The sequence below is a fragment of the Martinezella rhizogenes genome, from assembly GCF_000799715.1.
GTDB classification, from domain to species: domain Bacteria; phylum Pseudomonadota; class Alphaproteobacteria; order Rhizobiales; family Rhizobiaceae; genus Rhizobium; species Rhizobium rhizogenes_C.
On record NZ_JUHG01000013.1, the window covers coordinates 1 to 57,228 of the forward strand.

A 57,228-nucleotide genomic window follows, 5' to 3' on the forward strand; every position below is an offset into this window, starting at 1 on the left:
GCGTCAACGCTGCCGTCGTCAGGCTGAATGAAGCCAAAGCCTTTTGTAGAATTGAACCATTTAACTGTGCCAGTGGTCATAATGAACCCTTTCATAGCAATATTGATGACCGCCACGCGAAAGCGTTGCGGATGATGATAGCGATTTTTTGAAGGGAGAGTCCGTTAAGGGCACGGTGCTAAACGCGCGGTAACCATAGCTCAGCAAGAAAACATCGATGGGGTTTATATGGGCATGCCCATTCAATTTGTCAACTTTTAGTTTCTACAATTCATAGATTTCGTTTTATGATTGTATTTCTTATGGGCGCAATCCAGTAAGCTCATGCTAAGCAAATCTGATGTCAGAGGTATTGAATTCCTTACAAAATTGGCTCTGGTTCATATATAAAGTGGACCGGTTAGCAAGTGGCGGACGCGGCTGGAGCCGCCTTGTTCGCTGCGATCGTGACATCGCAAGGTATCGCCACGTTAACGGACAACTTTACGAAACGTCTTCGGCACACGACCTCTTTCAGAACCCGCAATACCCCTACACGCAGCAACTCCTGAGCTTGATAGCCAGGCTGTAAAAGTGGCCACACTCATACTCTCTCGATAAGCGCTCGGCCATCGAGTCGAAAAATAACCTGATACCACCCACCAAGCTTTTTAACGTCTAGTCAGCATGCCGTTTGAGCGACGTCGCCTGGACAAACACGCATATAGCAAACTCCCAATTGGGGTCTTTGAGATGCAAATCGTGCGGACACGATCCGGATAGATTAGCGGGTGCTCTCGTTCCCTTTCTACCTGGCCCAGCGGTTTTGGTTGAGCGATACCGTGTACGGACAAATATCGCTTCGCGCTAAGGCTTCGGCCCGTTGTCGCCAAGCAAGACCTGTACGCGCGAATGGCCTCGGCTCCCAGCCGGAAGCTGCATCCCTTCAGGAAAGACAAAGGCAACCGAATGTGCTCCGGCCATCCCAGCCGGATACCTGGCAAACGGCTTGCGGGCGAGATAACCCTTTCCACTCTCCTCCAGCGATCCGTCTTGCAACAATTGCAGGAGCCCGGCCTCTTGAGGAAGGACCTGGTACCGTTCCGCGGCTCCCGACGCGACCACCTGTTTCGGATCGATGTTGGCGATACCACCGGGGCTAAACCGCCTCAGCAAAGAAAGCGTCTTCGGGAAGGCTTCTACGCCCTCCCGTGCGGGCAAGCCGTTCAGGGTGAAATCCACATTCGTCTTCTTGCCCGCCTGCCAGTCTTCGTCGATCCTTTCGGCGTCGGACGGCAAATTGATATCGAATGCCGTATATCGGAAGAGAATGCCGTCTATCGGATGGCCCAGAACCGAAGCGAGCATGCCGAGATAGGCCTGAGAGCTTACGTTGTTCTTCTCGAGTCGGTTGATGCATTCCTGGTCGCCCGTCAGCACAACCTTCTCTTTGGGAAGACCAAGGACGCCGATGCCTCCACGGGCGGAACCAAAGAAGCTTGCAACGCGCTCGACGTGGCCAGTGATACGCCAGATCATCGGCGTGTAAGAGGAGACCGCCAGATACAGCGGATCGCTTCCGTCAGCTATATCGATCGTGGCAGTTTCTGTCTCTTCGTCCTGGCTCGCGACCGTCGTATTCGACAACGTGCCTCCTTCGTACGCTGCGATCACATATACTTTTTGCCGCGGATCGGTTTTCGGGAATGCACAGCGCGCCACCCGCTGACGAAGGCTTTCCGTCTTCTGGATCATCGTGTAGTCGCGGTTAAGGGCGACCTTTTCGTCTGGTGAGAGAATGCCGTCTCCATCTTTGTCGTAGTAAGCGAACGCCGCAGTCGCCATTGCTTCAAGCTCGTCGGCGGCAAGCTTGCCATCGTGGTTGGGATCAAGGGCAAATAGTCGTTCCAACTGGCCGTGGTCAGGCACATTCGTCGACTTCTCTACTGCTTGAGCCGTAAAAGCCAATGCCTCGGCCACGGTGACCTTGCCGTCGCCATCCATGTCTGCCGTCGTCCAGCTGCGATTGCGGAGCTCGGAATTGATCTGCATGCGCGCCAGTTCATTGGCGTCTAGAACGTTATCGCCGTTCACATCCGTGTTAAAGAACACGCCCATCAGCATCGATTTACGCAGCGCCCTATCGCGCCCTACCCTGCGATCGATATCGTCTTGCGTAAGGGTCTTGCGATCCTGCGCATTCGTGCGCAGAGGCAGCATGATAGTGGCAATATAATTTTCCCGGGAATCGACCATCCGCGGCACCAGAATATCGGCCGGCTGCTTCAAAGAAGAAGGCTCCCGCGAGTGTCCGGTCTCAACGAGCAAAAGAAGAGCAACAGTTGTGAATAGGGCTTGCCTGCAACGCATGTCTTTATCTCCAGCTGGGAAAGACATATCGCACAGGTTGCAAAGTTTCTCGACATCAATCCGTTAAACTTTGACGGACACCAAAGCAATGACCGATGGCCAATTATTAATCGGAGCAACGGTTCTTCATCCATTATTGCGATTTTGATCGCAGGGCATTCTAAAAAGCGGATTTTCGCCCACACTCGTGCAGATAGTAGGTGGGGTGTCGCTTTGCGGTTAAAAATGAGAATCGCTTGTCAACAATTTCAATTCGTTAGTTATGCACTTGAACGGCTACCCCGATCGCACTCGTCACAGCAGTTTCCTCCTGCGGGGGATGAGGCACCCAACCTACGAGGCGCCGAGCCAATTCGGCCGTGCGACCAGGACGATTGGTACTGATCTTACCTGGAATCTGGTGCCTACCGCGGCCGCAGCTTGAAAAGGACATAGACCAGCAAAGCCCCAATGCCAGCCGCCGCTAACAGGAAGGGCGCGCGCAGTGCCGCCTCTCGGCCACCTCATTTTCAACGAGCGAGACGACGATGCCTCCGGCAATGGCTCCAAGAGACATGGAGCCCCAGCCGAAGAAGCGATAGATGCTGTTCACTCGGCCCAACAACTCCGCCGGGATGCGCCGTTGGCGCCATGAAACGGTGATTATGTTCCAGAGCATCGAGCCCGCCATCAGCGAGAACATCGCCGCGCCGACGACCACGGGGCTCGAATTCAGGCCGATGGCTGCATAGGTGAGGCCCCAGATCGCCAGCGAGATAAAAAGGCTCGCCTGCGCACCAATCCGATTGATAACGTTTGGGCGCCGAGACTACCAGCGACCGCGCCCATCCATGGCGGCGACCGACATCAGCACGCTCTGCCCGATCGCGGTGACCTTGGTACTGTAGAGTGTGCTCATCGTCCTGTTCCTGTCAGAGCATGCTCGACATGCCGAACGAGGTCAGCATGTCGTTCTGAATTGGACTTGCGGCCTCGTTCAGTCGCTGGACACCCAAGTCCATGCCTTCAGGCATGACGACCGTCCGCAATGGACGCCGCTCCGTGGCCTCGACCAGTTGCACGATGGCATCGGCCACGCGTTGGGGCCGCGGCGGATTAGCCTCGTCGTGTCCGTCGTTGGCGTGGGCCTTGATCTGACCCGGTATCGCCGCAACCTCGCCGTAAGATGCAAGCACGGCCTGGTCAGATGGCTCCGGGCTCGACGAGATGAGGTTGCTCGGGAATGGCCCCGGCTCGACGATGACGGAGTCGATTCCAAAGCCCTTCAGTTCATACCGATAGGCTTCGGCAAGCGCCTCAAGCGCGAACTTGCTCGCGGAATAAGTGCCGAAGAATGGAAAGACCACCCGCCCCATCAGGGATGTCACATGAACGAGGAGTCCGCTGCCGGCGGTACGCATATGCGGCAGAACGGCGCGGTCCGCCCGCACGGCGCCGAAGAAATTGACCGAAAAGAGCCGTTCGACGTCTGCCAACGTGTAGGCTTCCGTGACCCCGACGGGCATCAGTCCGGCATTGTTGACCAGGGCATCGATCTTTCCGTGCTGCTTGACAACCTGATCGATCGCGGAATTGACCGACGCCTCGTCGGCAACGTCCATTTCAAGGACTTGCAGCACATGTCCTTCGGCTTTTGCCGCTTCGAGGAGCTCGCTCCGGACCCCGGCATTTCTTCCTTCGACGTCTCGCATGGTCGCAACCACCGTATGACCCCGCCTTGCGAGTTCCAATACCGTGAGTTTCCCAAAACCACTGCTCGCGCCGGTCAAAACAACGATTTTTCCGCTCATTTCAAGACCTTTCTTTGAAATCCATTGAGTGCGATCATCAATAGACAGACCTGTATGTATTTGCAATCCCCAAATTTACAGAATAGTCTGTCTATATGCGAACGAAAAATCTGAGGTTTGGAAAATGCAAACGCGCAGCGTGCTTGAAATTGTGGATGTGGAGGGACAACCGCTTAACGCCCTCGCCCCGCGAGAACGTATATTAAAGACGGCGTCGGACCTGTTTTACCGGTTCAGCATCCACTCTGTCGGGATCGACCGCATCATTGCCGAAAGCGGCGTGGCGAAGATGACATTCTACAAACACTTTCCATCGAAGGCCAACCTGATCGCCACCTATTTGCGTTACAAAAGTGACATCTGGTTTCAGATGCTTGCAACCTCGACTGAAAGAGCTGGGCTATCGCCGCTGGAGCGCGTCCTCGCTATTTTTGACGCTTTGGAGGAACCTCTCCGTTCGCCTTCTTTCCGCGGCTGTCCGTTCGTGAAAGGGCTGGCCGAATTCGGACCGGAGGCTAACTCCCCTGACGTACAGGCGACCATCGCCTTCTATTTTAAGGGCTTACATGAATTTGTTGCCTCACTCATCGAGCCCCTGGCATTGAGCGACCCCGAAAAAGCCGTGATCCAGATCCTGTCGCTCATCCAAGGCTCGATTGTGATGGCACAATCGACGCCCGATCCTGGACTTGTTAAGACAATCCGCGATGCAGCCAGAGTGTTGCTCGAGGATGCGTTGATCTCGTCGTCTGAAACCTGAAGTTCGTGAGGCGTTGGGGTAGACGGTCCCGCCACGGACGCAGCTCTGACCTAGTTCGTCCATGGTATCGATTCCAACCGGGCGCTCGACGCGGCGCCTGCATGAGGATCAAGAATAACGGAATTAGACTTCGGGGCAGACGCGTTCGCGCCCATCGTCCATTTTCATCGACCGATGACAGTAATGCTCGTGACCAGCATCACGATCAGCTTATTTCTAAACCAGTTCCCAAAACGCCTCCGCAATAGCGGTCATCCGCTTTCGGGGGCGGATAAGAACGATCTTCACGCTAACGGCCCATTCATCCGACGCAGCCTTCGTCAGCCGGCCTTTTGGCCCCAGTTCATCCGCAGCAAGGCTTTCGGGTATCCAGGCCACTCCCTTCCCATCGGCCGCCAAGGCTTTTAGCACCATCGCAAGATGGGACGTAAAGACGGTGTTGAGATGAAGCTCGCTGAGTCTGGACGAAAGGTTCGAGGCAAGGATGCGCCCCATGCCGGACTTCTCTTCGAACGCAATCTCGGCAACCGGAGCCTCCTGCGTACCCGGCAGATGATGAAGCGCACCACCTTTCTCATCCCTGCCGCTGACAGGAATTAGTCGGTCGGTCGACAGCTCGACATGTTTGAAGTCCGCCGCATCCAGACGAATTTTGCTGTTCTCGTGGTAATGGCACAGGAGAAACTGGGCACGCCCCTCCAGCATGATCTTCTCGCATTCGTTCATGTTGTCGGACAACAGTCGAATAGGCATAGTCGAGGTGACATGACCAAGGCCTTGTATCCAGCCCGGGAAGAACACGAATGACAGCGCGTGGGTCGCGGCGAAGGTCACTGTCGAAGAATCCGCCCGTGTACGATCCAGGTCTTGTCTCACCCGTTCAAGCCGGTTGGCAACATCGTTGGCCGCATCCAGCACGACTTCCCCCGCTGCCGTCAGTTTCAGGCGATGCGTGGATCGATCTATCAATTCCAACCCACACCATTCTTCCAAAGCTCGGATACGACGGCCGAATGCTGGCTGCGTGACGTTGCGATTTTCGGCCGCACGGGAAAAATTCAGCGTTTCGGCCAGGGCCTGAAGATCGGCCAGCCAAACAGTCTCCATCCTATCATACCTCAGTAAGCCATGCCGCCACCGCACCGAGATAAATCCAGTTCCCCCACGAAATCAAGATGAATGCTGGCGCCAGAGAGCAATGTTCTGTTTTCACTATGCCAAAACGGCACCAATAGAACCCGTATCGGCATTGGACGAGGAGCCTCCCTCATCCCTATGACATGCCCCTGTGCGGAGGAACGCATTTAAACAGGGAGGAGAGACCAATGGCTAGACGCCTGTTGAGTCAGCTTTACATACAGGTGTTGATCGGCATCGGGGTCGGTATCATCGTTGGCCTTTTCATTCCCGACTTCGCCACGAAATTGCAGCCGTTCGCCGATGGCTTCATCAAGCTCATCAAGATGCTGCTTGCGCCGGTCATCTTCGGCACCGTTGTCCTCGGCATCGCCAAGATGGGTGACATCAAGGAGGTCGGAAAGATCGGTGCACGGTCTCTGATTTACTTCGAGGTCGTTTCGACGATCGCCCTCGTCATCGGGCTGATCGTCGTCAACATCATGCAGCCCGGCGTCGGCATGAACATCGACGCTAGCAAGATCGACGCCAGTACGATCTCAACCTACCAGCAGACCGCCCAGCAACAGGGCGGCGTCATCGAATTCTTCATGAACGTGATCCCAACGACGATGGTCGATGCATTTGCCAAGGGCGCGATGCTTCAGGTCATCCTGATCGCAGTGCTGATGGGCTGCGCACTTGTACAGCTCGGCGAGAAAGCCAAGCCCGTCATCGACGTCTTCGATTCTCTGCTCCAGGCTCTGTTCCGGATCGTCGGCATGATCATGCGCCTGGCACCGATCGGCGCCGGCGCGGGCGTGGCCTATACGATCGGAAAATATGGCGTCGGCTCGCTCTGGGCTCTCGGGCACCTGATGTTGGGCGTCTACCTGACGTCAGCCTTGTTCGTGATCGTTGTCCTCGGATCGATCGCCCGTTGGTCGGGTTTTCCGTTGCTGCATTTCTTCCGGTACTTCAAGGACGAAATCCTGATCGTTCTTGCGACCTGTTCGTCGGAAGCCGTACTGCCGCGCATGATGGCGAAGCTGGAGAGGCTCGGCTGCAAGAAATCCGTCGTCGGACTGGTGCTACCGACCGGATACACATTCAACGCCGACGGCACCTGCATCTACCTGACGATGGCCGCCGTCTTCGTCGCCCAGGCGACCAACACGCCGCTCGGGATCGAAGGCCAGCTTGTCATCCTGGGCGTTCTGCTGCTGACCTCGAAGGGGTCGGCAGGCGTCGCAGGCGCGGGTTTCGTCACCCTCGCGGCAACTCTCTCCAGCTTCCATGCCATCCCGGTCGCCGGTCTCGTCCTTCTGCTTGGCGTCGACCGCTTCATGAACGAGGCCCGCGCTGTCGTAAACCTGATCGGCAACGGCGTCGCCACCATCGCCATCGCCAAATGGGAGGGCGCCCTCGACCAGGACACCGTCAAGGCTGTGATTGCCGAACAGCGCGGCGAGCGTCCCCGAAACATCACCGCATCACCCGCCGAACTGGCGTCCTGATCACAAACAAATCGAACAAGTACCGAATGGAGAATGCAATGCGTATCGTTGATGTTTGCGAAGTTACGAAGCCAATCGCTTCGCCTATCCGTAATGCCTATATCGACTTCAGCAAAATGACGGCCAGCCTGGTTGCCGTCGTCACCGACGTCGTCCAGGACGGCCGCCGTGTTGTCGGCTACGGCTTCAACTCGAACGGCCGCTACGGCCAGGGTGGCTTGATCCGCGAGCGCTTCAAGGACCGTATCCTCGAGGCCTCCCCGGAGAGCCTGATGAATGACGCCGGCACCAATCTCGACCCGCACAAAATCTGGGCGACGATGATGATGAACGAGAAACCCGGCGGGCATGGCGAGCGGTCGGTTGCCGTCGGCACCCTCGACATGGCGATCTGGGATGCGGTTGCCAAGATCGAGGGCAAGCCGCTCTTTCGCATGCTGGCCGACATGAAGGGACGTGAGGCCAATCCGAAGGTCTTCGTCTATGCAGCCGGCGGCTACTACTATCCGGGTAAGGACAACAGTGCGCTTCGCAAGGAGATGCGCAGCTATCTCGACCGTGGCTACAATGTCGTGAAAATGAAGATCGGCGGGGCGTCAATCGACGAGGATCGCGGTCGTATCGAATCGGTCCTCGAAGAGATCGGTTCGCAGGCCCGGCTGGCGGTGGATGCCAACGGTCGCTTCGATCTTGAGACCGGCATCGCCTATGCCAAGATGCTGCGCGACTATCCGCTCTTCTGGTACGAGGAAATCGGCGATCCGCTCGACTACGCCCTGCAGGCGGCGATTTCCGAGTTTTACGACGCCCCGATGGCAACCGGCGAGAACCTGTTTTCCCACCAGGATGCCCGCAACCTACTGCGTTATGGCGGCATGCGAGCCGACCGGGACTATCTGCAGTTCGACTGCGCCTTATCCTACGGGCTTGTCGAATACCTGCGCACTCTCGATGTCCTGCACCAGTTTGGCTGGTCGCCTTCTCGCTGCATTCCGCACGGCGGACACCAGATGTCCCTCAACATTGCGGCAGGGCTCGGTCTTGGCGGCAATGAAAGCTACCCGGACCTGTTCCAGCCCTATGGCGGTTTCCCGGATGGCGTGAAGGTCATCGACGGACACATCACCATGCCGGAGCTGCCGGGCATCGGCTTCGAGGGCAAGTCCGACCTCATCCGAGTTATGCGCGAACTCGCCGAGTAAGATCAACGAAGCGGGCGAAGAGCTTTCGCCCGCTCCAACTCACACTTCATGAATGCCTGCTGAGAAGTGCCCGCCGAAATCCCTGAACGCTGTTGTAGCACTTGGGAGATGCTGGAGGGATCCGTGCCACAATACGCCTTACAACGGAAGCGCCTGTCAGCCTCGCGATATATCTGCGTTCAGCCCAGGCGATGACTGACGCATGTCACGTCGCATGAAAGCCCAGTCGATGAGTTCCGCCATCGATGGGCCTAGGGCGATCCCCATCTCACTGAGTGCATATTCGACCCTTGGCGGAACCTGGGGATAGACGGTTCTCGTCACAATACCGTCCTTCTCCAACTCCTTGAGTTGCTGAATCAGCATCTTCTGGTTCACGCCCTCGACGCGCTTCTCGAGTTCCGAAAATCGAAGCGGGCCCTTTGCAGCGAAAAGCTGGCAGATGATGACGATCTTCCACTTCCCTTCAAGGACCTGCAGAGCATCCCGGGTTGCCGCTGCCCATATCATTTGCTGCTTGGGGTCATCACAGCGCCAGTCTCGTTCAATTGCCATACTTACCTCAAGGTGGGTTACCCACTTATTAGTCGGTTCTTGCCGTATCAGATAGCTATACCTATTCTTCGGAGTACAAAAAGTCACGTCTCCGTCGGAGTGCGTGTGAATTCGATGCTCACCGCAAGGAAATGATATGAAGATCGGAATTATCGGCGCAGGGAACATCGGCGCGATACTCGCACGCAAGCTCGGAGCCGCAGGTCACGAAATCAAGCTCGCCAATTCCAAGAGCCCGGAATCGATCCGCGAGCTCGCCGCTGAAGTTGGTGCGACGGCTACGACCAAGGAAGATGCCGTGACAGGAGTTGATACTGTGATCCTCTCCATTCCGTTTTCAGCCCATCGCGACCTTGCGGGGTTGTTTGAAGATGTTCCCGACAACGTCATCGTCGTAGACACTTCCAACTACTACCCGTTCCGTGACGGAGCGATCAGCGACGTCGATGATGGCAAACCGGAAGCGGTCTGGGTCATTGAGCAGATCAATCGACCCATCATCAAAGCCTGGAACGCGGTGCTTGCCGCGACCCTTGCGGAAAAGGGCGTAGAGAAGTCGCAACCCGGCCGCATCGCCCTTCCGGTAGCGGGTGATGACCTCGAAGAGAAGTCACGCGTCATCGAACTGGTAGAGGCGACGGGCTTCGATGGCCTCGATGCCGGGAGCCTTGAAACCTCATGGCGACAGCAGCCCGGCACCCCTGCCTATTGTACGGAACTGACGACTGATGAGCTGAGGGCGGCGCTCGAAAAAGCAGACCAGACCCGCTCGGCCGACAACCGCGAAACCTTGATCAAGGGATTCATGGAGAGAGGCGCTAGCCTGACCCACGACGAAATTGTCGCCCGCAACCGCGCCGTAACCGCGTGAGAGATACAAGAGACATCATGCAAGTTGGTATAATCGGCGTCGGCCATATCGGAAAAACGCTGGTCCGGGAACTGAGCAAGGCCGGGTATGATGTGAAGGCGGCAAATTCTCGCAGTCCCGACACAATCGATCCGGAGGTGTTTGCGTCAGGCGGGCAGGCTGTCACCGTCGAGCAGGCAGTCGAGGACGCATATATCCTGATCCTGTCGATCCCTCTCAATCAGTTGCCCGAGATTGCACCTCGACTAGCTGGACTTCCGGAAGACACGGTGGTGATCGATACGTCCAACTACTACCCAATGCGTGACACCGAGATCGCCGATATCGAAGCCGGCGAGGTCGAGAGTGTCTGGGTATCCAGACAACTCGGCCGACCGGTCGCAAAGGCTTGGAACGCTATCGGTTCGGACTCTTTCGCCCGACTGGGAAAACCCGCCGGCCACCCGGATCGGATCGCCATTCCAGTTGCCGCGGATAATGAACGTGATCGATATGTCGCCATGGCGCTTGTTGGCGATACAGGGTTCGACGCGGTCGATGCTGGGACACTTTCGGAATCATGGCGCCAACAACCGGGCTCGCCCGTATACTGCACGGATCTCACTAGAATTGAGGTGCCCGATGCACTCGCCACCGCGGAAAGATCTAGATTGCCAAAGCGGCGAGACCTGTCCGTCGCTGCGGTTCAGGAGAAGCTTGGCGATACGAAGAGCAATCCCACTGCGGATTATCTCGTTCGTTTGAACAGGGCGCTGTTCATGTAGATCGCAACCTTCTGTGTCCGTCGCTCTAATCCGCTTTTCGGCAGACCATGCCGATCAGTTGTGAGGTCAGAGCCGACAGTAAGGTCGGGACCAGACCTGAACCTGATCCAAAGTGCGCCTCGACTACGCTTTGGATCACCTCTCAGCAACCATTGATACGGTCTCAGGTGGAGACTTGATGACGCGTGTGGCCAACAAGCCTTGCAGCGCATGGACATGGAATCAATAATGTCGCGAAAGATGATTATCGGAATGCATTTCGGAAACGGCTATGGCTCCCAGCCGGGCGCATGGCTGGAGGCGATCCGACGAATTACATCAATTTCGACAATCAGGTTCAATAAGCCCAGGCAGCGGAACGGGGCAAGTTTCAGTTCCTGTTCATGCCGGACTTTCCCGTGCTGACGGGCAATGTCGAGACTGAAGCCCCGATGATCAACATAGATCCGATGATGACGCTCGCGGCCGTCGCGCGGCACCGAACGGATCGGATTGGTCGCAACCGGTTCGACGACATTCAACGAGCCCTATAATCTGGCGCGACAGTTCAAGGCTCTCGACCTGATGAGTCATGGCCGGGCGGGATGGAATGCGATCCCGACCAGCGATCCCGCGATCGCGGCCAATTACGGTCGCGAGCTGCCGTCCCGTGGTGAAAAGTACCAGCGGCTCCATGAGTCGATCCAGATCGTTCAGGCGCTCTGGACCTCGACTCGTACACCCGGTGTGGCGTGACAGGATGGCGGACAGAGCTAGCCGGACCCGCCGAGAGCTTTCAGAATAAAGCGGATCTGGTCATGCAGACCCGCCTCCGTATCTTCGCCGTTTCGCACCCACTGCTCAACGAGAATGGGGTGGTAAAATGGTATGAAGGCGGTCATCACACTTCGGGCGGCTTGCGCTGCATCTTCAATAGTAAACTCGCCTGCTTCGATCCCTTCCCTTATGATCGTCTCGACGATCGCTATTATCTCGTCACTATGGGCTTTGATAATCGCCCAGTTCTCCTCCATCGCGGCGACGATCAGATCATGGACCGGCTTCTCTTGGATGAACGTCCTTTTCTTTTTCTGGTGGAGGATAATCAAAAGATTTACGAGCTTCTCGGGAGCCGGCGCCTGCATCCGTGGGATCGCATCTGCAAACTGAGCGGCTTCCGCGAAGAAGCGGCCACAAATCGACCTGTTGATTGCCGCCCTTGAAGGGAAAAAACGGTAGATATTGCCGCTGCTCATTCCGAGACAGGACGCTATGTCGGCCACCGACGTCTTTTGATGGCCAACGCGGCGAAAGTGCTCTTCCGCCACATCCAGTATGCGCTCCCGCAAAAGGTCGACGTCAATCGGTGTAGGACTACGGCGGCTCATAGCGTCTCCAGCGCAAGGTTTCCAACCAACGGGTGTTCCTAGGCGCCTCCGATTCTCGCCGGCGATCCGCTTGTCTGACGTGTGCCGTATGGCACGGAAGCGGTCACTGAAAAAAACGGAGGGATGCCTTGCGCACCAGGCGCCCTACTCAGCGGCCATTGCCGTCGGTGGTTCCCGTCCTTCAGTTGTTTCACCGTGGCTGTCTTGCTTCACTGGCTTGATGCGGAACCACACCGCGTACAGTGCCGGTAGGAAGAGCAAGATCATCACGGTGCCTGCCGCCGTTCCGCCGATTAGTGTGTAGGCCATCGATCCCCAGAACACCGAATGGGTCAAAGGTATGAAGGCCAGGATCGCGGCGAGCGCGGTCAGGATGACAGGACGCGTACGTTGCACAGTGGCTTCAATGACCGCGTGATAGTCATCAAGGCCGGCGGCCTGGTTCTCCTTGATCTGCTCCGTCAGGATCAGCGTGTTGCGCATCAGGATACCCGCCAGTCCGATCAACCCGAGAATGGCGTTGAAGCCGAAGGGCTGCTGGAACAAAAGCAATGTCGGGACCACGCCTGCAAGTCCGAGGGGCGCTGTCAACATGACCATCGTCATCGTTGACAGGCTTCGCACCTGGAGGATGATGACAATCAACATGGCCGCAATCATAAGCGGGAAGACCTGGACGAGTGCGACATTGGCTTTGAGCGACTCCTCGATATTGCCGCCCATCTCGATGCGGTATCCGACGGGAAGCGATGCGATCAGCGGCTGAAGCGCCTTCATGACCTGCTGTGAGACCTCTGGGGGCTGCGTCGCCTCGTTGATATCAGAGCGTATCGTGATCACCGGTGTTCGATCGCGACGTTTCAGGATCGGCTCCTCGAACCGGATCTCGGAATGCCCGATCTGATCGAGTGGCACCTGACGACCATCCCTGCTCATCAGCGAGAAATCGCCCAGCCTTGACGGATCAAGTCGGTTTTCACCAGCACTGCGTGCGACAACGGGGACGTTTCGGATGTTGTCGCGTACCTGGGTGACCGGAATGCCGCTGAGCAGCAACTGCATCTGCTGGGCTGCCTCAGAGGGCGAGAGACCAATCTGATTGAGCCTGTCCTGATCCGGAACGAACCGCAGCACAGGGGCTCGGTTGCCCCAATCCCGGTTGGCCTGGCGGACATCAGGCACGCTTTTCATGATAGCGAGGGCTTGCTCGGAAATCTTGTACAGTTCGTCCTGATCCGGTCCCATGATCCGAAACTCGACGGGGAACGGCGTGTAAGGCCCGAATACAAGCTGCGTTACACGAACGGACGCCTCCGGAACGAGCCCCTCCGAGATAGCCGCACGAAGACGATGCTTCAGCTCCTCGCGCGCATGCGCATCAGGGGTGAGCACAACTACCTTGGCAAAGGCGGGATCAGGCAATTCGGGCGCCATGGCGAAGAAAAAGCGTGGAGCGCCCTGCCCTACATAGCTGGTGACAATTTTTGTTTCCGGCTGAGTTTTCAGCCAGCCTTCGACTTTCTCCACTGCGGCTGTTGTTGTTTCGATGCTCGTGCCTTCGGGCATGCGAACTTCGACCAGCACTTCAGGCCGATCCGATGTCGGGAAGAACTGCTGTTTCACGCTTCCCATCCCCACGACCGAAACGGCCATGGTGATACCGACCACGGCGCACACCATGAATTTATGGCGAACCGCGAACTCGATGAGGGAGCGCAGGCGGCGATAGTTTGGCGTGTCATAGATCGCATGATGACCGCCCTCGACTGGCTTAATGTCAGGCAACATTTTCACCCCGAGGTAAGGGGTAAACGTCACCGCGACGATCCAGGAGACGATCAGGGCAAAGCCCACGACCCAGAAGATGTTGCCGGCATATTCACCTGCGGTCGATCTGGCGAAACCAACCGGCATCAGCCCGATGATCGTCACGAGGGTGCCTGACAGCATCGGCGCTGCCGTGTGACTCCAGGCATAGGCAGCCGCCTTGATGCGGTCCATGCCCTCTTCCATCTTCACCACCATCACCTCGATGGCAATGATGGCGTCGTCGACGAGAAGTCCCAATGCAAGGATCAGCGCGCCGAGGGTAATGCGGTCGAAGAACCGGCCGGTTTCCAGCATGATGAGGAAGACGACGGCAAGCGTCAGCGGCACAGCGAGCGCGACAACTATGCCGACGCGCCAGCCGAGTGCGATCAGGCTCACGAACAACACGACGCCAAGCGCCATGGCGAATTTGAGCATGAACTCGCCGACCGCCTCTTCGATGTTGACGGCCTGATCGCTGACTTTGGTAAGTGTCATGCCCAGTGGCAGTGTCTGCGCGATCGCAGCAGATCGTGCTTCAAGCGCCTTGCCGAGATCAAGGCCATTCCAGCCCGGCTGCATCACAGCACCCAGCATGATTGCAGGTTCGCCCTCATGGCGGATGATGTAGGTTGCGGGATCCTCGTAGCCGCGCCGCACATCCGCTAAATCAGAGAGTTTCAGCGTCCGTCCGGCCGCTACGATCGGCGTGTCGGCAATCGCCTGCACGCTGTTATAGGCTCCGTCGAAACGGATGAAGACCTGTGGCCCACGCGTGTCGATGGAACCGGCCGGCGTAACGGTATTCTGTCTCTGCAAAGCTGCGGCGATATCGGTTGCCGATATTCCCAGTGTCGCGAGCTTGGCATAGGAAAACTCGACGAAGATCTGTTCGGGGCGTTCTCCCAGGATGTTGATTTTCTTGACGCCGGGAACATGCAGGAGATCCTGGCGGATGACCTCCGCCTGCCGCACGAGGTCGCGCATCGGCATGCCCTTCGCCTTCAGCGCATAAAGGCCAAAGCTCACATCCGAATATTCATCATTGACAAAGGGACCCATGACGCCGGGCGGGAGGTTTCGAGCCTCGTCGCCAAGCTTCTTGCGCGCCTGATAGAACTCTTCTTCGACGGCGCTTGCTGGAGTATTGTCCTTGAGCGTCACCGTGAGGTAGGCATAGCCTGGCCGCGTTGTCGTTTCGACCCGGTCGTACCAGGTGAGTTCCTGGATGCGCTTCTCAAGGGGCTCAGCGACAAGATCCTGCATTTCACGCGCGGTGGCGCCTGGCCAAACCGAGGTGACTGTCAATGTCTTGATGGTGAAGGAGGGATCCTCGGCGCGTCCCAATTTGATAAAGGCGTACGCCCCTGCGGCGGCCAGAAGAACGATGAAGAATAAGGTAATGGCACGCTCGCGAACGGCGATCGCCGAAAGATTGAAGCTCATTATTTTGTCACCTCTTGCTGCGAGGCAATTCTGACGGCTGCGCCATTGTCGAGAAGATGCGCGCCCAGGGCGACAACCTGTTCTCCGATTCCAATACCCGTGACAAATGCGGTCTCCTCGCCGATCTGCTGAACTTTGACCGGGGTGAACGTCACCGTGGATGGGGTGCCGTTGACAACCCACACACCTGTCCGGCTACCGTCGTCCAGGATGGCACCGACAGGGATAGCGACCTCGGATTGCTTGCCCATGTCCTGGATTTTGATCGTTACCGTCGAACCCAGCGGAGCAGTGGCGGCGGTGCCGTCCAGGACGTAGCGAGCCTCATAGGTGCGGGTCTGGGGATCGGCGGCATCGGAGATCTGACGCAGACGGGCTTTGCCGCTGAGAGTATCGCCTCCATAAACACTGGCCTCCGCTTCGGACCCGATTTCGGGCCGTAATGTCTCGGGTAGCCAGACGACAGCTTCACGCGGCCCGGCCTGGGCGAGTTGGACAACCGTCTGGCCCGCTGCCACGACTTGTCCGGGATCTCCAAGGGTCTGGACGACGGTTCCATCCGAATCCGCAGGAAGAACCGTATATGCGGTCCCGTTTTCCGCAACCTTGGCGTCCGCTTCAGCCGCGGCAAGCTGCGCCGTGGCTGTGTCGAGTGCAGCTTTCGCCTGTTCATATCTTTGTGGTGTTGCGGCCAGCCCGTTTTTCACCAGTGCCGCGTAGCGTTTCTCGTCGGCTTGTGCCTGGATCAGGACAGCCCGCGCCGCGACGACCGTATTGCGCTTGGCCGTGAGGGCCAGTTGAAGATCCGTTTCGTCGATCCGCATCAGGGGCTGGCCCTGTTTCACCTGTTGGCCCACATCGACCATCCGCTGTATGATTTTACCGGAAACACGAAATCCGAGGTTGCTTTGAACACGCGACGCGACCGTACCGGTGAACGATCGTTCCGCCGCTCCGGTCTTTTTCGCCTCTGCCACCCTCACCAATGGTGCAACTATCCTTGGGTCTGCGGCTTCGGCTTTCCGTTGGGTTGTCTCGAAACCGAGGAAAACAGCGACGACGGCTGTCGCCGCTCCCGCCACGCCCACAAAAGCCAGGACATGTTTGCGTTTCATTTTGAGTTCTCTTCTTGACGAGTGTTCCAGATGAATTAGATTGCGATCTAACTCTATTTGTTATATAGATGTCAAATGAAATCTAATTGGAGGCCGAAATGAGAGTGAGCCGCGCACAGGCAGAAGAAAATCGGGAAACGGTGATCAACGTCGCAAGCCGTCTGTTTCGAGAGCATGGCTTCGATGGGATCGGGCTAAAGGACCTGATGAAGGGCGCCGGCCTGACGCAAGGCGCATTCTACAAGCAGTTCTCGTCAAAGGACGATCTTGCTGCCCTGGCATCAAGACGCGCCATGGAAAGCGCCACACGCAGATGGTCGACAGCAGCAGCCAAAGGCTCGGATCCACTTGAAGCAGTCATGGAGTTCTACCTCTCCAAGGACCATCGTGGAGAGAAGGCCGACGGATGCCCTTTGGTGGCGTTGGGCGCGGACGCGACGCGCCAAAATGACGAGGTCAGGCGTCCATTTGAAGATGGGATCCGGGCTCACTTTGAGGTCCTGGATGAGATGATGGACGAAGCCAAGAGCTCCAATCCCAGCGGCAAGGCAATGGCGATACTGTCCCTGATGGTGGGTGCCGTCACGCTATCCCGCCTCATTGAGGAAGAGAATTTATCGCAAGGCATCCTCGACGCCGCTGCTGGTGAAGTAAGACGCATTGCAAGTGATGAGGGTGGCGTCTGAGGCAATGGCTGTCATCTAAGGGTAGTTGCGGGGTTCGGTGGCCTGATCCGGACGAGGGCTCGAGATGAGCCGCCACCCGAATGCGCTTGCAACAGCTCCCTTTGAATTCTTGCGCGAACTACATGTTTTGAGAACGGGCGCTGGCCGTATCGTCGGCCGGAACGTTTGAGACGTGCCGATTTTTAAGAGAAGACAGGTGGAAAACACATGCGTCGTATCGTTGTAACAGGAATGGGAGCTGTAAGCCCCCTTGGAGCCAATGTTGATATCGCTTGGTCGCGCCTTCTTGCGGGTCAGAGCGGTATTCGGCGGCTGGGGGACGATGTCGTCGGAGACCTCCCATCGAAAATAGGGGGAGTTGTCCCCTCAATCGCGGAGGATCCCGAAGGAGGCTTCGATCCCGATACGGTCATGGCTCCGAAGGATCAACGCAAGGTCGATCGATTCATCCTCTTCGCACTGGCGGCCGCTGAAGAGGCGCTCGCCCAAGCGAAATGGAAACCGCTTTCCAATGATGACCGGTTGCGTACCGCGACGATCATCGCCTCGGGCATTGGCGGCTTTCCAGCAATAACCGAAGCGGTTCGCACCGTCGACCAGCGCGGTCCCCGCCGTCTTTCGCCCTTCACCGTGCCGTCGTTTCTCGTCAATCTCGCAGCAGGACAAGCATCGATCCGCTTCGGCTTCAAAGGTCCGATCGGCGCACCGGTGACGGCGTGCGCGGCCGGTGTTCAGGCCATAGGCGATGCTGCCAGGCTTATTCGATCCAATGAAGCCGATATTGCAATATGCGGCGGAACCGAAGCCTGCATGAATATCGTCAGTCTCGGTGGCTTTGCCGCGGCCAGATCTTTGTCAACTGGTTTCAATGAAGCTCCGGTCCGGGCATCGCGTCCTTTCGACATGATGCGGGACGGCTTCGTCATGGGCGAAGGAGCGGGAATCCTGGTCATCGAGGCGCTCAGCCACGCGCTTGCCCGCGGCGCAACGCCAATAGCCGAACTCGTCGGATACGGTACGACAGCAGACGCTCATCATATTACCTCCGGCCCCGAGGACGGAAACGGTGCGCGCAGAGCGATGGAGATCGCCATTGCGCAGGCTAGTATAAGTCCGCGTGAAATCGGTCACTTGAACGCGCACGCGACCTCCACTCCAGTTGGCGATCTCGGTGAAATCAGAGCCATCAAAAGTGTCTTCGGCTCAGATAACGCTATCGCGGTCAGTGGGACAAAATCTGCAACGGGACACCTTCTCGGTGCAGCCGGCGGCCTCGAGGCGATTTTCACGATCATGGCACTCAGGAACCAGATCGCGCCACCAACCCTGAACCTGAACGCGCCTGATCCGGAAGCTGACGGCATCGATTTCGTCGCCAACGACGCACGGCGCGTGGGGATGGAATACGCAATATCGAATGGCTTCGGCTTTGGCGGGGTGAATGCAAGCGCCGTATTCAGACGCTGGCCGGAGGGGAGCATCACTCGATCTACTTCCGTCAGGTGATGTGAATATGCCCCAGCAGAAATCGCAAACCTGTCGACCGAGAGACCCACGCGATGAAGCTAACAATGGTTCCTTTGTAAAACATCATTGAGCTGAAGCCAGAGATCACGGTCATCGACGTCGGAGATGGTAGCGGAAATGCTGTGAGAAAATACGATTGCGCAAAAGCTTGAGGGCGTAGAATTCATCGTTGCCAACACCGATACACAGACGCTTTCCATATCGGAGATGCAAGCAGCGCGACCCGACGAGTTCGAGATTCGCGCCTCAGAAACTCTCCATCCAAAGTCGAACGTCAAGTTCCAGCGTCCAAGCACTGCGATGCTGATGATGCAACATCCAATAGGCTTCGGCGATAGCATCAGTGTTCAGAAGGCCATCCTGTCCGCGCTGTTCCTTCAACTGAGATGTCTTGGTTGAAAGACGCTCGCCTTCGATGCCACCGTCGATGATCACATGCGTCACATGCACGCCCTGGGGGCCAAATTCGCGAGCGAGGCTTTGCGCAAGAGCCCTCAGACCTATCTTGGCGACCGCGAAGGAGGAATAGTTGGCTTCGCCGCGTAACGGGCCGCTGGCGCCCGTAAAGGCGAGCGTGCCGCCACGCGCAACCAGGGCAGGAAGCGCCGCCTTCGCTATCTCAAAATTCACGAGCACATATTTGCGCCAATGACTTTCGATCTCCTGCGGCGTGAGTTGAAGGAGTGGCGAGACTCGGCTGGGGCCTACGTTCTGAACTGCCACCGTAAGCGGTGCGAGCGATTCAGCATCGCGCACAAACCGCGCCATATCCAAAGCGCTGGACGCATCGCCGACGCTAAGCGCGACCCGCCCACCGGATGCCTCGATCCGCTCGGCCGTTTCATTTAGCTTCGCTTCATTGCGGCCGGCTAGCAGGACGGGATAACCATCGGCTGCAAAGCGCCTTGCGATGGCGGCGCTCAAGCCATGATAAGCACCAACACCGACGATCAAAACACTCCCTCTGGAAGTTCCCGGTTCCAAAATATCAAGCTTGGTCATCTGACGGTTTCAATCGTTATTGTGAAATGGGGCGCGACGGTTTGGGTTGGTACTCCAGGCAAACGACATGATTTTCGCCAAGGAAGGAGCCAAGCCTCAAGGCCCCTGCTTCCCAATAATGTCCAGTATCACTGCGGCATGACGATGCGAATGGGACGTGTGCCGATTGGTGCGCCGGTTACATGGTCAATGGTGACAGGCTCGATTTCCGTGTTCGTTTCTGCATCGAAGAAACGAGTGACATCGCCTCCGTTGCGGTGCTTCCGCCCCCAGGCACCAAGGGCAAATAGCACAGGAAGGAAATCCTGACCGGCCGGTGTCAGCACGTATTCATCCCGAGGCGGCCGGTCGCAATAGCGGCGCTTCTGCAAAAGCCCCTCCTCCGTCAACGCGGCGAGGCGGGTGGTTAGCATGGTCGGCGCAATGCCCAAACTCTTGCGAAACTCATCGAAGCGCGTTGATCCGGCATTGGCATCGCGCATGATCAGCATACTCCAAGCGTCGCCTACCAAAGCGAGGCTACGAGCGATCAGACACGGTTGGCTTGAGAGATTCTTCATATTGATATCATTTTAAGAGTGACTCGATTTTATTTTGATAGTAACTGATCGCGCGCTGATGTTCCATCACAAAGCGGCACATACGCCGAAAGCAAGCAAAGGCGAGGCTTTTTGGTCTCGGCCCGCGTTCCAGGCGGTGCGTCCCGTAACCCAGGAGCCAAACTATGAAATATTACCTGTGCAAGTATATTCCGCCGCGTGCTAACTTTCTGGCGACGATGTCCGCCGACGAGCAGCAATGGATGAAGCAGCACGGGGCTTTCCTCGATGAGCTTCTTAGCGAAGGAAAGATCGTCGCGCATGGTCCGGTAATGGATCCCGCCGGCGGTTATGGTGTCTCGCTCTACCAGATCGCCGATGATCAGGACATACAGGCGATCACCTCAGAAGATCCCATCGTCAAAAATGGCGCTGGCCACTATGAGCATCATCCAATGCTTCATCTGAAGGCGCGCGGCTAATAGGGTCTGTAAAAGTCCCATGTCATTTTCGTCCTGGTTTTCATCGGTCTGATGGAACTTTGACACCTGGTGAGAGCTCTTGGCGTTTCTCGGCAATATCGGCTACTCCGAAATGGCTCATAATTTTCGTCCCACGGGCTGCCGTATGGTGTTTGGGAAAACAACAACAACGGCTGTCCCGGGCCAAATCCTACACGCGCAAAACCATGATGTGGATCAATTCCAGATATTAGCTGAGCTTCATGCTGCCTCCCTAGCGGTGATTTGCGGAAATCTTGCGAAGGTGATCTCTTATCATCGCGCGAAACTCGCCGAATGTTTGAAACCCGATGTGCTGCGCCAGCCGCAAAACCGTCGTCTGAGAAACCTTGCAGTTGCGCGCGATCGCAGCGGTACTTTCGAAAGCAATCATTTCCGGCCGTTCTATAATCTGCCTCGCGACCTGTTCGAGACTGTCGGGAAAGACGATCTGCCGTTTGGCGATCAGATACTTCAGTTCCTGCAGTGTCGCGGGAGGACGGTTGTCTCTATCCTGTAGCATTGCGCTTAACCCTCCAAAGGACTGCCAACCGGCAACCTCAATGCGACCCGGACGCATATCGCCAGGCGGCACGTCACCCCGGTGGCGATACGGCAATGTCAGGACATCACCGCATCGCCCCGAAACTTGTTAAGCGACCTGCACCGGCCTGCCCGTCTGCCAGCTTACGGTGGCGGCCTCCGCCAGTTTCTGAGCCTGGAGGCCATCAAGCCCGCCGGGCTTCGGAGAGCGGTTGCCGCTGTCGATCGCATCGATGAAGGCATTGATTTCGTTGGCGTAGGCCTGGGCATAGCGCTCCAGGAAGAAATATTGAACGGGATCGCCGCTTATGCCGTTCGCATTGGAAAGCTCGACGCTGGTTGCGTGGATATTCCTCGCGGCAAGCATGCCGGCAGCTCCGTGGACTTCGATGCGCTGGTCATAGCCATACGTCGCCCGGCGCGAATTGGTGATGACCGCAATGCGCCCCGAAGCCGTCTGCATCTGCACGGCGGCGGTATCCACATCGCCCTCGGCCCCGATCGCCTTGTCGACGAGCGAAGATCCAAGTGCATTCACGACGACGAACTCTTCCCCCATGAGGAACCGGGCCATGTCGAAATCGTGAATCATCATATCCCTGAACAATCCGCCTGAGGATTTGACGTAATCGGCCGGCGGCGGCGTGGGATCCCGGCTGGTGATCGTCACGATCTCGATTTCGCCGACATCGCCGCGGCGCAGGCGCGCTTCCACACTGGCGAAGTTCGGGTCAAACCGGCGATTGAAGCCGATCATCAAGGTCGACTTGTTCTTCTCGACAACGTCGAGGCAGGAATTGATGCGCTCGACCGACAGGGACACCGGCTTCTCGCAGAGGATTGCCTTGCCGGCCCTGGCCGCCGCCTCGATGAGATCGGCGTGGCTGGGGGTCGGCGTCGCGATGAGGATCGCATCGACACCCGGGGACTTGATGACATCTTCCGCATCGGCAACCTCAGCACCCGTCTGCGCGGCCAGCGCCTCAGCCGATGCCCTGAAGGCATCCGCCACATAGACGAGCTTGGCCTTCGGGTTCGCCGCAATGGTCGCGGCATGCACCTTGCCTATCCGGCCAGCGCCGATCACTCCAAACCTGATCATTGATATTTCTCCGTGATATGTAAGTGTTGACTATCGAAATCTTCAAACCGTGAAGGCGTCGCGGAAACGAGCAAGCGCCGTCTCATCATCGCCGGAGGCCCAGGCTTCCATGCCGATCGTGCCGCGATAACCCATATCCTTGAGCGCACGGGCGATTGCCTTGTAGTTGATCTCTCCGGTGCCCGGCTCCATGCGGCCGGGAACATCCGCCACCTGGATTTCGCCGATATAGGGCAGAGCGCGACGGCATAACTCAATCAGGTTTCCTTCGCCGATCTGGGCGTGATAAAGATCGAGATTGAGCTTCAATGCTGGTCGGTTTACCGACGAAACGAGCGCAAGCGTATCTTCGGCCTTTGCAAACGGTGTCTTGGGGTGATCGACTGCTTCATTGAGGTTTTCGAGCACAAAGGTGACGCCCTCTTTCTCGCCGAGCTCGGCGATACGGTTAAGCGTGTCGTGCGCCTTGAGCCACATGGCGCCCGTCACCTTGTCGGCCTTGACCACAGGCAGGCCCTGGCCGTCGAGACCAGTCCCGTGCAGGTTGAGGCGCGGGCAATTGAGCTCCCTGGCGATCGGGATCGATTGCTTCGCCGTTCGCAGCAATTCGTCTGCGCCCTCGTCATCGACGAGCGTGCCGGTGACATAGCCCGTCATCGACGAGAAGACCGCTCCGGATTTTGCCAGGGCGGCGATGTCATGTTTCGTCCAGTCCCAGATCTCGGTGTGAAAGCCGAGTTCGGTGATGCGCTTGAGCCTGTCGACGACAGGAAGCGACTTGAAGACCATCTCGGCGCAGACCGCGAGCGTGAAAGGGGATGAGGCATTCGACAAGCCGTCATTCATGACCGTATTCCATGGTTGATGATTGGGTGAGAGGCGGCGGCCTTCGAAAGGCAATCGAGCGCCGCCTCGGAAGCAAGCCGGCTAGATCGTACCGCCGAGCTCTTCGGACAATTGCTGCAGTTCCTTGCCACCGGCCATGAGGTTCTGAAGCTCATCCATCGCGATATCAGCTTTGGCAAAAGTGCCAAGCGTCTGGCCGCGATTGAGGATGGTGAAGCGGTCCGCCACCGCATAGGCATGGCGGACATTGTGGGTGATGAAAATGACGCCCAACCCTTTCTGTCGAACCTGGTGGATGTATTTCAGCACCATCGAGGTTTGCGCCACGCCGAGCGCCGAAGTCGGCTCATCGAGAATGAGTATCTTGGCGCCGAAGTAGACCGCGCGCGCAATCGCAACGCATTGGCGTTCGCCTCCGGACAGAGTGCCTACCGCCTGATTGGGATCGCGGATATCGATGCCGATCTTGCGCATCTCTTCACGCGTGACATCGTTACAATGCGTAAGGTCGAGGTGGCGGAAAGGGAAGAAGCCTTTGCGAGGCTCCCGCCCCATGAAGAAATTACGGGTGATCGACATCAGCGGGATCATGGCAAGATCCTGGTAGACGGTCGCGATCCCCGCATCGAGCGCGTCGCGCGGACTGCGGAAATTGACGGGCTTGCCTTCAACCATGAACGCACCGCCACTTGGGCGGACGACGCCGGAGAGTGTCTTGATCAAAGTGGATTTGCCGGCGCCATTGTCTCCGAGGAGACAAAGCACCTCTCCGGCCGACACCTGCATCGACACACCATTGAGCGCAATCACGGAGCCGTAGTGCTTGATGATATCGGTCACTTCGATGACCGGCGTTCGATTGTTGACATCAGACATGATCAGCGCTCCCCGGTAACCTTGCGACGGATAAAATTGTTGAAGAGAACGGCCAGCAGCAGCATCGAGCCCAGGAAAACCTGAAACCAGTCGGAGTCGAACTTGGTGTAAGTCAGGCCAATCGAAACCGAGCCGAAGATGATCGCGCCGAAGAACGCGCCGATCGCCGAACCATAGCCGCCGGTCAGCAGGCACCCGCCGATGACAGCGGCGATGATCGCCTCGAACTCTTTCTGAAAGCCGCGTCTGGCGTCGGTCGAGCCGGCATCGAGCACTGTGATGATGGCAACCAGAGCCGCCGCACATGCCGTCAGCGCAAACAGGCCGGTTTTAACCCTGTGGACCGGCACGCCGGAGTTTCTCGCCGCGTTGGGATCGCCACCGGCAGCGAAGATCCAGTTGCCGGTACGCGTGCGCAGGAGGACCCATGTCGCAGCCAAGGCAACCGCGGCGAACCACAATACGGAGACCGGGATGCCCGTAACCTTCGGCATGCCATTGGGGAACTTGTCGATCAGGTCGTGATCCGCAAGCCAGACAAAGACGCCCTTCAGCGCATCGCCGGAAAAAAAGCCAAGCAACGGACTGTCCTTGACCCGGTCGCCGATGCCGCGAAGCTGCGTTGAGCCGCCCGTCGCCCACTTCAGGCCGACGAGCGTCAGGCCACGCAAGATGAAGAGGAAAGCCAGGGTCACGATGAAGGACGGAAGGCGTGTATGAATGACGATCTGCCCATTGATCGCCCCCATGAACGCTGCAAAGAGCATCGTCATGACGATTGCAACCGAAAGCGGCTGACCGAAATTCGTCAGGGTGACGCCGAAGATCAGTCCCGCAAAGGCCACCATCGAGCCGATCGAAAGATCGAACTCGCCGCCGATCATCAGAAGTGCCGCTGCAATGGCAAGGATTCCCAATTGCGATGCCGGCGCCATAATGGTCATCACGCCGGACAGCGAAAACATCGTCGAATCTGCGGTGAGAAAGAAAAAGACGATGACGAGAACAAGGCCTGCCACGGCGCCAAGCTCAGGCCGCCGCATCATATGCGTCAAAAAACTCACTTGTTTGACGCGCTCATCGGGTTTCGGCGCGGCCGCCGTTCTCTGCTCAAGCGAAGCCATAACTCCTCCAACGGGATTGTAATTTAGGGTAGCATTGGCGCTGCTCGGCAGCGCGCTCAGTCAGCCAAACCCCCTCCCCATCAAAGGGGAGGAGATTCTGGGAGAATGCCTTGCGGCAATTCCGGTTAGCGAATGCCCTTGGCGGAAAGATCCACGACCTGGGCGGCCTTTTCCTTGGTAATAAGGTTCGGGCCGGATGGAACATTGCCCCCCGGGATAAGCCCGTATTTGGCGTAGTTGGCCAAGAATACGACCGGCAGATAGCCCTGCAGGAACTGCTGCTGATCGATCGCGAAGGCGGCCTTGCCGTCGGCCACGGCCTTCAGGAAATCGGCCGAAAGGTCGAATGTCGCCACCTTGATCTTGCCGGTCATGCCGACATCCTCGACGGCCGCGAGCGAAGGTTCGCCGGCAGTGCCGGCACCAAGCGCCATGACGGTATCGACAGCCGTATTGGAACTCAGCGCTGCCTTGACTTTCGCACGGACATCAGCCGGATCGTTGCTGACCGGAAGGACGGTGACCTTGCCGCCGAAACCATCGGCAAAGCCCTTGCAACGCAGATCGAGCGAAACGTTGCCGACCTCCTGGTTCACGCAGATGCCTTCCTTGCCGCCCAACTCATGCAGTTTCGCACCGGCGGCTTTGCCGGCGGTGTATTCGTCCTGGCCGACATGCAGAAGCGCGCCCAGTTCCTTTGAAACATCCGAACCGGAATTGATGGAAATAACCGGGATACCGGCGGCGACAGCCTTCTTGATGGACGGACCAAGCGCCGAGGCATCCGGAATGGAGACGATAAGCCCGTCGGGCTTCTGGTTGACGGCAGCGTCGATAAGCTGCCCCATCGATACCATGTCAAAGGTTTCCGGAGCACGGTAGTCGACGCTGACACCCATGTCCTTCGCCGCTGCGTTGACGCCGTTCTTGACGACGGACCAGAAAGGATCATTGGCCTGGCCGTGGGTGACGGCAATGATGCGAATATCCGCAGCATTGGCGATTGCCGAAGAGCAGATGAGCGCGGCAGCCATGGCTGCGCTCGCAAGAAGCGATTTCAAGCCGAATTTCATTTTACCCTCCCAAAATAGTCCGCTTCACTGCGGACCTCCCAATGCTACCGGTAGCAATCTCCTTTGCACCCGGTAGCAAGCTCGATAAAACTACTTTATTGTCGACAGAAATCAAGCATTCATTCCATTTTTATTTTTTTGTGGAATATTCATTCCAATTGAGGAGGCAGGCATGCGCAAACGGGCGACGGCGAAAGAGGTGGCGGAAGCCGCCGGCGTATCGAAATGGACCGTCATTCGTGCGTTCACGCCCGGTGCGTCCATTACGGATGCCAGCCGGCAAAAGGTGCTTCAGGCGGCCGACGCCCTGAACTATTCGCCCAATCTTCTCGCTCGCAGCCTTGCAACGAACATCACGCATCAGGTCGCCGTCTTCATCGACGACTTCACCAATCCGCATAAGCTGCCGGTTCTGGAGATGTTGACCGAGCGGCTGCAGGCGGAGGGCCTGCTGACTGTATTGATCAACATCAACCGTCATTTCGATCACGTTCATGCGCTGATCAATGCAGGCCAGCGACAGTTCGACGCCGTGATCCTGTTCGGCACCGCCTTTCGCGAGGAAACGCTGGGTGATCGACGCCTTGGCCCAGGATTCCCGCCGATGTTCGTTCTCGCGAGAGACAGCCAAATCCCCGGCGTTCCCGCGATCGCCTGCAACGCCGAACTCGCTCTCAGCGAAATCGTCGACTACCTATTCGACAAGGGATATCGCCGTCCCGGTTTCATGACGGGAGCAAGGACCCTTTCGACGGCGCTTGGCAGGCGCCATCACTATACGAATTTCTGGCGAGCGAAAGGTATCGAAGGCGTGACAGAACTTGCCGCAGAAAAGTACAGCGCCCAGGCTGGCGCTGAGGCGGCCCGCACATATCTGGGCGCTACGTCAGCCGCATCGCGTATCGACGTACTGATGTGTGAGAATGACATTTTGGCGCTCGGGGCGATGGATGTCGCTCGCGGCGAGTTCGGGCTTGGGGTTCCAAAGGACTTGGCAGTCGTCGGCTTTGACAATATCGAACTGGGCGGGGCGCCGGCCTACGAATTGACCAGCTACGAACAGCCAACCGACGAGATGATCAACGCTCTGGTTGCGATGATAACCAGCAGGCGCGACGCTGATACGGTTGTCATTCCCGGGCGCCTTATACTGAGATCATCGGCATGAAGTGCCCTGTGAAGATCAGTCAATAAGCACCAGAATATCGCATTTACGACCAAGATCGAATGGCGCCAAAGGGTACTCTTGATAAGATTCAAACCGGCGATCGCGACATCGTAGAATACCTCGGCAGGAAAACGGATCCTCATTTTACAATACTTAGCGGCATACTGCGGTAATTAGCACCGAAGGTTAGCCGTAAATCCTGCCCAATGGATCGCGCAGCAGATCAAACATCAGCTTGAAGAATCGGTCTGCGTCCACTTCGTAAGCGATCCGGGCGCGGCTCCGAAAGCTCTTATCTGGTCCTTTGTGACCAAGGCAATGACTCAGCGGTCTGACTACGCGCATGACCGCGATAATCTTCCCGACAGTATCCAACCTGCGCAATCGCGATACACAACGCGACAGAAAAGCGGAATTCTACCTTGGCTGCGCTCGCATTGGCGCATACGCGTCCCAGTTTCGGGACGCTGGCAACCGCCGGATGGTGCCAGACGGCGTTTCAGAAAGACGTTGAAAAGAGGTCTGATTTTCACTGGAGAACGACGGGATGAATAGTGAGACAGCGGCGGTAGTCCGGCAATCACCAATTTCAAGAGCTGTTTCCTCAACATTAATTCATTTCCAAGTGAACGCCTTATTTTTCAATAGTCACGACGCCGATTAACAGAGAAGGGTTTGATACGTATGAGAATAAACCGATATTGCATTTCCTCCGCTCTCATTGCCTTGGGGATGCTGACTGCAACCTCGAGTTATTCCTTTGCCCAGACGGCAGCGCCGGCAACCGAGGCCACGGCGCCGGCCGGGGTCTACAAGCTCGACCAGACACACGCAGCTCTGCTGTGGTCCGTGAAGCACAACAAGATCTCCAATTATACCGTTCGCTTCAACAAGCTCGAAGCCACGTTGAAGCTTGACCCGGCCAAGATCGAAGACTCCTCCATCGAGGCGACCATTGATGCGACCTCGGTCGTGACCGGCTATCCGGCCGACTACAAGGCCACGCATGCCTCCTCGCCATATCAGACCTGGGATGAGGAAATCAGCCGCGACCCGAAGATGCTGAACAGCGAAGCACATCCGAAGATCACCTTCAAATCGACGAAGGTCACATCTACCGGCCCGACGACGGCCGATGTCACCGGCGATCTCACCTTCCTCGGCGTCACCAAGCCTGTGACCCTGAAAGCCACACTCAACGGTGAAATCGACAGTCACCCGTTCGCAGGCGTGCCGGCCGTAGGCTTTGCCGCCGAGGGCAGCTTCAACCGCACCGAATTCGGCCAGCCGGCCGGCTTTGTTGGCCCTGATGTCACGATCCGTTTCGATGGCGAATTCATCCAGGATACGGCCGCCAAGTAAGCCGCCGAATGCACTGAGCCCGCTGACTGCGATGCGGTTTCGCATCGCAGTCGGTCATTGATCGATGTTCCGATTTTCAAAATGTTTCTCATTTTTCCCGCCATTGAGCCCTTAAAGCCGGCGGGTCCTGTCCTGATAGGGTGCAATGAATATTCATTCCAGCGCGTCGGTTCGACCGGCTCACAAAACCAGCAAGCGCTATAGCGCGGTCGCCATCACCCTCCATTGGGCAACGGCACTTCTGGTGATCTCCATGATCCCGATGGGCTGGTGGATGGTTAGAGCGATCAACAAGCCTGATACGCAGCAGCTCGCCTATCAATTGTTTCAGGTGCATAAATCCATAGGTTTCGCCATTCTCGCGCTGACCTTGCTCCGGGTTGTCTGGCGCCTCACCCATCCGATCCCGGCGCTACCCGCCGGCATGAAAGGATGGGAGCGCGTTCTCGCCCGTGCCACGCATATTGCCTTTTACGGCCTGCTGCTCGCCATTCCGTTGAGCGGCTGGGTCTATATCTCGGCCGGCTGGGCCATCAGCACGGATCGCCCCCTGATGGTTGCGACTTCCTGGTTCGGCCTGTTCACCATTCCCGATCTGCCGGGCCTCGAAAGCATGCGGATGCTCGCCTTCGGCGCCATGGGTGCTCATGCCTATATGGCCTATGGCGGCGCCCTGCTCATCGGTCTGCACATGGCCGCAGCGCTTAAGCACCACATTATCGATCGCGACGGGGTGCTTGCCCAAATGCTCCCCTTCCTGCGCGGCAAAGGGCATGAGGATCATCACGCGCCGGCGGGGAAAGCCCTGCTGCCCCGCAGCGCCGGTATTGCCTTCGTATTGCTGATCGGGCTTGTCGGCTGTTGGCTGCACCTGCCCGGCCCTCGGGTCGAGCCAGCACCCGTAGCCGCGCAAGCCGCCGCTCCGGCTGCTGTTCCGATTTCAGTCGCCGCTACTCCGGTCTCCGACGCCAACGCCATTGCCTGGACTATCGACAAGGCTGCCTCCGGCATTACGTTCAGCGGCAATCATGCGGGCAAGCCTTTCAACGGACGTTTCGACGAATGGGTCGGCGACATCCGCTTCGATCCCGCCAATCTGGCCGGCTCGAAGGCCGTCATTACCGTCAATACCATTTCCGCAAAGACCGGCGACGCCACCCAGGAGAACTCCTTGAAGAATGGCGAATGGTTCAACTCTGCCCGCTTCCCCGAAGCGCGCTTCGAAAGCCAGAGCTTCCGATCGCTCGGCGGCGAACGCTACGAAGCCTTGGGCACTCTGACCATCAAGAAGACGACGGTTCCCGTCACCCTGTCCTTCACCTACAAAATGCAGGGCGACAAGGCACAGGTGGAAGGCAATATCGAGCTCGATCGCGCAGCACTGGATCTCGGCATGTTCTCCGACCCGGCGGCGGAATGGGTCTCCAAGACCATTGCCGTCAGGATCGCTGTTACGGCTATGAAAAAATAGTGGGGTCTTGAATGGATGTGAACCTTCGATCCGCTATTTCGGATTCAGGTTAGACGTTATGCAACCCTTAGAAAACAGACAATGAACAAACGTCCTCGCTTCCGCTTTGCGTCGGTATCGTTGAAGAACTCTGCCGATTGATTGCCCATGAGGCTATCTCAGCACCTTCCCGATGAGGGTGATCGGCTATACTCTCGCTTGTTGTCAGTTCATGCACAGCGCCGCCAACGACGCGGCGGGCACCGCCGTGCTTGCGAAGCCAAGGAGCTTAATTGCAATCCCGACCCCTTTGCGCAGGGTCGCCTTGGGCAGCAACGGGCCCATGGCAACGATTTGCGCTGTCCCAAGCGCCGTCAGTGCCACGGCCGGCACCGTCGCCAGGCCAAAGCCCGTCATGAACAACGCGCCCGTTGCTGGCGCACCCGTCAGCATGGCGGTCATCAACGCATTATAGACCATCGCGCAAGGAGCCGCCCCCAGGTCATGCCCAGAAGCAGCGCCGAAGAATTCCGAAGCGCGGGCGAAAGATTGCGCCCAGGCATCCGGCCTGCGACGGCCATGGCGCGGCGATCGAAGACCTGGGGACCAGGGACGACGCCGACAACCGCCAACCCCACCCAGACCAGCATAACCCCGCCGAGGATACGCAGCACGGGCTGGATACCGGCGAGATCGAGAAGATTACCCAGTGCACTGCCGGCAACGCCGACGAGGCCACCTGCGATCGTATAGGTGACCGTGCGGCCGAGCTGGGTAACCAAAAGAGCCTTTACCCTTTCCGATCCGGAACGTCCCCGCCCCGTAGCGATGAGTAGCGACGATGCGATACCGCCGCACTGGCCGGCGCAATGAAGGCTTCCGGCAAAGCCCATTAGCAGGCCGCCGGCGAGGACCGTCGCGAGCATCAACGGATCAGACATGATGCGCCCTCCAGTTTGCGGATTTCATCGTTCATGGCACCACGGCTCAAGCCGAGCAACTTGCCGCGTTGACGACCGGCGGCAGGTTGATCGCCGGATTGTTGTTGAAAAAGCCGCTTGGCATGAGCTTAAAGCCGGTGAAGACACAAGGCTGTACCGGGAAATCCTCAATCCGCACGGGATGGTGCAGCCCAAAAACATGCCAGAGAACGATGTCAGTATTCTCGATCGGCCGATCCTTGGCGATGAACTCCACAAGACCTTCCGTCCCGTCGGAATGGTTCATGAAGTCGCCACCAGGAAAACGCTCTTCAGGATCATAGGCCGTGACCCAAACATGGTTCTGCACAAAGGCGGCGCGCTTCCCGGAAGGCGAATCCGGGTGCACGAAGGGCGTAATGCAATGGTTAGCCTCCAGCTTATAGCCGACGGCTGCGCCAGTATAGTTCGTCCTGTTCGGATTAATGACCTTCCAGTAGCGTTGCGATGCAGGTTCGGCCCGCCTTGCTGCCTCGCTTTCCCGCGTGAGCACGGTCTGCTCCTCGTAGAAGGCATTGCCATAGGGGTTGGAAGGTCCAAACGGCTCAGCATAGGTGTTGCACTCAACCACGCTGTTGGCGTCGCCATCGACCGCCATGTCGAGACGGGCGCATAGAATGTGCTGATGAATGTGGCCGACCACGCCAGGCGCCACCTCACGCCCATATTTCGGCGGCTGGCCTGGAATGCAGGCGGCTGTGTTGATGATGCCGGTTGCCTTCACCTCATGCTCGATCGTGCCGTCGAGATGTAGATACCAGTACAGCCCGTATTCGTAGTTGCCGACGGTGCAGATGGTGGAGATGACCAGTTTGGCGCTGCGGCGGATCTCGGCGCGTTCCGTGCGGAAGTCGATGTGCTTCCAGAGAAGTCCCGAATCTTCCTCATGCACGCAGATGGCTTTTTCGATCGTCCACGGATCACCATCCATGGTGTTGAGGTGCACGTCGAGATATTTGATGACGCCGAGGCAGTCGCAACCGAGTTTCAAGGAGTTGGCAAGCTTGCCGATACCGTATTCGCCGATATCGAAGACGTTCTTGCGGAAATGGCCGTTGTCCGGGCTGCCATACGGTACCGTCATCTCAACGATGGAGGCACGGTTGACGATTGGCCGGCCATCGAAGCGGATGTCATGCAGGGTTAGAGCCTCGCGTGCGTTGAAGCCGACCACAAGGGACCAGTTGCGCCAGGTGATCCGGTGACCGTCGAAGGTGAAGTTCACGCCTTCCGGCTGAACCACGTTGATCGGCTTGGCCTGAGGCTGAAATGTTTCGATGAACTGGCTTTCATAATTCACCTCCCGCGTTGGAATGGGAACGACGCCATAGTCGTCGACGCGGATCACCTCGTTCGTGTTGAGGTCGATCACCGCGTTTAGCCCTTCGATCGGGTGGGCATAGAAGTTCTCGTTCTCGCGCAGCCGTACCCAGCAGAATACGTGGCAAAGATGTCGGCCTTCCTCGCCTGGCACGTCGAAGTTTCCAGCCGACCAGGGGTCAATGCAAACCGTGTCCATGTCGGTTATCCCACGGCGTTCACAAGCGGCAATGAAGACCGGATCGGCACGGACGATACCCTCGATGCCAAGAAACTGCTCGAGCTGGATCATCGGCCGTTTGCCGGGAAAATCTTTGCGGCTCAGGATCGTATCCGTATCGAGGCAGACGATGAGGCTCGTCACGCTGACGATGGCGGCACTGAAAACGTTGACCCTCGCCTTGCGGGCTATCGACGAACCAGGCGAAAACGCCCTGACCGTTGCCTTGTCCGGTTCCATCAACTCGATCGTCTCAAAACGGGTATCATCCCCATAGGGCGGATGCTTGCGCACGATCGTCGCCACTTGGCGAATCTCCTCCGGCGTCAATGGTTGCAAGGGATGGCTGACGACCAGTGGCATCTGGCGGGGCTGGTTGGAAACACAGCAGGTATCCATGGCATTCGTCCTTTGTCCGTTCGAATATGTCTCTTGCCTAAAGAGAGCGGCGGCGGTTGAATGCCGCTCCCTCGTGGTCTTTCTTCATGTGTAGAAGGCCGGCGCCCTGTCAGGCGAAAGCGCGGCCGAGATTGGCGTAGACATCCGGCCTGCGAGCTTTCAACCAGACCGCGAGGGCTGCACCAGCAAGGCCGATCAGCACCAGAATGACGGGGAAGCTTGCGACGATCGGGGATTCCGAACCGCTGACGAGCGGCAGGTTGATGACCATCAGAACAAGGCAGACCAGCAGCCCGGCCATGCTGACCCCCGGCGCGACGATGCGATGCCATATCCCGACGTCTCGCGCGTCGCTGCGGAAAAAGCCGATTACCGCCAGGCAAACCATTGTCTGCAACAGGAGAATGCCGACGCTGGCAAAGGCACCCATCCAGGCAAACACGACCGCATAAGGATCCTGCCCGGCCAGCGCGAAGGCGAGGATCAGTACGATCATCATTACCGTCTGGACCGCACCGGCCATGTATGGCGACTGATGTGTCCCGTGAGTGCGGGCGAAGCCGGACCATGCCAGTCTCTCGCGGCCGAGCGAATAGAAGTAACGGTTGATGGTGTTGTGGAAGGAAAGCGCACAGGCAAAGAGGCTGGTGATCAAAAGAGCATTCAGAGCGATCCCGGCCGGGCCGCCCAACATCGCCTTTACAGCGGTCAAGTAGAGTGTCGCGGTATTGGCCGTCGCCTCCGCTGCAATATTGGATGGGCCGTAGTGCAGCGCCACCGCCCAGGTAACGAAGGCATAGAAGACAGCGATGATAATAACGGCGAGATAAGTTGCCCGCGCAATCGTACGCTTGGGGTCGCGGGCCTCTTCGCCGAAAATGGCGGTTGCCTCGAAACCGATGAAGGACGCGACAACGAAGACCAGAGAGACGCCCATACCCGGAGCAAGAACGGCCGAAGGCCCGAAGGGGGCGACCGTTATGCCTTCCGGTCCGCCGCCTGAGAGCAACACGCGCAGCGAAAAAAGCGCCAGGATGGCGATTTCCGCGATCATGCAATAGCCGAGAACGCGGCCGGAGAATTCGATGTTCCGGCGGCCGCAGACATAAATCAGGGCTGCAAGCAGGCAAGCGTACAGCCACCAAGGGACATCAGTGCCTCCAGATGTCTTGACGATGTCGTTGACGAAAAAACCGAAGAGGCCGAACACTGCCAGTTCAATCGCGATATAGGTGGCAAGTGCGATAAACGCGCCGGCCACCCCCGCAGGACGGCTAAGGCCAGCGGCGATATAGGGATAAAAGCCGCCAGCCGAACCGATAAACTGGCTCATTGCCGTGAAGCCGACGCTGAAAAGAAGATAGAGAGCGCCGACGAGAAGATAAGTTGCCGGCACACCGGGTCCATTCCCGAATGCAAAGGCGGCCGGCGAAGCGCCAACCACCGCTGTCAACGGCGCGGCAGCAGCCACCACGAAAAAGACGATGTGGCTGACGCCAATCGCATTGCGCCGGAGATCGGTTCCGGCTTTCCCAAGTTCGATCTCGGACATAGGAAATTCCTTTTCTTCCCGCGATGTATGTCGCCAGATTGATTGGGGTGCACCTGTTGTTAGATGTATAAATTGTAAAAATACTAGTTATTCCGCGAAGTATCCGCAGAAATAAATGTATTTATTACTGTTTGTTACATAAATATACGTGCTGATGACGATCATACGCAAAATTCATCGTTGCTGTATTTGACAGTTCACGCCAAAATTTCTCGACGACGACCGAAGGTGACTTGGCATGGCGCTTGCGTTTCGTTCAGCAGAAGTGGAGCGCAAACTATGGAAACCACTGGTGTCATCGCCTCTTCTGCCATGGACGGAATGCTAGCCTCGATCAGTCTGGGCGGGCTTGATATGAAGGCGGTTTCGGCTCGGGTCGGCCTTGGAAACCATGCTTTGTTTGCCGATGGTGATTTCATGCCGCTGGCAGCCTTCACCTGCGCGCTCGAGGTTGCATCGGAGGAAAAAAACGATCCCCTGCTGGGCCTGAAACTTGGGAAAAAATTTGAATTCCAGGCACTTGGTTCGCTAGCGGCGCTTTTTCTGACGGCGCCGACATTGAAACATGGATTGACCCAGTTCAGCCGCTATTTCCCAGCGTTGCAAAGCAATACCCGCTCCACGCTGGTGGTGGAGAACGATGTCGCCCGCTTCTCCTATTCGATCCGTGACAACACTGTACGTCATAAAACCCAGGATGCGGATTTCACGGAGAGCGTGCTAAACACCATGCTCGCAACCGCAATCGGAGAGGATTGGAAACCCTCATGCATAGAGTTTGAGCATATGCCCGGTGACAATCTGGCGCTTTATCGCTCACATTTTGCCTGTCCCCTGGCATTCGGGCGCCGGGAAAACGCGATCGTTTTCCCGAAGAGGTTTCTCGATCGTCAAATCGGCACCGGTGGCGACGCGCAAGACCATTTGCGTATCGCCTGCGAACTGTCAGATCTTCTTTATCGCCGCGAGAAACGCCTCGACCTTGTTACGGCACTCAAGGCATGGATCGCTGCAGCGCTTTGCCAGCATGCAAGCATCGACATAGAAGACGCGGCGGCGGATTTCGGTATGAGTCTGCGTAGCTTCCAGCGCAAACTTGCCGAATGTGGCGTCAATTATGCCGAACTGCGCAACATGGTGCGGATGGAGATCGCGAAAAGCCTGCTTGCCAACACGCACCTCTCGATCCCGGTCATTAGCGATCAGCTTGGCTACAGCGAATTGAGCGCTTTCGCCCGCCGCTTCCGGCACTTCACGGAGTTCACTCCGGCTCGTTTCCGCGAGGCGACCAGAAACCGGGAATTCCACCACTGACAGCTTTCTGCGTCAGTCAGTGCGGGGCCGTAAAATTCAAACTGACAATCCTTTGCAACTGACATTCAGGGGATGGCGAACGATGGCCCCTTGGTCGCAAATGCAGAGCCTTTTGAGGATTTGATGGCAAAGTGGACCCGTGAGACCTAAGCGGTAAGTCCCGCCGCCTCTGTCAGTCCACGCAAAGTGAATTGATTCTATTAAATTTTGGTACAGGCGGAGGCGGCCATGCACGGGTGGTCTCGTCGGCAAAGGCCAACAATTCCTCGTCCCTGCCAAATCCGGCCACCAATTGGATGCCGATCGGTAATCCGCAATCCGACAGCGCAATCGGCAGACCTATGGCGGGAAGTCCAGCGATGTTGACCCAGCCGGTGAAGACTGCATGATCTCTCGGGCCGGCCGGCCGGCCGGCGATGCGGTTCGGATAAGAATTTTCTGCCGGCCAGGGCAAGGCTGCTGCGCTCGGCGTCAGCACCAGATCGTAATCCGCGAAGATGTCGGCGATTTCCAGACGTAGAGCAGCTACCCGTTCAAGAGCTTCCATATAGTCGGCTCCGGTGATTGCTCTACCCTCTTCGGCCATGGCTCTTACTGAGATACCAGCATTGGAGCCGAGACTTCCATTGCGCCAGCCCATGAGAAATGCCACGCCTGCGCGTGATATTACGCGCCAGATGTGATTTGCCGATTCAAGATCAAAGAACACCTCACCAGTCACCACCTCCGCTCCGGTTTGTACCAACATGTCGGCGAAGGCCGCTGTTGCAGCGGCGACCTCGGGATCCACTGCGCTGCCGGCAAACTGCGGCACATAAAGCACGCGTCGTCTTCGGTTCGGCCATGAGCCGGGGCGGGCCAATAGCGATCGCCGGTCGCGCGCGTCCGGCCCTTTCATGATCGCATTGAGCAGTCGGGCATCGGCGACCGTTCGTGTCAGGGTTCCGACAACCTCGAAATCGGTAAGGATAGAGGGGAAGCCCCAAAGACGCGGTATGTGTCCGGTGGAGGGCTTCCAGCCGACGAGACCTGTGTGAGATGCCGGGCGCCGGATCGAACCGCCGCCGTCAGTGCCGAGTGCAGCCGGAACAAGGCCGGCCGCGACGCCTGCCGCAGCACCGCCCGACGATCCCCCCGGCGTCAGCGCGGTGTCCCAGGGATTGCGCGTGGTGCCGAAAAGATCGTTGCTTGTATACCCCTCGAGCGTCAGTTCCGGCACGTTGGTCTTGCCCAGAATGACGGCGCCGGCCTCTCTCAGGCGTGCCACCGGCAGCTCATCGCGATCGGGAACAAAATCCTTAAGTGCCCGGGTTCCCCAAGTCGCCGGCAAGCCTCGCACGAGGATGTTGTCCTTGATCGACAGCGGAATGCCTTCGAGCGGTGAACGTGCCGTCCCGGAGGTCAACCGCCGGTCGCTTTCGCGCGCGGCGTGGCGTGCCTTCGTTTCGTCAATGGCGACGAAGCTGTTCAAAACCGGATCCAGCCTCGCGATGCGCTCGATGCAACGTTCGAGCAACGCCTGTGCCGTCAATGCACCGCTGCGTAGTGCGGCGGCGATTTCGCCAATCTCCTCCAACATTCCGCTTACTCCTTTCCCGGCTCAGACTGGCTTGCCGATCGCAGCAGGCAACTTGCTCGACTGGCCCAAACCGGCGAGCACCGCAAGCGCGATGAGATAAGGCACCATCTGGACGATATAGGAGCTGATCGGGACACCGAAGCCTTGCAATCGCAGCTCGAAAGCCTCCGCTGCGCCAAAAACCAGGCATGCTGCCGCGGCACCCCAGGGGTTCCAGCGGCCGACGATCAGCGAGGCGAGCGCAAGATAGCCCCGCCCGCCAGTCATCCCGTCCGTGAACGTTCCGACCTGCTGGAGCGAAAGAACTGCGCCGCCAAGGCCGGCAACACCGCCGCAGCAGGCGACGGCGATCATGCGGATTCGCATGGGATCGAGGCCAGCCGCGAATACCGCTTCTGGATTCTCTCCCGTCGCGCGAAGCTTGAGGCCCGCCTGCGTGCGAAAGAGGATGATGGAAAGTACTGCACAGCCGATAACGGCAAGATAGGTGAGCGGTGGCTGAGAAAAGAAAAGTGAACCGACGACCGGAATGTCTGCAAGACCGGGAATCGGCCAAGGCGCAAGCGGTTCCAGGTGGATGGCTATCGGACTGCCGCCGCCGGAAAGGGTTTGCAGGAGATAGGTGGTCATGCCAAGGGCAAGAATATTGGCCGTCAAGCCAGTTACCATATTGTCGGCCCGGTAGCGGACCGCAACGACAGCAACAATGATACCGATGGAAACACCGCCCAAGACAGCGAGCAGCAAGCCTGCCGCTGCGTTTCCGGAGACCCATGAGCCGAGGATGCCCGCGAAGGCGCCCATGAGCATCATGCCTTCGAGCCCGACGGCGAAAACGCCGGCCCGCTCCGAAAGGATGCCCCCGAGGGCTGCGAACACCAACGGCGTGGCGATGCGAATGGCGGCAGCTAAAAAGTCGATCATGATCGGCGCACCGTGGCTGTCAGGATGAAGAGCATTGTTATTCCCTCGATAACGACGACGAGCGCCGATGGTACGCCGATCTGGCGCTGCATGGACAACGAACCCGTCTCAAGCAGTCCAATGAACAAGGCTGCTGGAATGACGGCACCAGGTTCCAGTGCCCCAAGAAGCGCAACCGTAACGGCCTTGAAGCCAAAACCGGACGAGAAGCCTTCTATCAGCCGATGATGCAGGCCGAGGACCTCCGTGCCGCCGGCAAGACCCGCAAGCGCGCCTGCGGTCAGCATGACGCCCCAGGTGATGGCCGGCAGGGAGAAGCCGGCATATGCGGTCGCAAGTCTCGATTTTCCGGCGACCCGCAAGGCAAAGCCGAACGGCGTCTTCCAGAGCATGAAGGAGAGAATGCAGGCCGCAGCGACAGCAAACAAAATGCCGATATGGAAGTCGAACACCGGTATGCGCCAGAGCCAGACGGCGCGCGGGAAGGCTGGCGATTGCAGGAAACCGGCTCCACGCTGACCGAGCGCACCTGAAAGCACCAGTTGAACAATGAGAAGGGCAACGAAGTTGAGAAGCAGTGTCACGAGGACTTCGTGGACCCTCCGGCCGAGATGGATGGCGGTCGCGATCCCCGCCCATAATGCGCCGCAGACCGCCGCGCCGACAAGCGCCAAGATCGTTGTAACGACGGTTGGCTCGCCCGGCCAGAAGACAACGGTGGCGGCCGCACCGATGCCGCCCATGGCGATCTGCCCGTCGGAGCCCATGTTGATGACGCCGGCACGAAAGCAGATGGCAAGGCCCGCGCCGGCGAACAGATAGGGCGAGGTGCGGTTGAGCGCCACGCCGATCTGATGCGGTGAGCCGAGAGCTCCAGCAAGCATGGCCAGAAAGGCTTCGAGCGGGCTGTGGCCCGCAAGCGACACGAGTACGGCCGCGCAAGCCATCGACAGGCCAATCGCGACGAGGATGCGAAGAAACAGCCAGTCCGACCGCAACCGAAAAGCAAGGCGCTGAGACGATCGTGCTGCAAGGGGCGAAAGTTCAGTCATGCTGCGCGATCCGACATCCAGAGGCCAATCTGCCCCATCTCCACCTCCGTCCGCGGCACCACGCCGGCAAAAACGCCGCCTGAAAGGACGGCGATTCGGTCGCTGATCGCCAGGACTTCCTCCAGTTCGGACGAAATGTAGATCACGGCCGCACCGGCGTCGCGAAGCATGATCATTCGCTCCAGCACAAAGCGCGTGGCGCCTGGATCAAGACCCCAGGTTGCCTGATGGGCAATGAGCACGGCCGGGGCCCTCTCGAGCTCGCGGGCGATGACGATTTTCTGCTGATTGCCGCCCGACAGCCGGCTCGCCAGAGTGGCAGGAGAAGGCGCGCGAATGTCGTAATGTTCCATCAGTGCCCGCGCCTTGGCGGCCAAACCTTTGCCAGCAAGGATGCCGCGCCGGCAATATGGCGCGCGTCTGCTATCGCGCAGCATCAGGTTTTCGGCGATGGACATGCTACGAACGAGTGCGGTCGATGATCGGTCCGCGGGCATATAGGCCAATCCCGCCTTGGTGCGGGCAGCAACCGAAACGCGACTGATGTCACGTCCATCGAGCTTGATCGTTCCGGCCGTGAAGGCGCGAAGCCCGGCCAGCGTTTCGGCCAGTTCGAGCTGCCCGTTGCCATCGACGCCCGCGATACCGAGAATCTCCCCCCCACGAACGGCAATATCGAGCGGACCAAGGCCAGGGCCGGTGAGCATGGAGATTTCCAGTCGGGAGGGACCGGGCGTATGATCCGTCAAAATTTGCGGCTTCGTGACGTCGCGTCCGACCATCATCTCCGCGAGCTGGGCGCGGCTGGCGCCGGCAATCGGCCCCTTGCCGGAGACGCGTCCGGCGCGCAGCACAACGACCTTGTCGCAGACATCGAGCACTTCCGGCAGCTTGTGCGTAATGAAGACGATGCCTTTGCCTTCGTCCCGCAGACGCCGCAGGATGTCGAGCAGATCGGCCACTTCCGGGGGCGCGAGGTTCGATGTCGGCTCATCGAGGATGAGCAGCTCAGCCTCGCGCAGCAGCGCTTTCAGGATCTCGATGCGTTGCCGTCGGCCAAGGGGCAGATCGGCGACGCGGGCGTATGGCTCAAGGTCGAGACCGAACCGACGACTGACATCTCGGATACGGTCGGCGATCGCTTCCCGACGTAGCAGCCGGCCAGCGTCAGACCAACCAAGCATAACGTTTTCGACCACTGTCATGGCATCGATCAGCATGAAATGCTGATGTATCATGGCAATGCCCGCCGCCATCGCTTCACGGGGGCGGTGGTCGGAGAGTTCCCTGCCGCGAAACACGATGCCGCCGGCGTCGGGCGGCACCATGCCGAACAACACCTTCATAAGGGTGCTCTTTCCAGAGCCGTTCTCTCCCAGCAAGCCAACGATTTCACCGGCATGGACATCGAGATCGATGCCGTCGTTGGCGCGTAAGGCACCGTAACAGCGAACAATCCCGCGCATTTCCAGAAGTGCAGCCATTAAGCCCTCGGATAAACCCGCCGAGAACAGGGCAGGCAAGATAAATGTCGAAAACGGTGGCGCAGGAAAAACCGCGCTGCTCGCAGGAAAAAGGAAAGGATCGCCGGCCAAAGGCCGGCGCTTGAGATTAGCTGCCGCTGCGAGCATCCTGGTCGGTCGGCGCGATTTTGAGCTTGCCGGAAGCGAAATCGGCCGCCATGTCGTTCACCTCTTTCACCACGGCGTCCGGAACAACCGGATTGAAGGCCTTGTCGGCACCGTATTTCAGCGATGCGCCGGTCACCGACCCCGTGTCGTAGCCATATTGCACGAAGGTGCCGAACAGCTTGCCTGTCTTGGCCTGATCGGCGGTGCTGCCGATCATTGCCGGCCAGTCTTCGACGATATTGGTCAGAACAAGATCCGGCGCGATTGCCGTCTGGTCGAAGCCGCGACCGGTTACAAAAACATGCTTTTCCTTGGCCGCCTGGACGAGTCCGGCCTCAGCCGCATTCAGCTTGCCGGTGATGAAATCGGCGCCGTTGCCGATAAGCGACAATGCCGCTTCCTTGGCTTCTGCCGAGTCTTCCATGTTCTTGATATAGAGAATCGTAACCGTGGCCCCAGCCTTGGTGGCGCAGACGCGGAAACCGCCGGCTTGGGCCGTGATGTTGGGTACGCCCTGTAGTCCATAGATGCCGCCGACCTTGTGCGTTTTGCTCATGCGTGCGGCGAGCAGGCCGAGTTGGCAGCCGAATTGGGCGTTGTTGTAGTCGATCGACATCACATTGGGCAGTGCGCCTTCATTGCCGCTGACCGCGATGAACTGCGTCTTGAGAAAATCGGGGGCGACTTCTTCCATGGCCGATACAAAACGACCGGAATGCCCCAGAACGATATTGTAGCCCTGATTGGCATAGTCGCGGACGGCCTCGGCCTCATCGGCGTCGGCGACGTTTTCGGAATAGGCCGTCTTAAATCCATGCGGCTCGAGGCTTTTCAGAATGGAATAGCCGAGAGCATTCCAGCTTTGGTCGTTGGCGCTGCCCGGAAGCAGTATTGCGGCCTTGTCTTCTGCATATGCGGGTGTAGCGACAGCTCCCGTGAGCGAGAGCACGGCAACAGCGACAGCCGCCGACGACCGCCAGCGGTCGGAGGTCTCTTTAGTCATGATAATGCATCCCTCTGGTTGATTTTGGTCTTTGCATTGCTTCCGGCGTTCTTATTGCGACTGAGCGGCCGTCGGCGCGCGCTCGGTCTTTGGATTTTCAAACGCTGACGATCGCAGCGATCGGCGCTTCGCCGGGCTTGCACTGATGTTCGGTGCCGCCGGAGACGAAAATTGCAGAATCAAAGGTCACGGAAGCGATCACCGCTCCGAGCGCGGCACGGGCATGGCGCTCATAATTGATGTCGGCGTCGGAAAGCATGGTCGTGCGGCGACCACGTAGTAGCCCGCCGGGGGGTGCCTCGGCCTTGGCGAAGATCGCCTGGATGCGTCCGACATCGATCGGCGCGTCCCCATCGCCGAGTGCGTCGTGTACCGCTGCGCGCACACCGTCAGCATCGATAACGTCGCGCAGGATGGAGTGTCCGATCCTCAAGTCGCCACTGGCCTCAGCCGAATTGCCGAACAGTAGAATCTCACAGTTGCGCAACTCGCCCCCGGCAGACGTGTTTGCAACGGACGAATAAAGATCCATACGCGTGGTGATCACTTCGTCGTTAAGTTCGGTCTCGCTGACTTCGCCCAGACCGAGAGCGACGCCGAGCGCTGTCGCGCCGCGGGCATAGGGCTTGGAGCCGTTCGGATCGCGCGTCACGAGCTTGACGCCCCGATGGTCGGCGTCTGCCACAGCGGACGGCGTAAGCAGCGGTCCCTTGACCTGAACATAGTGTACGTCACGCGGATCGGTGATGGCTGCTTCCGTCCGGGCCTTGCGGACGGCTGCCGCGACCTCGTGCACCTCAACCATGGTGCCAACTTCTTCCGGCGCCAGATCGCGCGTCACAGCGATGCCCACTGCAAGTCTCTTGCCTTCGCGAGGCGCAGTGCTGTCGCTTCGTGTGAAAACGGTCGCATGCGGACTGAGGACCCCCTCTGTACCGCCCGACCAGACGAAGGCGATGCGCTTGACGACGTCGTTGGGCGAAAGATCGAGATAACGCGAGAGCAGCAATGAAAATGACTGGGTGGCGAAACCGCGGGTGAAGTCGTTGGCGCCTCCGTTTCCTTCGGTTTTTCCAATCAGCGCGACGATCTCCCGCGGATCAATCTCACCCACCTCGATCATGCGTTCGAGGTCGGAAACGTCACCCGGATTGCCCATCTCTATCTTGTGAACACCAACGCGCATCGTTCGCTCCTTCGCTATTTGCCCATATTGTAAGCATGTCTAAATTGTGTGCAACAAGATTGGAATAAATTTCACGATGTGGAATAGTGGGCAGAACGAGCCGACAGGAGTGGAAAGAATGACAGAGAAAGCCGCAGGGACAGAGCTGCGCAGGGAGGCCTCGCAGACGGAAGGGGGTGTGCAGTCGATTACGCGCGCCGTTGCCATTCTCAACCGGCTGGCAGAGTGCGACGACGGACTGACGCTGACCGAGCTTGCCAGGAGCGTCGCGCTGCCTCCGTCGAGCGCGCATAGAATTCTCACGACGCTGCAACGGCAGCGTTTCGTGCGATTCGAGCCGGCGACGATGTCCTGGCTCGTCGGCGTTCAAGCCTTTGTGGTCGGGAATGCCTTTGCGCGTTCGCGTGATATGGTCCCGCTTGCTGTTCCACATATGCGCCGTCTCATGACAAAAACGGGTGAGACGGTGAATTTCTTCATGCTCGATGGCGAAGAGGTCATGTGCATGGCACAGATCCAAAGCCAGCAAATGGTTCGGGCAATCTCACGTCCCGGTGGTGGCGTTGAAATGCATCGCTCAGCGGCCGGGAAGGCGATATTGGCGCATATGGAGGAGGAGGACGTCGTCGGCATCGTGGAACGGAATGGCTTGCCGCGCTATACGGAGCATACGATCGTGACGCCAGAAGCACTACGCCTCGAACTCGCCAATATCAGGCAGCGCGGTTTTGCGGTCGACAACGAGGAGTTCTCGCTTGGATTGCGTTGTATTGCCGCCCCGATTTTTGATGAAGCCGGTGCCGTGCATGCGGCAATCTCGCTTGCCGGTCCCGCTTCCCGCATCACGGACAATCGCATCGACGTGCTCGGCGAGATGGTAGCTCTCTGCGGCAAAATCGTAACGTCGGAGATCGGCGGTCGCACGGTGTGACGACGAGTGATTTAAAGTGAACCCGGGATTTCCGGGTAAGCCCCTGTGAAGCGTTGGAGGTGGCTGCGCGATGGTGGAAAACTACGCCACGTTTCTGGCTTCGACCTCCAGATAGTGCAGTTTCTCCAGTACCCGGCTGGTCGTTCGTTCGACCGCGATGATCTTCTGGTCCGCCACACCGACGCGAGATCCGAGAAATAGCCGCCCGTTCTCGATCTTCGGACTGGACGCCAGCATTTGGATCGTGCCCTCCGCGACATAACGAAGAGCCATGGCAGTCGGCAGAATAGCCGCGCCCAGGCCAGCGGCGACGAGCTCGGGAATGACGGCGACACTTGTGCAGATACTGATGTGCTGCGGCTGGATGCCGGCAAGCGCAAACCAATGGGTGACCTGCCGATACATGGCAGAGGGTGGTGGATTGGAAATGATGGGCTTGTCCCAAAGGTGCTTGGGTTCGACCGCGCTATCCATATCCCAGGAGACCGGCGCAACCCAATGCGTCGGCTGAGGACCAAGCGGCTTAAGCGCGAGCTTTTCGTGACCGAGCGGATTGAGCAGAACGGCGACGTCGAGCTTGTCGTCGAGAAGCGAAGCCTCGAGTGTCGTGCTGGTCGAGACAACCCATTCCGGCTCCAGGGAAGGATGATCCTCCAACAGGCCGGCCAGCAAAGGTGCCAAACAATTGACCGCGAACCCTTCTGCGAGGCCTACGCGGATGGCACCGACCACCGCGCGGGCGGCATCCTGTTGCTGGATGCCCTGAATTTCAGCCATAATCGACCTGACGCGAGGCAACAATAGACGCCCCTCCGCCGTCATTACGAGACCGCGGCTAGAGCGCTCCAACAAGTCAACACCCAGCACCTCGCCGAGATCTTTCAAGCGTAGGGAAATCGTTGGTTGCGCAAGGTTGAGGTGCTGTGCGGCCTTCTGCGCCGAGCCGAGCTGGACCGTCCAGTAAAAAGCTTCCACCTGGGCCAGCGTTATCCGCACTTTTAAAATTCCTATATTGCTACCTTTAAAAAACTCATTTGATTGAAAATGTCAATATTGGTTAAGAAACGGGAGGGAAACAGGCGAGCATCGACCTGTGGGAGGAGAACATCATGACGGATAGAGCAGACATCATCAGCAAGGCTGCAAGGCGGATCCTGCCGATCCTTATGCTTTGCTACTTGGCCGCCTTTCTGGATCGCGTGAATATCGGCTTTGCCGCCTTGACGATGAATGGCGACCTCGGCTTTTCAGCCTCTGCTTTCGGTTTTGGAGCCGGCATCTTCTTTCTGGGCTATGTTTTATGCGAGCTCCCGAGCAACCTGATGCTCGCGCGCGTCGGAGCGCGTCGCTGGATTGCCCGCATCCTCATCACCTGGGGCATTCTCTCGGCCTTGACGGCCTTCGTCTGGAATCCCGCCAGTTTCTATATAGTGCGCATATTACTGGGCGCCGCCGAAGCCGGATTTTTCCCGGGCATGATCTTCTACATGACGCTGTGGTTCCCCCGCGCCTATCGCGGCACGATGTTCTCGTCGTTCAACGTGGCGGTGCCGTTGGCTTCCGTTCTCGGGGCTCCCATGTCGGGCCTCATTCTGGAAAGCCTGAACGGAGTGGCGGGCCTTCACGGCTGGCAATGGATGTTCCTGATCGAGGGCCTGCCCGCGCTCATTATGGGGTTTGTCGTCTTCTTTGCCCTCCCCGACAGTCCCGCATCCGCATCCTTTCTCAACGAGGAGGAACGCAGCTGGCTGACAAAGCGCCTGGACAGCGAGCGTGAGGCTCAGGAGAAGCAGGAGCATTTCTCGGTCGGGCGCGCCTTGGTCGACCCACGCGTTTTGCTGATGTGCCTGATCGCCGTCGGGCTGGTCATCGGTACCACGGGTATCGCCATCTGGATGCCGCAGTTCATCAAGCAATTTGGCCTTTCCACTCTTCAGACCAGCCTTGTGGCGGCGATTCCATTTGTTTTCATGGCTATTGCGATGATCACCGTTGGCCGCCATTCGGATAAGACGGGCGAGCGCGTCTGGCATACTGCCGGGCCGTTTATTGCCAGCGCGATCGGCTTTGTGATCGCCGCCTTCGCCAGCAATCCGTTCGTCGGCGTCATTGGCCTGACGATCGGTGCGGCCGGCATCGGCGGTGCTTCGCCGACGATCTGGATTTTCCCCTCGACACTTCTGACCGGGACCGCTGCAGCAGCCGGCATTGCGCTGATCAACTCGGTCGGCAGTACCGGCGGCTTCTTCGGCCCGACGATTATCGGATGGGTCCGCGATGCAACCGGCGGCTTCCAGGGAGCGCTGATCTTTCTGGCGGCGGCGATGTCCGTCACGGCGGCGGCAATCTTCATTCTTGGCTACAGCATGAGACATCTGATGCATGCAAAGGCTTCGGACGCTCTCTCCGCAAGGACGTGATCATGAGAATATCGGAAATTCGCCTCTACCAACTTTCGGCTCCTTTGGAGGAGCCGATTGGAAATGCTCTCATTTTCTTCCCCAGCCGGCAAACACTTCTGGTGGAGATCGTGGCTGGCGGGCTTTCCGGATGGGGCGAGGCATGGGTCGCTCCCGCGACTGCAGCGGCCATGATCGAGGGGCAGCTCGCCCGGCACCTGATCGGGCAGGACCCGACCCATATCGGGGCGCTCTGGCAGGTGATGCGTGAAGCCAATGAAGGCGACGGCATCATGACCGCGATTTCTGCGGTCGACATGGCTCTGCATGATTTGACCGCGCGCATCTATGGCATACCGCTGTCGAGCCTTCTCGGCGGCGCTCGCCGCGACAAGGTTCTTGCCTATGCGAGTGGGCCCTTCTTCAAGCCGGGCGGTCATCCCTACCGGGATTTCGAGCGAGAGATCGATGGCTACCTCGGTGAGGGTTTTCGCGCGTTGAAGCTGCGCAGCGGCTTCAATCCCACGGACGACGTCGCGGCGGCGCTCGGCGCTCGGCGGCAGATCGGCAAAGAGACCGACCTCATGATTGATTTTAACCAGTCTTGCACGCCGCGACGCTCGATCTCCACAGTCGCCTTAATGGAAGAGGCTCGGCTTCTCTGGGTCGAGGAACCGGCAACTCCCGCCGACCGCCCCGGTTATCGGCTGGCGGCCAGCCAGATTACAACCGCCATCGCCGGTGGCGAGGCCATCATGAACCCTGCGCATTTCCTGCCGTTTCTGACGGATGGGTGCATGGACATCCTTCAACCGGATATCGCCATTTGCGGCGGTCTCACCGGGGTCGGCCAGGTGATCGCCTTGGCTCATATACATGACCGCCCCGTGATACCCCATGTTTGGGGAAGCACCGTCAATTTCCATGCAGCTTTGCATTTGATCTCTACGCTGCCACGCCATCGGTCCGGGGGCATGCTGCCGTTTCCCTACCTGGAATATGATGTCGGACCGAACCCGCTGCTGGACTTGGCCGGCAGGCCGAAGGTCAACGCCGACGGTACCGTCTCGCTCCCCGAGGGGCCGGGGCTCGGAATAGAACTCGATGCCTCCATGCTCGAGCCATATATCGTCGCTCGGAAGGTCATTGCGGCGTGAGGCCATGGACTACAATCGGGAGGGGTGACATTGTCTTCAAGATCCGAGGATTATCGCTTGCAAGCGCACAAGGAGCCCACGCGTAATAGCCTGGAAGCGGAACGGCGTAGCGAGAGTGATCGGTCGGAGCATGGGATCTCAACGGTGGGTGAGATCGAAGGGGCATCGTAAAATTAACGGGCTCCGGTCAAAAGTCTCATCCGCCGTTTTCGCTTATGCGGCCTGCAGCCATACGATTTCATTCCACATTTACATGGCTGTGGTTCTGAGTTCGCGGTGATGGTTGAACGGAATATCGTGGCGTGGAATGTGAAAGAGATTGGCCACTGGGTCATGAATGGAAACGAAACGCTGGAGATGTCGGACTGACTTGAAGCCCTTCATGATCCGCTTTCGCCGTCGTGTCGGTTGATGGGAATTCTCCGCCCGATTATTCAAGCCCTTGTGGGGTCGATGTTCGACGCTGGGAATGATGTCGCGCCTTGCGACGCTATAGGACCGCAGCTTGTCGGTGATCATGACGCGGGGCGAGTACCCCTGTGCCGACCGAATTGCTCCGCCCAGGGACACAGGGTCCGGTGCGAAACGATGACGCCACGCACCGAAAGCCGATCTTCGACCATCCGTAAGCTGAGCGGAAAACGAAGATAAAGCCACACGGCGTGGGCAATCACTTCAGCCGGAAACCGGTGGCGGCGATAAAGCGGATCACGAGCGGCTTGTGTCATGCTGCAAAATCGCACAGATCGATCGCCAACCGGTTAACTTTACGGTGCCCTCTCGCAGCCAAAGCGATCGCGCCGACATCGCCGTCGAGTTGCCGCACCTGTCAGACGCTCCCTGCAAGGCCTTACCGATTCTCTAATCAGAGCGTCGCCGCTCGGGTTCAGATCGCCAGCTTGATTGGCAAATTGGCCTCATCCCTCGCGCGCGTTCCATTGATCCAACGATATAGTCGGCAGATCGAACGTTTCGGCCGTCCTGATATATCCGTGGCCGCCCATGCGGCCGAGCGCATTGAGGCCTTCCGGGTCCACATGCAGGCGCTCATTGACGAGGTTCGATTTGATGTGCAGCGCCAGAACCTCACCGATGACGATCTCCCGGGAGCCACCAACCTGCAAGGTCACGTGGCGACGGCATTCGAAAGCGGCCGGCGCTTCCGCGATGTAGGGCGAGCGCACATGAGTGCCCGGCAAGGCCGTCAGTCCCGCATGTTTGAGTTCGTCAACGCCGGCAGGAAACGGAACGGCCGTCACATTCATGGCATCCAGGTTTTCGGCTCCGACAATGTTCACGGTGAACTCTCCGGTGTGGCGTATGTTGTGCCCGGTGTCCTTGAAACTCAGATCACTGTGATTTTCGACACCGATTGCCAGAATTGGCGGATCAGCCGACAGGACGCCGAAAAAGCTGAATGGCGCGGCGTTGACGCGGTTTTCACTGTCGACGGTGGTCACCCAGGCGATGGGGCGCGGCACGACCGTGCCGATCAGCAGCTTGTAGCACTCATGCGGTGTAAGTGAACCAAAGTCGAACCGGGTGAAGTCAGCTTCGCTAGGGGGCGTCTTGGGCGACGACATTATCATCTTATCCTTGCGTAATTTTACCTTGCACAGTCCCGGCGTCGCAGCCGATATGCGTTCGGCTTCAGTTGGAAGCGGCCATATAGCGGCTCAATATCGCGCCAACGTCCGGCACATCTTCTTCATCAACGCGCGCGCGATCTTCGACGGCGTGCAAGTGATGATCCATGATCTGCGTCGCACGCTCGCGATCGAGTTGCTTGAGTGCTTCGATGAGCTGGACATGCTCGTCGATACCGCACTCGGCGGAATGAGGCCTGCCGAACCGGGCAAGAATTAATGAAGAGCGCGAGACAACCTGACTGATGAAGTCGATCAGAAGCTTCGAATGAGTTAGCTCTGCCAACAGGATGTGAAACTCCCCGGCCAACCGGATCGACCGCGGCGAGGATGACCGCAGCGCGCGCTCCTCTTCTCGGACGTGCGATATCAGTGCATCGATCCCGTCTTTCGGCATACGCGTGCAGAGCCGCTCGATAACCTCGCGCTCCAGGCAACGGCGTAGCGCGAAGACCTCATGCGCCTCCTCCAATGTCGGCATGGCGACCGAGGCACCCCGGTTGGGCTTGATCTCGACCAGGCCGTCGGAAACGAGGCGCACAAGTGCGTTGCGGGCGCTCGTACGGCTCACGCCGAAGGTGTCGCCAATGGAATCCTCCGGCAACTTAACCCCAGGCTTCAGCGCCTGTTCAAGGATCGCCCGTCTCAGCGAAGCGTAAATGGCATCACTGCGCGTCTGGTTCGTGGACATAGAGCTCTCCATCCCGTGGTTTGGCGGTGCTTTTCATTGCGCTTCTATATGCACAATTTTTGTCTGCCATAAACGGATAAAAATCGCATGCAAATTTATGTTGATATTGCATACGATCTAGAATACGAATTTTAGTACGCTCTGCAAGCTAATTAAGGTTGTCGCCGGAATATTGGCGCCGATGTTCATGCGATTATGCCTCACCTGTGGGGAAAACGCGGATATTGAGCAAAAATTGCATACAATATAATGATCGGGGAACAATATGATCAGAATTGGAAGACTACTTCTCGCCGGCGCTTTACTGCTCGGCCTGGCCATGCCAGCCGGAGCGGAGACATTTCGCTGGGGCGCATCACGCGATCTGGGTTCGCTTGATCCCGATTCCTATGGCGACAGTTTTACGCTCGGAGTGCTCAATCACGTATACGAAGGCTTGGTGCGCTACGATCGCAACCTGAAGATCGAGCCTGCGCTTGCCACATCGTGGGAAGTTGTTTCGCCGACGACCTGGCGCTTCAAGCTGCGCGAAGGCGTCAAATTTCACAACGGCGCCGATCTTACGGCGGAAGATGTGCAGGCGTCGCTGGTGCGGGCCAGCGATCCAAAATCACCGCTCAAGGGCAACATCCCTGCCTACAAGGGATCGCGGGTTATCGATGCCCATACGATCGAGATCGATGTCACGCCGAACTACCCCCTCCTTCTCAATGATCTGACAACGATTTACATCTTCGATGCCGGCTGGCTGAAGGACAACAATACCGAAGCTCCGACCGACGTCGGATCGGGCGTCGAAGGCTACGCGACCTATCATGCCAACGGCACCGGTCCCTTCAAAATCGAGAGCCGCCAGCCCGACGCTAAGACCGTTTTTGTCAAGTTCGATGGCTGGTGGGACAAGCCGCAGCACAATATCGACCGGATCGAGTTCACACCGATCGCCTCCGATGCGACACGCGTGGCGGCTCTGTTGGCCGGCGATATCGACTTCACGGACAAGGCGCCCGTTCAGGACATCCCCCGCCTGCAGGCTTCGCCGAACGTCAAGCTTCTCGAGGGCACCGACCTACGCACGGTCATGATCGGCTTCAGCCAGCGCAACACGCTTCTTTCCGGCGCTCCCAACCCGATGAAAGATGTCCGCGTTCGCCAGGCAATGCAGCTCGCGATCGACCTTGACCTCATCAAGAAGAAGGTCATGCGTGGAAAGTCCCGCAACGCCGGCACGCTCGTCGCACCGCAGATTCCGGGCTACGACGCCGCACTCGATACGCCAGTGCAGGCCGACTTGGAAAAGGCAAAGGCGCTCCTGAAGGAGGCCGGCGCTTCAGATTTCGCCTTCGACTTTAACTGCACCGATACGCTCGTCAACGAAGAGCAGATCTGCCAGGCCGTGGCTTCCATGTGGTCGCGTATCGGCCTGAAGCCGAAGCTTGACCAAGGCCCCCGCGCCGTTCAGACGCCGAAGCGCTCGAATGGGCAGGTCGATGTCTATACGCTCGGTTGGGCGACCCTCCCTATGCTCGACACCTATAGCCTCACCTCGCAGGTCCTGCACACGAAGGGCGGCACATATGGCATCTTCAACTGGGGCGGCTGGTCGGACAGCGAATTCGACAAGCTGACGGAAGCCTCGGCAGTCGAACTCGATCAGACCAAGCGCCTGGCACTCGAAGCAGCATCCCTCAAGGTTGCCAGGGAGCATGTGCTGATGATCCCGTTGCACCAGCAGCCTTTGACCTGGGCGACGGCGAACAAGGTCGCGGACCTGCCGCTCTTTGCCGACAACCTTCCCCGCTTATGGCTTGTGAAGAAGTAACGGTGCGATCGGGCGCCTCCCTATGGCGGCGCCCTTCACAAAAATCGGGCTCTCGATCAAAACCAGGGACGTAAAGCGCAATGATCGCCTTCCTAGTAAAGCGCATCGGCAATGCGATCCTCGTGATGCTGACCGTCACCTTCATCGCTTTCATGATTTTCCGTTTCGTCGGCGATCCCGTCGAAATGATGATGAACGAAAGTGCCACGCAGGCCGAACATGACGAACTGCGCGCCAGGCTCGGCTTGAACGACGGCTTCCTGCCGCAATATGCCCGTTTCGTCGTCAAGGCGGCGCAGGGCGAATTCGGACTTTCCTATCGAAACCAGCAGGATGTTATCAAGCTGATCGGCGAGCGGTTTCCAGCGACATTCGAGCTTGTGCTCATCGCCACGATCATCTCGCTTGTTATTGGCATCCCGCTTGGTGTTTTCACCGCCATCGGACGTGGAAAATGGTGGGCGGAAGGACTTCAATTCACCTCCGTAATCGGAATTTCCCTGCCAAGCTTTCTCGTCGGCATTCTGCTGATCCTGGTGTTTTCCGTGTCTCTTGGATGGTTGCCCGGCTATGGGCGTGGCGATATCGTCCAGATCGGCTGGTGGTCCACGGGCCTGCTCACCCCTTCCGGGCGCGCCGCGCTGGTGCTGCCGGCACTTTCGTTATCGCTCTTTCAGATCACGCTTGTCATGCGGCTTGTTCGCGCCGAGATGCTGGAAACCCTGCGTTCAGACTTCATCAAATTCGCCCGCGCCCGCGGTGTTCGCCGACGATCGCTGTGGTTTCGTCATGCTCTGAAAAACTGTCTGATGCCGGTCATCACTTTGACGGCAATGCAGATTGGCAATCTCATCGCCTTTGCCCTGGTCACCGAGACCGTGTTCCAGTGGCCTGGCATGGGCATGCTGTTCATGCAGGCAGTCACCTTCGTCGATATCCCAGTGATGGCCGCCTACCTCTGCATCGTGGCCTTCATCTTTGTCGCCCTGAACACCCTCGTCGATGTCGCCTATGCCGTCGTCGATCCGCGCCTGCGCAAAGCCTGACCGAGAGGAGCACCCCATGAGCGGCATCGAAACGGCCAATCCGACGAAACCTGTGTCCCGGCGCCCCTCCCTTCGCCGCCGCATCGCCGATACGGATCTGTGGTGGAGCTTCAAGAAGCATCCCTCCGCCATCGTTGCCACCATTGTCCTGGCTTTGCTGTTGGCATCGGCATTTCTGGCACCGTGGATCGCACCGCAGAATCCGTATGATCTGGCGTCTCTCGATCTGCTGAACGCCCAGTTGCCGCCGATCTGGAGCGCAGATGGCCAGTGGCCCTACCTGTTGGGCACGGATCTTCAAGGCCGCGATGTGCTTTCGGCCATCCTCTATGGATCCCGCGCCTCGATCGTGATCGGCGCAGCCTCTGTCGCCGTCTCGCTGGCGGTCGGGGCCACGCTTGGCCTCATCGCCGGCTATTATGGAAAATGGGCCGACGGTTTGCTGATGCGGGCGGGCGATGTCCTTCTTTCCATGCCGACGATGCTGATCGCCATCCTGGTGTCGGCCATGGCGCGCCAGATGCTGCCGCCCGGACTGCGCGACGCCGGTGCATCGTCAGTGATCGTGTTTGCCATCTCGCTTTCAGCCTGGGTGCAATATGCCCGCACCGTGCGCGCCCTGACAATGGTCGAGCGCAACAAGGAGTATGTGCAGGCGGCCCGGTTGATCCGCGTGCCGGCGCGGCGGATCATGCTGAGGCATATCCTTCCGAATACGACCACGCCGCTGCTGGTGACCGCAACGCTCAATTTCGGCTTCGGGATTCTCATCGAGGCGACCCTTTCCTTCCTTGGTGTCGGCATGCCCGTAGAGCAGCCATCGCTCGGCACCTTGATCCGCATCGGCAACGAATACCTGTTTTCGGGACTGTGGTGGATCGTCCTTTTCCCGGCCATTCAGCTCTGCCTGCTGGTTGTCTCGATCAATATCCTGGGGGATTGGCTGCGCGATGCACTCAACCCCAAACTGCGCTGAGGACGTCACATGAACAAGCTTCTCATCACCAACACGCGCCCCATGGGCAAGGACCTCGCCGATATCCTGATCGTGGACGGTCGTATTGCCGCCGTCGGCCAGAACATCGCAGCCGAGGGTACAACGGTCGAGGATGCCGGCGGCCGCATCGCCATTCCCGGCCTCGTCGATGCCCATACCCATCTCGACAAGTCGCTGCTCGGCTATCCCTGGTATATCAACGAAGTCGGGCCGCGGCTCATCGACAAGATCGACAACGAGCGCCAGGTCAAGCGTGATCTCGGGCTGGATGCCCACATCCAGTCCATGCGCCAGTCGCTGCAGTCCGTAGGCTACGGCACCACTCTGATCCGGACCCATGTCGATATCGACACCGACCAGGGTCTCATTGCGCTGGAAGGCGTCATGGAGACCCGCAGGCAGCTTGCCGGCATTGTCGAAATCGAGATCGTTGCTTTCCCCCAGTCAGGGCTTATGCGCCGGCAAGGCACGGATGAGCTCCTGGATCGGGCGATGGCAATGGGTGCGGATCTTGTCGGCGGCCTTGACCCCTGCGGCATGGACAAGGACCCCAAGGGCCATCTCGATACGATCTTCGCCATCGCGGAAAGGCACGGCAAGGGCATCGACATTCATCTGCACGAGTCCGGCGAACTCGGCGCTTTTTCCATGGAGTTGATTTTCGAACGCGTCCGCGCGCTCGGGCTGCAGGGCAAGGTCGCCGTCAGCCACGCCTTTTGCCTCGGCCATCCGGATTGGAACATGACGCAGGGGCTGATCGACACATGCGCCGAACTTGACATCCCGATCCTGACAACGGCGCCGCCATCCCGCGAGACGCCGTCCCTGAAGCGGCTTGTGGCGGCAGGCGTCCGCTTTGGCGCTGGCGTCGACGGCTTCCGCGACACCTGGGGTCCCTATGGCAACGGCGACATGCTCGAACGTGCCATGCTTCTCGGCATGAAAAACAATCTGCGCCGGGATGACGAACTCCCGCTGGCCTTGCATGTCTGCACAACCGGCGGCGCAGTTGTGATGGAGAGGACTGGCCATGAAATCGCCCTGGGCGGACGTGGTGACATCGTGCTGGTCGAAGGGGAAACGCTTGCCGAGGCAATCGTCACCCATGCGCCGCGAAAGCTGGTCGTCACCGCCGGAAACGTCGTCGCCCGTGATGGTAAAAGCCTGCGAGAACGCCCATGAGCTGGTCAGATCTTCCGCTTGGGCACCGTCCTGAAGGACGCTGGGCGCTGGCAGCGCGATTTGTCATTGCGGACACCCCGAACGGGCGGCGGTTGATCGAGAACGGCGAAATCGTCATCGAGCGGGACCGTATCGTCTGGGTCGGACATCGCTTCGCCGGCGAGCTTGCAGCCAGATACGACATGGGGGAAGCCCTCATTGGCCCCGGCTTCGTGGATCTCGACGCGCTTTCCGACCTCGATACCACGGTGCTCGCCATGGACAACCAGCCGGGCTGGAAGAAAGGACGGGTCTGGCCCGCCGATTATGCGACGCAATCCCGTGAGATGTACACAGCCGAAGAACTGGCGTTCCAGAAACGCTATGCCTTCGCGCAACTTTTGCTGAACGGGATCACATCGGCGCTGCCGATCGCATCGCTTTTCTACCGGGCCTGGGGAGAGACCGTCGCAGAATTCGAAGCCGCCGCTCAGGCGGCCGACGATCTCGGGCTGCGCGTCTGGCTGGGGCCGGCCTATCGCAGCGGCGGCGTGGTCCTCGACGAGGCCGGCACCATGCAAACGGTCTTCGATGAAGCCAGAGGCCTGGCGGAACTGGCTGAAGCCACAGACTTCGCACGCCGCATCCATGGCCATGCGGATGGTCTCATCTCGGGCATGTTTGCGCCCGACAGGGTCGAGACGTGCACGGAAAGCCTGCTCAGGCAGACCTTCGCCCGAGCGGACGACCTAGACTTGCCGGTACGGCTGCACATGGCCCAGGGCGAAATGGAACTCCAGACCGTGCAAAGACTGCACGGCGTCACGGCACCAAGGTGGCTCGCCGATCTCGAATTGCTTTCCCCTCGCCTGATCGCGCCGCACGCAACGGTCGCGACGGATGAGGATCTCGCCCTCTATGCCGAAAATGGCGTAACGGTCGTGCACTGTCCGCTTGTGTCGGCACGCCACGGATCGGCACTCAAATCCTATTCGCGTCTCAAGGCGATGGGCATCCGTATCGGCATGGGCACCGACACTGCGCCGCCGGACATGGTCTTGAACCTTGCCGTCGGTTTAATGGCCAATCGCATCATCGAAGGCAAAGGCGACGCTGCATCTGCATCCGAATTCTATGACGCGGCAACAATTGCCGGCGCCGATGCGCTGAAGCGCCCCGATCTCGGGCGAATTGCACCCGGCGCAAAGGCCGATATCGCCGTTTTCGACATGAGCGACGCCATGATCGCGCCTCGCATCGATCCGGTTCAGACGCTGATCTATGGGGCGACCGGCCGCGTCACCAAGGCAACGATCGTCGACGGGCGTATCTCGATGCGCAATGGCGCCGTTGCCGGAATCGATCTGGCGGTCGCCCGCGCCAGAGCGCAGACGCAATTCGACAGCCTGGTCTCCCTCTATCCGGAGCGAACCTATCGACACCCGCCGGTCAGTTCGATCTTCCCACCAAGCTACCCAGCCCTGGAGCAGCAATGACCCAAATGGCCCATGAACCCGCACTTGTGGTATCCGGCCTCTCGGTCGAATTTCCAACCCGACGGGGAACGCTTGCTGCTTTGTCCGATGTCTCGTTGACGATCGCTCCGGGAGAAATCCTGGGCGTCGTCGGCGAGTCCGGTGCAGGCAAGTCAATGACAGGGATGGCCGTACTGGGCCTGCTGGAACCGCCAGGTCGTGTCATCGCCGGCGAAATCAGCATTGCCGGTCAGCGCACCGATAGCCTGAACGAGAGGCAGATG

General features: G+C 58.5%; 53 protein-coding genes and 1 pseudogene (1 of these 54 only partly in view). 23 read left to right on the forward strand and 31 right to left on the reverse strand.

Annotated features, from left to right (window positions below; translation table 11 throughout):
• Positions 1-95 (reverse strand): cold-shock protein (locus tag EX00_RS11955; protein WP_162184547.1); only part of this gene is annotated, 95 nt, incomplete at its 3' end.
• 751 nt (positions 96-846) lie between these two features.
• Positions 847-2,268, reverse strand: a complete 1,422-nt coding sequence (locus EX00_RS30785; protein ID WP_052210720.1) for an EF-hand domain-containing protein — start codon at positions 2,266-2,268, stop codon at positions 847-849.
• 662 nt (positions 2,269-2,930) lie between these two features.
• Here EX00_RS30785 and EX00_RS31435 point away from each other — a divergent pair.
• Positions 2,931-3,080 carry a hypothetical protein gene (locus EX00_RS31435; protein ID WP_155294049.1) on the forward strand — a complete coding sequence of 50 codons (150 nt, stop codon included), beginning with the start codon at positions 2,931-2,933 and terminating at the stop codon, positions 3,078-3,080.
• Between the two features lie 180 nt (positions 3,081-3,260).
• Here the strand turns inward: EX00_RS31435 and EX00_RS11965 are convergent, their stop codons facing one another.
• Positions 3,261-4,139, reverse strand: a complete 879-nt coding sequence (locus EX00_RS11965; RefSeq protein ID WP_047457759.1) for an SDR family oxidoreductase — start codon at positions 4,137-4,139, stop codon at positions 3,261-3,263.
• 124 nt (positions 4,140-4,263) lie between these two features.
• On the opposite strand from EX00_RS11965, the gene EX00_RS11970 reads away from it, so the two are divergent.
• Positions 4,264-4,899 (forward strand): TetR/AcrR family transcriptional regulator, encoded by a 636-nt coding sequence (locus EX00_RS11970; protein ID WP_047457760.1) that lies wholly within the window; start codon positions 4,264-4,266, stop codon positions 4,897-4,899.
• Positions 4,900-5,115: 216 nt separating this feature from the next.
• Here the strand turns inward: EX00_RS11970 and EX00_RS11975 are convergent, their stop codons facing one another.
• Positions 5,116-6,006: a LysR family transcriptional regulator gene (locus EX00_RS11975; protein WP_047457761.1), complete on the reverse strand. Its 891-nt coding sequence runs from the start codon at positions 6,004-6,006 to the stop codon at positions 5,116-5,118.
• A gap of 218 nt (positions 6,007-6,224) precedes the next feature.
• Between EX00_RS11975 and dctA the strand changes: the two genes are divergently transcribed.
• Positions 6,225-7,532 (forward strand): C4-dicarboxylate transporter DctA, encoded by a 1,308-nt coding sequence (dctA, locus tag EX00_RS11980; protein ID WP_047457763.1) that lies wholly within the window; start codon positions 6,225-6,227, stop codon positions 7,530-7,532.
• Between the two features lie 38 nt (positions 7,533-7,570).
• Positions 7,571-8,734, forward strand: a complete 1,164-nt coding sequence (locus EX00_RS11985) for a mandelate racemase/muconate lactonizing enzyme family protein (RefSeq protein ID WP_047457765.1) — start codon at positions 7,571-7,573, stop codon at positions 8,732-8,734.
• Between the two features lie 156 nt (positions 8,735-8,890).
• On the opposite strand, the gene EX00_RS11990 is transcribed toward EX00_RS11985, so the two are convergent.
• Positions 8,891-9,289 carry a winged helix-turn-helix transcriptional regulator gene (locus EX00_RS11990; RefSeq protein ID WP_047457767.1) on the reverse strand — a complete coding sequence of 133 codons (399 nt, stop codon included), beginning with the start codon at positions 9,287-9,289 and terminating at the stop codon, positions 8,891-8,893.
• 136 nt (positions 9,290-9,425) lie between these two features.
• On the opposite strand from EX00_RS11990, the gene EX00_RS11995 reads away from it, so the two are divergent.
• Positions 9,426-10,160: an NADPH-dependent F420 reductase gene (locus EX00_RS11995; protein ID WP_047457769.1), complete on the forward strand. Its 735-nt coding sequence runs from the start codon at positions 9,426-9,428 to the stop codon at positions 10,158-10,160.
• A complete protein-coding gene (locus EX00_RS12000; protein ID WP_404944015.1) occupies positions 10,157-10,924 on the forward strand; it encodes an NADPH-dependent F420 reductase in 768 nt (255 codons plus the stop codon). Before EX00_RS11995 ends, EX00_RS12000 begins: the two co-directional genes overlap by 4 nt.
• A gap of 269 nt (positions 10,925-11,193) precedes the next feature.
• Here the strand turns inward: EX00_RS12000 and EX00_RS31710 are convergent, their stop codons facing one another.
• A complete protein-coding gene (locus EX00_RS31710; RefSeq protein WP_052210721.1) occupies positions 11,194-11,445 on the reverse strand; it encodes a hypothetical protein in 252 nt (83 codons plus the stop codon).
• On the opposite strand from EX00_RS31710, the gene EX00_RS31715 reads away from it, so the two are divergent.
• On the forward strand, positions 11,417-11,659 hold the full coding sequence (locus EX00_RS31715; protein WP_202903708.1) for an LLM class flavin-dependent oxidoreductase: 243 nt from the start codon (positions 11,417-11,419) through the stop codon (positions 11,657-11,659). The two genes, EX00_RS31710 and EX00_RS31715, sit on opposite strands and share 29 nt — an antisense overlap.
• A 17-nt stretch (positions 11,660-11,676) precedes the next feature.
• Here EX00_RS31715 and EX00_RS12010 read toward each other — a convergent pair whose 3' ends face one another.
• The 3 genes from EX00_RS12010 to EX00_RS12020 form a co-directional block, all read right to left on the reverse strand.
• A complete protein-coding gene (locus EX00_RS12010; RefSeq protein ID WP_047457772.1) occupies positions 11,677-12,291 on the reverse strand; it encodes a TetR/AcrR family transcriptional regulator in 615 nt (204 codons plus the stop codon).
• 144 nt (positions 12,292-12,435) lie between these two features.
• Entirely contained in the window at positions 12,436-15,546 is a 3,111-nt protein-coding gene (locus EX00_RS12015) for an efflux RND transporter permease subunit (RefSeq protein ID WP_047457773.1), read from the reverse strand.
• The gene (locus tag EX00_RS12020; RefSeq protein WP_047457775.1) at positions 15,546-16,661 is read right to left on the reverse strand and encodes an efflux RND transporter periplasmic adaptor subunit; all 1,116 of its coding nucleotides are present in this window, start codon (positions 16,659-16,661) and stop codon (positions 15,546-15,548) included. Before EX00_RS12020 ends, EX00_RS12015 begins: the two co-directional genes overlap by 1 nt.
• Positions 16,662-16,759: 98 nt before the next feature.
• On the opposite strand from EX00_RS12020, the gene EX00_RS12025 reads away from it, so the two are divergent.
• A complete protein-coding gene (locus EX00_RS12025) occupies positions 16,760-17,347 on the forward strand; it encodes a TetR/AcrR family transcriptional regulator (RefSeq protein ID WP_047457776.1) in 588 nt (195 codons plus the stop codon).
• Between the two features lie 207 nt (positions 17,348-17,554).
• Positions 17,555-18,853, forward strand: a complete 1,299-nt coding sequence (fabF, locus tag EX00_RS12030) for a beta-ketoacyl-ACP synthase II (protein WP_047457778.1) — start codon at positions 17,555-17,557, stop codon at positions 18,851-18,853.
• Positions 18,854-19,120: 267 nt separating this feature from the next.
• Here the strand turns inward: fabF and EX00_RS12035 are convergent, their stop codons facing one another.
• Complete coding sequence (locus EX00_RS12035) at positions 19,121-19,876, reverse strand: SDR family NAD(P)-dependent oxidoreductase (RefSeq protein WP_047457780.1); 756 nt, start codon at positions 19,874-19,876, stop codon at positions 19,121-19,123.
• A gap of 128 nt (positions 19,877-20,004) precedes the next feature.
• Positions 20,005-20,436: a winged helix-turn-helix transcriptional regulator gene (locus tag EX00_RS12040; RefSeq protein WP_047457782.1), complete on the reverse strand. Its 432-nt coding sequence runs from the start codon at positions 20,434-20,436 to the stop codon at positions 20,005-20,007.
• A 164-nt stretch (positions 20,437-20,600) separates the two neighbouring features.
• Here EX00_RS12040 and EX00_RS12045 point away from each other — a divergent pair, with 164 nt between their 5' ends.
• The gene (locus tag EX00_RS12045; RefSeq protein WP_047457783.1) at positions 20,601-20,897 is read left to right on the forward strand and encodes a YciI family protein; all 297 of its coding nucleotides are present in this window, start codon (positions 20,601-20,603) and stop codon (positions 20,895-20,897) included.
• 253 nt (positions 20,898-21,150) lie between these two features.
• On the opposite strand, the gene EX00_RS12050 is transcribed toward EX00_RS12045, so the two are convergent.
• The 6 genes from EX00_RS12050 to EX00_RS12075 form a co-directional block, all read right to left on the reverse strand.
• On the reverse strand, positions 21,151-21,438 hold the full coding sequence (locus tag EX00_RS12050; protein ID WP_047457786.1) for a MurR/RpiR family transcriptional regulator: 288 nt from the start codon (positions 21,436-21,438) through the stop codon (positions 21,151-21,153).
• A gap of 129 nt (positions 21,439-21,567) precedes the next feature.
• Positions 21,568-22,560, reverse strand: a complete 993-nt coding sequence (iolG, locus tag EX00_RS12055; protein WP_047457790.1) for an inositol 2-dehydrogenase — start codon at positions 22,558-22,560, stop codon at positions 21,568-21,570.
• Positions 22,561-22,602: 42 nt separating this feature from the next.
• Positions 22,603-23,406, reverse strand: a complete 804-nt coding sequence (locus tag EX00_RS12060; protein ID WP_047457793.1) for a TIM barrel protein — start codon at positions 23,404-23,406, stop codon at positions 22,603-22,605.
• 81 nt (positions 23,407-23,487) lie between these two features.
• Positions 23,488-24,282 carry an ATP-binding cassette domain-containing protein gene (locus tag EX00_RS12065; RefSeq protein WP_047457795.1) on the reverse strand — a complete coding sequence of 265 codons (795 nt, stop codon included), beginning with the start codon at positions 24,280-24,282 and terminating at the stop codon, positions 23,488-23,490.
• Positions 24,283-24,284: 2 nt separating this feature from the next.
• Positions 24,285-25,406, reverse strand: a complete 1,122-nt coding sequence (locus EX00_RS12070) for an ABC transporter permease (RefSeq protein WP_047457798.1) — start codon at positions 25,404-25,406, stop codon at positions 24,285-24,287.
• 125 nt (positions 25,407-25,531) lie between these two features.
• The gene (locus EX00_RS12075; RefSeq protein WP_047457800.1) at positions 25,532-26,479 is read right to left on the reverse strand and encodes a sugar ABC transporter substrate-binding protein; all 948 of its coding nucleotides are present in this window, start codon (positions 26,477-26,479) and stop codon (positions 25,532-25,534) included.
• Between the two features lie 172 nt (positions 26,480-26,651).
• Between EX00_RS12075 and EX00_RS12080 the strand changes: the two genes are divergently transcribed.
• From EX00_RS12080 to EX00_RS12090, 3 genes are all read left to right on the forward strand, one after another.
• A complete protein-coding gene (locus EX00_RS12080; protein ID WP_047457803.1) occupies positions 26,652-27,647 on the forward strand; it encodes a LacI family DNA-binding transcriptional regulator in 996 nt (331 codons plus the stop codon).
• Positions 27,648-28,379: 732 nt separating this feature from the next.
• Positions 28,380-29,009, forward strand: coding sequence for a YceI family protein (locus tag EX00_RS12085; protein ID WP_234709010.1), 630 nt, complete (start codon positions 28,380-28,382; stop codon positions 29,007-29,009).
• Positions 29,010-29,154: 145 nt separating this feature from the next.
• Entirely contained in the window at positions 29,155-30,480 is a 1,326-nt protein-coding gene (locus EX00_RS12090; protein WP_047457808.1) for a YceI family protein, read from the forward strand.
• 204 nt (positions 30,481-30,684) lie between these two features.
• Here the strand turns inward: EX00_RS12090 and EX00_RS31720 are convergent, their stop codons facing one another.
• The 4 genes from EX00_RS31720 to EX00_RS12105 all read right to left on the reverse strand — a co-directional run bounded on the left by EX00_RS31720 (position 30,685) and on the right by EX00_RS12105 (position 34,930).
• A complete protein-coding gene (locus EX00_RS31720; protein ID WP_052210722.1) occupies positions 30,685-30,921 on the reverse strand; it encodes a hypothetical protein in 237 nt (78 codons plus the stop codon).
• Complete coding sequence (locus EX00_RS30800; protein ID WP_052210723.1) at positions 30,921-31,400, reverse strand: sulfite exporter TauE/SafE family protein; 480 nt, start codon at positions 31,398-31,400, stop codon at positions 30,921-30,923. Before EX00_RS30800 ends, EX00_RS31720 begins: the two co-directional genes overlap by 1 nt.
• Positions 31,401-31,446: 46 nt before the next feature.
• Positions 31,447-33,378, reverse strand: coding sequence for a primary-amine oxidase (locus tag EX00_RS12100; protein WP_047457812.1), 1,932 nt, complete (start codon positions 33,376-33,378; stop codon positions 31,447-31,449).
• 109 nt (positions 33,379-33,487) lie between these two features.
• Positions 33,488-34,930: an APC family permease gene (locus EX00_RS12105; protein WP_047457813.1), complete on the reverse strand. Its 1,443-nt coding sequence runs from the start codon at positions 34,928-34,930 to the stop codon at positions 33,488-33,490.
• 321 nt (positions 34,931-35,251) lie between these two features.
• Here EX00_RS12105 and EX00_RS12110 point away from each other — a divergent pair, with 321 nt between their 5' ends.
• Entirely contained in the window at positions 35,252-36,244 is a 993-nt protein-coding gene (locus EX00_RS12110; protein ID WP_210165817.1) for an AraC family transcriptional regulator, read from the forward strand.
• A 172-nt stretch (positions 36,245-36,416) separates the two neighbouring features.
• On the opposite strand, the gene EX00_RS12115 is transcribed toward EX00_RS12110, so the two are convergent.
• From EX00_RS12115 to atzD, 6 genes are all read right to left on the reverse strand, one after another.
• Positions 36,417-37,823 carry an amidase gene (locus tag EX00_RS12115; protein ID WP_052210725.1) on the reverse strand — a complete coding sequence of 469 codons (1,407 nt, stop codon included), beginning with the start codon at positions 37,821-37,823 and terminating at the stop codon, positions 36,417-36,419.
• 21 nt (positions 37,824-37,844) lie between these two features.
• Positions 37,845-38,747: an ABC transporter permease gene (locus EX00_RS12120; RefSeq protein ID WP_047457815.1), complete on the reverse strand. Its 903-nt coding sequence runs from the start codon at positions 38,745-38,747 to the stop codon at positions 37,845-37,847.
• Positions 38,744-39,799: an ABC transporter permease gene (locus EX00_RS12125; RefSeq protein ID WP_047457818.1), complete on the reverse strand. Its 1,056-nt coding sequence runs from the start codon at positions 39,797-39,799 to the stop codon at positions 38,744-38,746. Before EX00_RS12125 ends, EX00_RS12120 begins: the two co-directional genes overlap by 4 nt.
• Positions 39,796-41,283: an ABC transporter ATP-binding protein gene (locus EX00_RS12130; RefSeq protein ID WP_047457821.1), complete on the reverse strand. Its 1,488-nt coding sequence runs from the start codon at positions 41,281-41,283 to the stop codon at positions 39,796-39,798. Before EX00_RS12130 ends, EX00_RS12125 begins: the two co-directional genes overlap by 4 nt.
• Positions 41,284-41,410: 127 nt before the next feature.
• Complete coding sequence (locus EX00_RS12135; RefSeq protein WP_047457823.1) at positions 41,411-42,433, reverse strand: BMP family protein; 1,023 nt, start codon at positions 42,431-42,433, stop codon at positions 41,411-41,413.
• Positions 42,434-42,530: 97 nt separating this feature from the next.
• Positions 42,531-43,619: a cyanuric acid amidohydrolase gene (gene atzD / locus EX00_RS12140; RefSeq protein WP_047457827.1), complete on the reverse strand. Its 1,089-nt coding sequence runs from the start codon at positions 43,617-43,619 to the stop codon at positions 42,531-42,533.
• Between the two features lie 118 nt (positions 43,620-43,737).
• On the opposite strand from atzD, the gene EX00_RS12145 reads away from it, so the two are divergent.
• Entirely contained in the window at positions 43,738-44,550 is an 813-nt protein-coding gene (locus EX00_RS12145) for an IclR family transcriptional regulator (protein WP_052210726.1), read from the forward strand.
• Between the two features lie 81 nt (positions 44,551-44,631).
• Here EX00_RS12145 and EX00_RS12150 read toward each other — a convergent pair whose 3' ends face one another.
• The gene (locus EX00_RS12150) at positions 44,632-45,546 is read right to left on the reverse strand and encodes a LysR family transcriptional regulator (RefSeq protein ID WP_047457829.1); all 915 of its coding nucleotides are present in this window, start codon (positions 45,544-45,546) and stop codon (positions 44,632-44,634) included.
• A 113-nt stretch (positions 45,547-45,659) separates the two neighbouring features.
• On the opposite strand from EX00_RS12150, the gene EX00_RS12155 reads away from it, so the two are divergent.
• Positions 45,660-46,970 (forward strand): MFS transporter, encoded by a 1,311-nt coding sequence (locus tag EX00_RS12155; RefSeq protein WP_047457831.1) that lies wholly within the window; start codon positions 45,660-45,662, stop codon positions 46,968-46,970.
• A gap of 2 nt (positions 46,971-46,972) precedes the next feature.
• Positions 46,973-48,106 (forward strand): mandelate racemase/muconate lactonizing enzyme family protein, encoded by a 1,134-nt coding sequence (locus EX00_RS12160; protein WP_080761240.1) that lies wholly within the window; start codon positions 46,973-46,975, stop codon positions 48,104-48,106.
• 249 nt (positions 48,107-48,355) lie between these two features.
• Here EX00_RS12160 and EX00_RS12165 read toward each other — a convergent pair.
• The 3 genes and pseudogenes from EX00_RS12165 to EX00_RS12175 form a co-directional block, all read right to left on the reverse strand.
• Positions 48,356-48,834: pseudogene (locus tag EX00_RS12165) on the reverse strand (IS6 family transposase).
• Positions 48,835-49,023: 189 nt separating this feature from the next.
• Positions 49,024-49,689, reverse strand: a complete 666-nt coding sequence (locus EX00_RS12170) for a flavin reductase family protein (protein ID WP_052210727.1) — start codon at positions 49,687-49,689, stop codon at positions 49,024-49,026.
• Between the two features lie 67 nt (positions 49,690-49,756).
• Positions 49,757-50,443, reverse strand: coding sequence for a GntR family transcriptional regulator (locus EX00_RS12175; RefSeq protein WP_052210728.1), 687 nt, complete (start codon positions 50,441-50,443; stop codon positions 49,757-49,759).
• A gap of 265 nt (positions 50,444-50,708) precedes the next feature.
• Here EX00_RS12175 and EX00_RS12180 point away from each other — a divergent pair, with 265 nt between their 5' ends.
• The 6 genes from EX00_RS12180 to EX00_RS12205 form a co-directional block, all read left to right on the forward strand.
• Positions 50,709-52,265, forward strand: coding sequence for an ABC transporter substrate-binding protein (locus tag EX00_RS12180; RefSeq protein WP_047457839.1), 1,557 nt, complete (start codon positions 50,709-50,711; stop codon positions 52,263-52,265).
• An 80-nt stretch (positions 52,266-52,345) separates the two neighbouring features.
• Positions 52,346-53,311, forward strand: a complete 966-nt coding sequence (locus EX00_RS12185) for an ABC transporter permease (RefSeq protein ID WP_047457842.1) — start codon at positions 52,346-52,348, stop codon at positions 53,309-53,311.
• 16 nt (positions 53,312-53,327) lie between these two features.
• Positions 53,328-54,287, forward strand: coding sequence for an ABC transporter permease (locus EX00_RS12190; RefSeq protein ID WP_047457845.1), 960 nt, complete (start codon positions 53,328-53,330; stop codon positions 54,285-54,287).
• 9 nt (positions 54,288-54,296) lie between these two features.
• Positions 54,297-55,490 carry an amidohydrolase family protein gene (locus EX00_RS12195; protein ID WP_047457847.1) on the forward strand — a complete coding sequence of 398 codons (1,194 nt, stop codon included), beginning with the start codon at positions 54,297-54,299 and terminating at the stop codon, positions 55,488-55,490.
• On the forward strand, positions 55,487-56,965 hold the full coding sequence (locus EX00_RS12200) for an amidohydrolase family protein (RefSeq protein WP_047457849.1): 1,479 nt from the start codon (positions 55,487-55,489) through the stop codon (positions 56,963-56,965). The genes EX00_RS12195 and EX00_RS12200 overlap by 4 nt, the downstream gene beginning before the upstream one ends.
• A protein-coding gene (locus EX00_RS12205) for an ABC transporter ATP-binding protein (RefSeq protein WP_047457851.1) crosses the window boundary here: on the forward strand, positions 56,962-57,228 show its start. Its footprint extends 720 nt past the window's final position; 267 of the gene's 987 nt are visible here — the first part of the coding sequence; its start codon is at positions 56,962-56,964; its stop codon lies beyond the right edge, outside the window. Before EX00_RS12200 ends, EX00_RS12205 begins: the two co-directional genes overlap by 4 nt.

Bases quoted from the DNA above. Each gene is read 5' to 3' on its own strand.
- EX00_RS11970 (WP_047457760.1), top strand. From the start codon at position 4,264: ATGCAAACGCGCAGCGTGCTTGAAATTGTGGATGTGGAGGGACAACCG.
- EX00_RS12120 (WP_047457815.1), bottom strand. From the start codon at position 38,747: ATGATCGACTTTTTAGCTGCCGCCATTCGCATCGCCACGCCGTTGGTG.
- EX00_RS12060 (WP_047457793.1), bottom strand. From the start codon at position 23,406: ATGAATGACGGCTTGTCGAATGCCTCATCCCCTTTCACGCTCGCGGTC.
- EX00_RS12115 (WP_052210725.1), bottom strand. From the start codon at position 37,823: ATGTTGGAGGAGATTGGCGAAATCGCCGCCGCACTACGCAGCGGTGCA.
- EX00_RS12020 (WP_047457775.1), bottom strand. From the start codon at position 16,661: ATGAAACGCAAACATGTCCTGGCTTTTGTGGGCGTGGCGGGAGCGGCG.
- EX00_RS12015 (WP_047457773.1), bottom strand. From the start codon at position 15,546: ATGAGCTTCAATCTTTCGGCGATCGCCGTTCGCGAGCGTGCCATTACC.
- EX00_RS12090 (WP_047457808.1), top strand. From the start codon at position 29,155: ATGAATATTCATTCCAGCGCGTCGGTTCGACCGGCTCACAAAACCAGC.
- EX00_RS11990 (WP_047457767.1), bottom strand. From the start codon at position 9,289: ATGGCAATTGAACGAGACTGGCGCTGTGATGACCCCAAGCAGCAAATG.
- EX00_RS11985 (WP_047457765.1), top strand. From the start codon at position 7,571: ATGCGTATCGTTGATGTTTGCGAAGTTACGAAGCCAATCGCTTCGCCT.
- EX00_RS12155 (WP_047457831.1), top strand. From the start codon at position 45,660: ATGACGGATAGAGCAGACATCATCAGCAAGGCTGCAAGGCGGATCCTG.
- EX00_RS12190 (WP_047457845.1), top strand. From the start codon at position 53,328: ATGAGCGGCATCGAAACGGCCAATCCGACGAAACCTGTGTCCCGGCGC.
- EX00_RS12110 (WP_210165817.1), top strand. From the start codon at position 35,252: ATGCTAGCCTCGATCAGTCTGGGCGGGCTTGATATGAAGGCGGTTTCG.
- EX00_RS11995 (WP_047457769.1), top strand. From the start codon at position 9,426: ATGAAGATCGGAATTATCGGCGCAGGGAACATCGGCGCGATACTCGCA.
- EX00_RS12050 (WP_047457786.1), bottom strand. From the start codon at position 21,438: ATGCTACAGGATAGAGACAACCGTCCTCCCGCGACACTGCAGGAACTG.
- EX00_RS30800 (WP_052210723.1), bottom strand. From the start codon at position 31,400: ATGTCTGATCCGTTGATGCTCGCGACGGTCCTCGCCGGCGGCCTGCTA.
- EX00_RS12170 (WP_052210727.1), bottom strand. From the start codon at position 49,689: ATGTCGTCGCCCAAGACGCCCCCTAGCGAAGCTGACTTCACCCGGTTC.
- EX00_RS31720 (WP_052210722.1), bottom strand. From the start codon at position 30,921: ATGACCGCCATGCTGACGGGTGCGCCAGCAACGGGCGCGTTGTTCATG.
- EX00_RS12130 (WP_047457821.1), bottom strand. From the start codon at position 41,283: ATGGCTGCACTTCTGGAAATGCGCGGGATTGTTCGCTGTTACGGTGCC.
- EX00_RS11975 (WP_047457761.1), bottom strand. From the start codon at position 6,006: ATGGAGACTGTTTGGCTGGCCGATCTTCAGGCCCTGGCCGAAACGCTG.
- EX00_RS12145 (WP_052210726.1), top strand. From the start codon at position 43,738: ATGACAGAGAAAGCCGCAGGGACAGAGCTGCGCAGGGAGGCCTCGCAG.
- EX00_RS12010 (WP_047457772.1), bottom strand. From the start codon at position 12,291: ATGAGCCGCCGTAGTCCTACACCGATTGACGTCGACCTTTTGCGGGAG.
- EX00_RS12175 (WP_052210728.1), bottom strand. From the start codon at position 50,443: ATGTCCACGAACCAGACGCGCAGTGATGCCATTTACGCTTCGCTGAGA.
- EX00_RS12075 (WP_047457800.1), bottom strand. From the start codon at position 26,479: ATGAAATTCGGCTTGAAATCGCTTCTTGCGAGCGCAGCCATGGCTGCC.
- EX00_RS12025 (WP_047457776.1), top strand. From the start codon at position 16,760: ATGAGAGTGAGCCGCGCACAGGCAGAAGAAAATCGGGAAACGGTGATC.
- EX00_RS12085 (WP_234709010.1), top strand. From the start codon at position 28,380: ATGCTGACTGCAACCTCGAGTTATTCCTTTGCCCAGACGGCAGCGCCG.
- EX00_RS12105 (WP_047457813.1), bottom strand. From the start codon at position 34,930: ATGTCCGAGATCGAACTTGGGAAAGCCGGAACCGATCTCCGGCGCAAT.
- EX00_RS12100 (WP_047457812.1), bottom strand. From the start codon at position 33,378: ATGGATACCTGCTGTGTTTCCAACCAGCCCCGCCAGATGCCACTGGTC.
- EX00_RS12035 (WP_047457780.1), bottom strand. From the start codon at position 19,876: ATGACCAAGCTTGATATTTTGGAACCGGGAACTTCCAGAGGGAGTGTT.
- EX00_RS12080 (WP_047457803.1), top strand. From the start codon at position 26,652: ATGCGCAAACGGGCGACGGCGAAAGAGGTGGCGGAAGCCGCCGGCGTA.
- atzD (WP_047457827.1), bottom strand. From the start codon at position 43,619: ATGCGCGTTGGTGTTCACAAGATAGAGATGGGCAATCCGGGTGACGTT.
- iolG (WP_047457790.1), bottom strand. From the start codon at position 22,560: ATGATCAGGTTTGGAGTGATCGGCGCTGGCCGGATAGGCAAGGTGCAT.
- EX00_RS31435 (WP_155294049.1), top strand. From the start codon at position 2,931: ATGCTGTTCACTCGGCCCAACAACTCCGCCGGGATGCGCCGTTGGCGC.
- EX00_RS12185 (WP_047457842.1), top strand. From the start codon at position 52,346: ATGATCGCCTTCCTAGTAAAGCGCATCGGCAATGCGATCCTCGTGATG.
- EX00_RS12125 (WP_047457818.1), bottom strand. From the start codon at position 39,799: ATGACTGAACTTTCGCCCCTTGCAGCACGATCGTCTCAGCGCCTTGCT.
- EX00_RS12160 (WP_080761240.1), top strand. From the start codon at position 46,973: ATGAGAATATCGGAAATTCGCCTCTACCAACTTTCGGCTCCTTTGGAG.
- EX00_RS12065 (WP_047457795.1), bottom strand. From the start codon at position 24,282: ATGTCTGATGTCAACAATCGAACGCCGGTCATCGAAGTGACCGATATC.
- EX00_RS12045 (WP_047457783.1), top strand. From the start codon at position 20,601: ATGAAATATTACCTGTGCAAGTATATTCCGCCGCGTGCTAACTTTCTG.
- EX00_RS12195 (WP_047457847.1), top strand. From the start codon at position 54,297: ATGAACAAGCTTCTCATCACCAACACGCGCCCCATGGGCAAGGACCTC.
- EX00_RS12200 (WP_047457849.1), top strand. From the start codon at position 55,487: ATGAGCTGGTCAGATCTTCCGCTTGGGCACCGTCCTGAAGGACGCTGG.
- fabF (WP_047457778.1), top strand. From the start codon at position 17,555: ATGCGTCGTATCGTTGTAACAGGAATGGGAGCTGTAAGCCCCCTTGGA.
- EX00_RS11965 (WP_047457759.1), bottom strand. From the start codon at position 4,139: ATGAGCGGAAAAATCGTTGTTTTGACCGGCGCGAGCAGTGGTTTTGGG.
- EX00_RS12180 (WP_047457839.1), top strand. From the start codon at position 50,709: ATGATCAGAATTGGAAGACTACTTCTCGCCGGCGCTTTACTGCTCGGC.
- EX00_RS12040 (WP_047457782.1), bottom strand. From the start codon at position 20,436: ATGAAGAATCTCTCAAGCCAACCGTGTCTGATCGCTCGTAGCCTCGCT.
- EX00_RS12070 (WP_047457798.1), bottom strand. From the start codon at position 25,406: ATGGCTTCGCTTGAGCAGAGAACGGCGGCCGCGCCGAAACCCGATGAG.
- EX00_RS12135 (WP_047457823.1), bottom strand. From the start codon at position 42,433: ATGACTAAAGAGACCTCCGACCGCTGGCGGTCGTCGGCGGCTGTCGCT.
- dctA (WP_047457763.1), top strand. From the start codon at position 6,225: ATGGCTAGACGCCTGTTGAGTCAGCTTTACATACAGGTGTTGATCGGC.